This is a genomic window from Burkholderia sp. E168m22 (assembly GCF_001319805.1).
In the GTDB taxonomy this organism is placed as follows: domain Bacteria; phylum Pseudomonadota; class Gammaproteobacteria; order Burkholderiales; family Burkholderiaceae; genus Burkholderia; species Burkholderia orbicola.
Map to the genome: position 1 here is coordinate 1 of NZ_BBSK01000003.1, position 45,003 is coordinate 45,003.

The window sequence follows — 45,003 nt, forward strand, 5'->3', positions numbered from 1 at the left end:
GGCGAGTCGACCCGGAAAGCGTCATCGAGCCGCTTGGCAAAGCTTCCCGCGCACAGATGCGCATAGCGCAGCAGCATGCGGGTATCGCGGTGGCCGCTGAAGTGCTGAAGGTCGACCAGCGAGAACCCGCCGGGCGTGCGGCTGCCGGCCTCGGCGACGCGGGAAATGGCTTCATGGCGCAGGTCATGGATGCGCACCTCGTTGCCGCCAGTCAGGCCCGCGGCGATGCAAATGCGTTGCCAAGCCTTGCGCAGGCCGTCGACACCGATTGGGAACACCAACTCGCTGGCGCGCGGCAGCCGGCGCAGCAGCTCGACGAGGTCGCTGCGAAGAGGCAAGGTGCGGGGCCGGCCATTCTTGGTTTCTGGCAGGAACGCGGCCTGGCCGTCCAGGTTCACGTTCGACCAGGTCAGCGTCAGCGTCTCGCTGCGGCGGGCGCCAGTCATCAGCTGGAAGTGGATGAAAGTCTCCAGCATCGGAATGTGCTCGTACGTCTGCTCGGCTTCCGCCTGGTAGCGCTGTCGAGCGTCCTTGATAACCTGCTTGCGCCGGTACACGGTGGTCGCGCTGTTCGCGTCCTCGCGTTCTGCTGCCATCAACTGCTCGAGGCGCAGAGCGATGGAATGTGCGCAGTCCTCCTCGCGGGCGGCGGCCAGCAAGCGCGCCTCCTCGCCATCCTTCAGGCGGCGGTCCCGCTCGTTGTAGTAGCGGGGCCGGCGTACACCGTCCATCGGGTTCTTGGCGACGTGAATCCGCCAAGTGTCGATGGCGATGTGGCAGACCGCCGAGAAGATGTCGATTTCGCGGTCCACCGTGCTCGGCTCGACTACCTGGCAGCGCTCTTCGATGTAGTCGCCGAAGTCGTCCGGGACGATGGCGGCGAAGGGCTTGCGGATGAACTTGCTGGTATCCGACGGCTGCCCGACGCGAGTGCCCGTGGACCTGCGGATTTTCATGGCCGCGACTGTGGGACAAGGGTTGGGATGCGCGTCGCGAATCTCGGCGAGGTCCTGCCGGGGCAAGCCGGCGTCCTCCAGCCACGCATTGATTTTGTAGCCGAGGACCTCGAAGCTCTTGTCGCGCGGCGCCTCGTCGCGAAGGTAGCGAATCAGCAGGTCGGCGAGGGTCGTCTTGTGCCCCTTCGCATAGTCGATGAAAAGCCCCTGGCGCTGCTCGCTCTCGATGCGCTGCTTGATGGCGATGGCTTCCGCTTCGCTGTGCGCGGTGAGGAACTGGTTCTTGTGCGCGACGCTGCGTGTCCGGACGACATAGTGGTCGTCGAGGCTGGCCAGCCTCGGCTTGAGTCCCTGCAACTGCAGCGTCTGGACGTAGCGCTGGATAGCTTGGTCAGCGTTGTGGGAAAAGGTCCGGGTCAGGTCGTCGCGGTTGCGGACGGTGACGCGGATGCGCGAGCGGTTCTCGATGGACGCCATGGCAGCGATGCTCCAAGGTTGGGAGCAACGTATAGGCGTAAGGCAGGGGGATGATTCGCGATTTGTAGCGAAGTGGCGGAGATTGCCACTGATTTGCCACTGCGGACCCTGAAAACAAAAACAGCGGACATCTAGTCCGCTGTTTTTGCAAGGAAACCTGGTCGGGGTGAGAGGATTCGAACCTCCGGCCTCTACGTCCCGAACGTAGCGCTCTACCAGGCTAAGCTACACCCCGATTTTTGCTCTTCGGACTTCGCCGTCTTCGTGAAGATTTCTGCGTCGTCTCAAGCAAGAACGTAACTATAACGATGTTTTTTCTAAAAGGGAATACTTTGACGAAGAAAATTTTCGAGACAGAGCATCGCTTCCCGTTCGCGGCGTGTTCATGACTGCCGCGACGTCGAGTACGAGCACAACCCGAGCAGGCTTTCCTTGTAGATCGAATCGGGGAACGCGGCAATCGCCGCCGCCGCCGCCTGCGCTTCCTGACGTGCGCATTCGAGCGTGTGGTCGAGCGCGCCCGAGCGCGTGATCGCTTCGAAAATCGTGTCGAAGCGATCGGTGCCGCCCTGTTCGATTGCCTCGCGTGCGAGCGCCGACTGTTCGGGCGTGCCGCGTTCGATCAGATAGATGAGCGGCAGCGTCGGCTTGCCTTCGCGCAGGTCGTCGCCGGCATTCTTGCCCATCGCCTCGGCGGTGCCGGCATAGTCGAGCCAGTCGTCCATGATCTGGAATGCGGTGCCGATCCGGCGGCCGTATTCGGCGGCGGCGGCCTCGGTGGGCGCATCGGCGCCCGCGAGCACCGCGCCCAGGCGCGCCGATGCCTCGAACAGCTTCGCCGTCTTGTAGCGGATCACCTGCATGTAGCGCGTTTCGTCGACGTCCGCGTCGTGCATGTTGAGGAGCTGCAGCACCTCGCCTTCGGAAATGATCGTCGTCGCTTCGGACAGGATCTCCATCACGCGCATCTTGCCGACGCCGACCATCATCTCGAACGAGCGCGAGTAGAGGTAATCGCCTACCAGCACGCTCGCCGCGTTGCCGAACAGCGCATTGGCGGTCTGGCGGCCGCGGCGCAGTTCGGATTCGTCGACGACGTCGTCATGCAGCAGCGTGGCCGTGTGGATGAACTCGACGACGGCGGCCAGCACGTGCCGCTGGTGCGACGTTTCGCCGAGCGCGCCGGCGACGAGCAGCAGCAACGCCGGACGCAGCCGCTTGCCGCCCGCGCCGATGATGTACTCGGCGATCTGGTTGATCAGCAGCACGTCGGACGCGAGGCTTTGCCGGATAACGCGATTCACCTGCTCCATGTCGCTGGTGATCGGGGCGAGCAGGTGGGCGGCGCTGAGGGTGGGGGAGGCGGTGGACGACGACATGATGATGGAATTGGGTGATGCGGCGGATTATAAGTCGAATCCGCGATATGCCGGTCTGTCAGACGTGCCGGCGGCGCGATTTTGGCCGTCCGGCAGAGGCCCGCGCGCGGTAATCGTCGATCGGTTTTGACTTCGGTGCTAACCCCATGTATAATCACGTGTTTTCCGCGCGTGGTGTGCGGAAAAATTGGATCCAGAGTGAGGTTCTCAATGTACGCGGTCATAAAAACCGGCGGCAAGCAGTACAAGGTTGCCGTTGGCGAAAAACTCAAAGTAGAACAGATACCGGCTGACATTGACGCTGAAATCACGCTCGACCAGGTTCTCGCAGTGGGCGAAGGCGAATCGATTAAGTTCGGTACGCCGCTGGTCAGTGGGGCTTCCGTCAAGGCCACCGTTGTGTCGCACGGTCGTCATGCCAAGGTCACCATCTTCAAGATGCGTCGCCGGAAGCACTACCAAAAGCACGGCGGCCACCGCCAGAACTACACTGAGCTGCGCATCGACGCGATCAACGCGTAAGCGCCTCGGTAAAGGAGCAATCAGATGGCACACAAAAAGGCAGGCGGCTCTTCCCGGAACGGCCGCGACTCCGAGTCGAAACGTCTCGGCGTGAAAGTGTACGGCGGCCAGGCAATCAATGCCGGCGGCATCATCGTGCGTCAGCGCGGTACGCGCATGCACGCTGGCGAGAACGTCGGCATGGGCAAGGATCACACCCTGTTCGCGCTGGTCGACGGTCACGTCAAGTTCGCGACGAAGGGCGCGGACAAGAAGCATCTGGTCATCGTCGTCCCGGCGGCTGCCTAAGTCAGGCACCCACGGGCTTCGTAGCCGAAAGGCCCCGCAGTCTTCGCGGGGCCTTTTTTATTGGGTCGCCGCCCGCAAGTGCGGGCCGGCGACCCTCGCGCAACCGGCGTACGATCGGCCGAACGGCAGATTGTTCAAGCGTGCCGGCGCGCGGCACAATAGCGGAAATACTGGGCGGAGTGACGAATGAAGTTCATTGACGAAGCACGAATCGAAGTCATCGCCGGCGACGGAGGCGATGGCAGCGCGTCGATGCGCCGCGAGAAATTCGTCCCGTTCGGCGGGCCGGACGGTGGCGACGGCGGCCGGGGCGGTAGCGTTTACGCGATCGCCGACCGCAACATCAACACGCTGATCGACTACCGTTACGCGAAGAAGCACCTCGCGCGCAACGGCGAAAACGGCCGAGGCTCGGATTGCTACGGCAAGGGCGGCGACGATGTCACGCTGCGCATGCCGGTCGGCACGATCATCAGCGACATGGATACGGGCGAACTGATCGCCGACCTGACCGAGCACGACCAGCAGGTGATGCTCGCGCAGGGCGGCGCCGGCGGTCTCGGCAACCTGCATTTCAAGTCGAGCACGAACCGCGCGCCGCGCCAGAAGACGGACGGCAAGCCGGGCGAGCGACGCATGCTGAAGCTCGAGCTGAAGGTGCTCGCCGACGTCGGCCTGCTCGGCATGCCGAACGCGGGCAAGTCGACCTTCATCTCGTCGGTGTCGAACGCGAAGCCGAAGATCGCCGACTACCCGTTCACGACGCTCGCGCCGAATCTCGGCGTGGTGCGGGTCGGCCCGAGCAAGAGCTTCGTGATCGCCGATATCCCGGGGCTGATCGAAGGGGCGGCCGAAGGCGCAGGCCTCGGGCATCAATTCCTGCGTCACCTGCAGCGCACCGGCGTGCTGCTGCATCTGGTCGATCTTGCGCCGTTCGATGAAAGCGTCGATCCGGTCGCGGAAGCGACGGCGATCGTCGGCGAACTGCGCAAGTACGACGAGGCGCTCTACGAGAAGCCGCGCTGGCTCGTGCTCAACAAGCTGGACATGGTGCCGGAAGACGAGCGCGAGGCGCGCGTCGCGGATTTCCTTGACCGTTTCGGCTGGGACGGCCCCGTGTTCGAGATCTCGGCACTGACGGGCCAGGGCTGCGAAGCGCTGTGCTACGCGATCTACGACTACCTCTCCGAACATTCGGACGCGCATCGCGCGGCGGAGGCGGAGGATCTCGCGGCCGACGTGCGTTTCCGCGATGCGCCGCCGGCGAAGGGCGGTGCGACGCCGGGCGACGACGCCTGAACGTTCGCTAACGCGCCGGGCGTGCCGCCGCGTTGGCGTTCAATCGCGCCCGGCCGGACAGGCATCAGATACAGGAGACAGTGCAGGATGCGTTCGATCATCGCGGATTCGAAGCGATTGGTGGTGAAAGTGGGCTCGAGCCTCGTGACCAACGACGGCAAGGGGCTCGATCATGCTGCAATCGGCCGCTGGGCAGCCCAGATCGCGGCACTGCGTGCGCAGGGCAAGGAAGTCGTGCTCGTCAGCTCGGGCGCGATTGCCGAAGGCATGCAGCGGCTCGGCTGGAGCAAGCGGCCGCGGGAAATCGACGAGCTGCAAGCCGCCGCCGCGGTGGGGCAGATGGGGCTCGCGCAAGTCTACGAGAGCCGCTTCACCGAGCACGGCATTCGCACCGCGCAGATTCTGCTCACGCACGCCGATCTGGCGGATCGTGAGCGCTACCTGAACGCGCGTTCGACGCTGCTCACGCTGCTGCGGCTCGGCGTCGTGCCGATCATCAACGAGAACGACACGGTCGTCACCGACGAAATCAAGTTCGGCGACAACGACACGCTCGGCGCGCTCGTCGCGAACCTGATCGAAGGCGATGCGCTGATCATCCTCACCGACCAGTCGGGGCTGTTCACGGCCGATCCGCGCAAGGACCCGAACGCGACGCTCGTCGGCGAGGCCAACGCGGGCGCACCGGAGCTCGAGGCGATGGCGGGCGGGGCCGGTTCGAGTCTCGGCCGCGGCGGGATGCTGACGAAGATCCTCGCGGCGAAGCGCGCGGCACACAGCGGCGCGAACACCGTGATCGCGAGCGGCCGGGAGGCCGACGTGCTCGTCCGGCTGGCGGCCGGCGAGGCGATCGGCACGCAACTGATCGCACGTACCGCGCGGATGGCGGCACGCAAGCAATGGATGGCCGACCATCTGCAGGTGCGCGGCCACGTCGTGATCGATGCGGGCGCGGTCGAGAAGCTGACGGCCGGCGGCAAGAGCCTGCTGCCGATCGGCGTGATCGACGTGCAGGGCGCGTTCGCGCGCGGCGAAGTGATCGCGTGCGTCGGCCCGGACGGGCGCGAGGTGGCGCGGGGGCTCACGAACTACAGCAGCGCGGAAACGAAGCTGATTCACCGCAAGCCGAGCGGCGAGATCGAGGCCGTGCTTGGCTACATGCTGGAGCCCGAACTGATTCATCGCGACAACCTCGTGCTGGTGTAATCGCCGGCCGGGTTTCGTCGTTCAAATGAAAAAGCCCGCGCGATGCGGGCTTTTTTGTGCGGCGGACGATGTGGGCGGCCCGCATCGCGCGCCGTCAGCGCAACTGCGTCATCGCGGTGCGGTGGAACCGGATGTTTTCGAGAATCTGCCGGGTCGAGCCCTGCGGCATCTTGTTCGAGCAGAAGTAGTCCTGGTAGAGCGCGGAGTGGTAGGCGTTGAGCTCGCCGTTCTCGATGCGCCGCCAGTCGTTTTCCACCGTGCGATCCCAGCCGTTGTGGTCGGCGTTCAGGCCGGCGTACTGGCGCCATTCGTAGGTGTCGCAGCGGATGCCTTCGTAGTTCACGTTGCGTGCACCGGCCGGGCTCGTGATGACGACTGCGTAGCGCACGACGCCGTCGGTGCCGACCTCGAGCGACTTTGCATCGACGAAGAACTTGAGCGGCGTGTTCTGCGACACGTTGAACGGCAGCAGATCGCCCGTTTGCGGCAGCGGCGGCAGCGTGTCGACGGCGTTTTCCTTCCAGGTTCCCTGACGGTCGAGCAGGTACACGAACTCGCTGTCGTCCTTGTTGGACGGCGCTTTCGAGTTCGCGCAGCCGGCCAGGGCGGCCATCGCGGCGATCGATGCGAGCGCGAGAGCAATCGCTTTCAATATGCATTCCTCGTAAAAAAAGGGCGCGACACCAAGGTCGCGCCCGGTCATGCAGTCCGACTCGTCATTTGCCGACGATCACGTGGGGCGGCATCTCGTCGAGCGTGCTCGCTTCCACTTCGATCTCCGAACAGACTACCGATGTATCGACAATCGTCAGCGTCTGGGCCTGTGCGCCAATGACGCGCGGATAGCGCGACACACGCGGCCCGCGCGGCTTCTCGGCTCGCTGCGCCGGGCGGCGCAGGAAGCGCGACAGTTCCGTCAGCGCCAACTGATAGACATCCCGCTTGAACTCGATCACCGCATCGAGCGGCACCCAGTACTCGTTCCAGCGCCACGCATCGAACTCCGGGTGGTCGGTCGCGCGCAAGCAAATGTCGCAATCGCGTCCGACCATCCGCAGCAGGAACCAGATCTGCTTCTGGCCGCGGTAATGACCGCGTACTTCGCGTTTGATGAACTTGTCAGGCACCTCGTAACGCAACCAGTCGCGAGTGCGGCCGATTATCTTGACGTGTTCCGGATGCAGGCCCGTTTCCTCGTGCAGTTCCCGGTACATCGCCTGCATGGGGGTCTCGCCGTACTTGATCCCACCTTGAGGAAACTGCCAGGAATGCTCGCGGAGCCGCTTGCCCCAAAACACCTCGTTGCGCGCGTTCAAGAGGATGATGCCGACGTTCGGGCGAAAGCCTTCACGATCCAGCATACAACCACCTTCGAATCCTTTAAAATTGCTTTGATTATAAACAGATAACGGGCGCTGCGCACCGTGACGGAGCGAATCCGCGCGGGGTACACCGGCTGAATTGTCCCTGATTAGTCTGCTACGTCGTCTGCGCCATCGTCGTCCCTCGTTGTTCGCCGCGCGCAGCTTTTTCACCTTGAAACTTTTTCGGGCGCCCCGCCTGGGGGCGCCGTTTTTGGAACCGTCCGCATGAAAGCTTCCCGTTTCTTTATCGGCACCCTGAAAGAGGCACCCGCCGACGCAGAGATCGTCAGCCACAAGCTGATGGTCCGCGCCGGCATGATCCGTCGCGTCGCCGGCGGCATCTACAACTACCTGCCGGTCGGCCTGCGTTCGATTCGCAAGGTCGAGGCGATCGTGCGCGAGGAAATGAACCGGGCGGGCGCCATCGAGCTGCTGATGCCGGCCGTGCAGCCGGCCGAGCTGTGGCAGGAGTCGGGCCGCTGGGAGCAGTACGGCCCCGAGCTGCTGCGCTTCAAGGACCGCAAGGACAACGATTTCGTGATCGGGCCGACGCACGAGGAAGTCGTCACCGACATCGCGCGCAACCAGATCAAGAGCTACCGGCAGATGCCGGTGAATTTCTACCAGATCCAGACGAAGTTCCGCGACGAGATCCGGCCGCGCTTCGGCGTGATGCGCGGCCGCGAATTCATCATGAAGGACGCGTATTCGTTCGACAAGGATGCGGCCGGCCTGAACGAGTCGTATCGCAAGATGTACGACGCGTACGTGCGCATCTTCACGCGCCTCGGCCTCGAGTTTCGCGCGGTGGCGGCCGACAGCGGCTCGATCGGCGGCAACTTCTCGCACGAGTTCCACGTGATCGCCGACACCGGTGAGGACGCGATCGCCTACTGCCCGACGTCCGAATTCGCGGCGAACGTCGAGGCGGCCGAAGCGCTGCCGCTGATTGCCGAGCGCGCGGCGCCCGCCGAAGCGATGGAAAAGGTCGCGACGCCCGGCAAGGCGAAGTGCGAGGCCGTGGCCGAACTGCTGTCGATCCCGCTCGAGCGCACGATCAAGTCGATCGTGCTCGCGACCGACAACGAAGGCGCCGAGCCGACCATCTGGCTCGTGATGCTGCGCGGCGATCACGACCTGAACGAGATCAAGGTGTCGAAGCTGCCGGGCCTGAAGAACCACCGCTTCGCGACCGAGCAGGAAATCGTCGAATGGTTCGGCACGCCGCCGGGCTACCTCGGCCCGGTCGGCACGAAGAAGCCCGTGAAGGTGATCGCGGACCGCACGGTCGCGAACATGAGCGACTTCGTCGTCGGCGCGAACGAGGTCGACTATCACATCGCCGGCGTGAACTGGGGCCGCGACCTGCCGGAGCCGGAAGTCGCCGACGTGCGCAACGTGAAGAAGGGCGACCCGTCGCCGGACGGCAAGGGCGTGATCGACATCTGCCGCGGCATCGAAGTCGGCCACGTGTTCCAGCTCGGCACCAAGTACTCGGAAGCGATGGGCGCGACGTTCCTCGACGAGTCGGGCAAGCCGCAGCCGATGCTGATGGGCTGCTACGGCGTCGGCATCACGCGCATTCTCGGCGCGGCGATCGAACAGAACTTCGACGACAAGGGGATCATCTGGCCCGAGTCGATCGCACCGTTCGAGGTCGTGCTGTGCCCGATGGGCTATGACCGCAGCGACATGGTGCGCGAGACGGCCGACAAGCTGTACGCGGAACTCGTCGCGGCCGGTATCGACGTGATCCTCGACGATCGCGGCGAGCGCCCGGGTGTGATGTTCGCCGACTGGGAACTGATCGGCGTGCCGCATCGTCTGGTGATCGGCGAGCGCGGCCTGAAGGAAGGCAAGATCGAGTACCAGGGCCGCCGCGATGCCGAAGCGACGCTGCTGCCGGCCGACACGGCCGCGGCGGCGGTCGCGGAGAAGATCCGCGCCGCGCTCGCGCACTAAGCGCGGCGACCGGGCGACACGATGGAATACACGTTCCTGTCGGCCACCGTGCTCCTCGTGCTGATCACGGATCCGCTCGGCAACATCCCGCTGTTCATTTCGGCGATGCGGGATGTGCCGCGCGAGCGGCGCGTGAAGCTGATCCTGCGCGAAGTGGGGATCGCATTCGTGATCCTGCTGTTCTTCATGCTGGTCGGCGACCGCTTCCTGCGGATGATGAGCCTCACCGACCTGTCGCTGCGGCTCGGCGGCGGGATCGTGCTGTTCCTGATCGCGCTGCGGATGATCTTCCCGCATCCGGACGGCGCGCTCGGCAGCGATCCCCGTGCGGGCGGCGAGCCGTTCATCGTGCCGCTCGCGATTCCGGCGCTGGCCGGGCCGTCCGCGCTCGCGACGGTGATGCTGATGACGTCGCAGGCGCCCGGCAAGATGCTCGAGTGGGTCGGCGCGCTGACGGTCACGATGATCGTCTGCGCGATCACGCTGGTGCTGGCCGAGCGGATTCAGCAGTGGCTCGGCGAGCGGACGGTCGCCGCGTTCGAGCGGCTGATGGGCCTCGTGCTGGTGGCGATCTCGGTCGAGATGCTGCTGGCCGGCATCCGCGCGTTCGTGCACCAGTTGTAACGCAGGCGGCACGCGCGAAAAAAAGCGGCGCTCCGGGCAACCGGAGCGCCGCTTTCCATTTATATAGCAGGCCGGGCGGCGATCAGACGTTCGCGGTCAGCGCGCGGATCGTCGGCAGGTTGCGCCAGTAGCCCTTCGCGTCCATCCCGCAGCCGAACACGTAACGGTCCGGCACCGAGAAGCCGCAGAAGTCGGGGTGCAGCGGTTTCGCCTTCGCGAGCGTCTTCTCGCACAGCACGGCCGACATGAAGCGCTGCGCGCCCATGTCGAGGATGCGGTCGCGGATCGCGGCCATCGTCTCGCCTTCGTCGAGGATGTCGTCGAGTACGAGCACGATGCGGTCCTTCACCGATTCGCGCGGCGCGACGCGCCAGTGCATCTCCGGGCTGCCCTGCGTCGTGTTGCGGTAGCGGGTCAGGTGGATGTAGTCGAATTCGAGCGGGAAATCGAGATGCGGCAGCAGCATCCCGGTAAACACCGCGGCGCCGCCCATCACCGAGAGAACGAGCGGGAACGCGTCGCCGATTTCGGCGCGGATCGCGTCGGCCATCTTCGAGATCGACGCGTTGACGGCGTCGGCCGAGACGATCTCTTCGGAGTGGTCGAAAATGTGGAGGGCTTCTTCGCGGTTCATGTGTTCTGGCGGGCAGTCGGTATACAAATAAGGATGAAGCAGAACGGCAGGCGCGCGCTACGGCAAAAACCCGCGCGCCGGCCGACGGACGAAATCAGCGCATGCCGGGCATCATGCCCTTCAGGCCGCGCATCATCTTCTGCATGTTGCCGCCCTTCAGCTTCTTCATCATCGTACGCATCTGGTCGTACTGGTTCAGCATCCGGTTGACTTCCTGCACCGGCACGCCCGCGCCGGCTGCGATGCGGCGCTTGCGCGTCGCCTTGATGATTTCGGGTTTCGCGCGCTCGGCGGGCGTCATCGAGCTGATGATGCCTTCCATCCGGCGGATCGACTTTTCGGCCTGACCCATGTCGGCGCCGGCCGCCGCCTGCTGGAACTGCGCGGGGAGTTTGTCCATCAGCGACGACAGGCCGCCCATGTTCTTCATCTGCGAGATCTGCGCGCGGAAATCGTTCAGGTCGAAGTCGCCGCCTTTCTTGACCTTGTCGGCGAGCTTCTGCGCGGCCTGGACATCGACGCCGCGCTGCGCTTCCTCGACGAGCGCGAGGATGTCGCCCATGCCGAGGATCCGGTTCGCCATCCGGTCGGGGTGGAACACCTCGAGGCCGTCGAGCTTCTCGGCGACGCCGACGAACTTGATCGGCTTGCCCGTGACGTGGCGCACCGACAGCGCGGCGCCGCCGCGCGAATCGCCGTCGAGCTTGGTCAGCACGACGCCGGTGAGCGGCAGCGTGTCGTTGAACGCCTTCGCGGTGTTGACCGCGTCCTGGCCGAGCATCGCGTCGACGACGAACAGCGTTTCGGCCGGCTTCAGCGTGCCGTGCAGCGCGGCGATTTCCTGCATCATCGCCTCGTCGATGCCGAGGCGGCCGGCCGTGTCGACGAGCAGCACGTCATGGTAGTGGCGCTTCGCCCAGTCGACGGCGGCGAGCGCGATGTCGACGGGCTTCTGGTCCGGCGTGGACGGGAAGAAGTCGGCGCCGACCTGCTCGGTCACCGTTTTCAGCTGCATGATCGCGGCCGGGCGATACACGTCGCACGACACGGTCAGCACCTTCTTCTTGTACTTCTCGCGCAGCAGCTTCGCGAGCTTGCCGACGGTCGTGGTCTTGCCGGCGCCCTGCAGGCCGGCCATCAGGATCACGGCGGGCGGCGTGACCGCGAGGTTCAGCTCGGCGGCCTTGCCTTCGTAGTCGCCGCCGATCACGGCGGTCAGTTCCTTCTGGACCACGCCGACGAGCGCCTGGCCCGGCGACAGGCTGCTGATCACTTCTTCGCCGAGCGCCTTTTCCTTGACCTTGGCGATGAATTCGCGGACGACCGGCAGCGACACGTCGGCTTCCAGCAGCGCGAGACGCACCTCGCGGAGCATCTCCTGCGTGTTCGCCTCGGTGAGCCGGGCCTCGCCGCGCAGCGTCTTGACGACGCGCGCCATCCGTTGAGTGAGATTGTCGAGCATGGGGAGCGTTGGACAGTGGGGCCCGAAGGCGCGGCGGAACCGAACAAAAGGGAGCCGTCGCGGGAAGGGGGCCTAGTGTAAACTTCGAACATGGATATTGTACTGTATGCCCTCACCGCATTCCTGTACGGCGGCCTCGCCGTCGCAGGCTGGCGTACGCACCGTCAGGGCGCGACGTCGCTCGTCGCGAGCGTGCCGGCCGTGCCGGTTCCCGCGTCCGCCGCGTCCGGGATGAGCGGGGCCGGCCGCGCGCTGCTGTTCGCCGCGCTGCTCGCGCATGGCGTGCTGCTCCACATGACGATCTTTCCGAACGACGCGATGGTGTTCGGCTTCGCGTTCGCGCTGTCCGCGATGTTCTGGCTCGGCGCCGGCATCTACTGGATCGAGAGCTTTTTCTTCCCGCTCGACAGCCTGCGCCTGCTGGTGCTGCCGCTCGCGTGCGGCGCGTCGCTGCTGCCGCTCGTGTTCGGCGGCGTGCGGGTGCTGCCTTATGCCGCGGCACCGCTGTTCAAGCTGCACTTCCTGATCGCGAACATCGCGTACGGCCTCTTCGCGATCGCCGCGCTGCACGCGGTCCTGATGCTGATGGTCGAGCGGCGCCTGCAGTCGCTGCGTAGCGGCGGGCGCGACGGCTCGACCGGCTGGATCGCGAGCTGGCTCGAAACGCTGCCGCCGCTGCTCACGCTCGAGAAGCTGCTGTTCCGCCTGATCGGCGCCGGCTTCGTGCTGCTGACACTCACCCTCGCGTCGGGCATCCTGTTCAGCGAGCAGGTCGATGCGCGCGCGCTGCGGCTCGACCACAAGACGGTGTTCGCGATCCTGTCGTGGCTGATGTTCGGCGGCCTGCTGGTGGCCCGCAAGACGTCGGGCTGGCGCGGGCGCGGCGCCGCGCGCTGGGTGCTCGTGTCGTTCGCCGCGCTGCTGCTCGCGTACGTCGGCAGCCGGTTTGTTTTCGAGGTGCTGCTGCACCGCTCCGTGGTTTGACCGCAGGTTTCCGATGCGACAGATTCTTCTCCTGATTCTTCTCTTCTTCGCGGGTTCGTGGCTCGCGCGCAAGCTGCGTCACGCGCAGGAACAGGCGCAGGCGCGCACCGGCCGCGGCGCCGGTTACGACGAGGCGCCCGGCGCTGGCGCCAGTGCGGGTGCCGCGCGCCCGAACGGCGACGCGCGGTCGCTGCCCGAGCCGATGGTGCGCTGCGCCGAATGCGGCGTGCATGCGCCGAAGGGCGACGCGATTGCCGCGAGCGGCGAATACTTCTGCAGCGCCGAGCATGCGCAGCGCCACGCCGCGCGCGTGAACGGTCGCGACGCACGATGAGCGACGCGGCGGTGTTGTCGGTCGACGCGAACGGCTGGGTGCGCGAAGCGCGTCATGCGCCGTCGCCGAACTTCGAGGCGCGGCCCGCGGGAGCGGTGCCGACGCTCGTGATCGTTCACAACATCAGCCTGCCGCCCGGCGAATTCGGTGGCGACGCGATCGAGGCGCTGTTCCTGAATCGCCTCGACTGCGATGCGCACCCCTATTACCAGAGCCACCTGCGCGGCGTGCGCGTGTCCGCCCATTTCCTGATCCGCCGCGGCGGCGAGCTCGTGCAGTTCGTGTCGTGCGACGAGCGCGCATGGCATGCAGGCTCGTCCGAGTTCTTCGGCCGCGCGCGCTGCAACGACTTCTCGATCGGCATCGAGCTCGAGGGCGCGGACGACGTGCCGTTCGACGATGCCCAATACGCGGTGCTCGCCGCGCTCTCCCGCGCGCTCGCCGCGCGCTACCCGGTCGACGCGTTCGCGGGGCACTCGGACGTCGCGCCGGGGCGCAAGACCGACCCGGGCCCGCATTTCGATTGGCAACGCTTCGCGAGCGATGCCGGTTTTTCCGCCGAATACTTTCCTTTCCGTCAGCACTGATCGCGGGGTTTTTTGATCGGAGAAAGTTTTTTCTCCGATCAATGCCTTGCCGTGTCTGCGCGTGAGCGATGTCAAGACCTCTATCGCAAATTATCCGTTTGGACGTCCTCCGAATGTCCACTATACTTGGTGCCAGTTGAGTAGTTCTGTACTAGATATAGTGTGTGTCGCAGGGGAAAACCCGAGCGGCACCGGCCGGCGGGCAACGCCGGCGGACAGGGTTCTCAGGGCGGCGCGTCAGGCCGGGCGGTCCGGGCGTCGCGATCAGCGCAGCGAACATCGACGGGGCAGGGTATACATGACGAAGCACACGACCGGCTGGGTTGTCGCGCATCGACCGAACCGGCTTCCCCGGCGCATCGCTCGCCTCTTACCGCTCGCGCACCGCATTGCGCAGCGTTCGTTTTAATCCGCGGTTCTCTCCGCACCATCCAACACCAGGAGCTTTGCACATGCAAACCACCGACAACGCGACGTCCCAGTACGAGAGCGCCTCGAGCCGTCCGCTCGGCGGGACCGAACAGGGCGCGAAGGCGCTCGCGCCGCAGGCCACGTTCGCCGACTACAAGGTGATCCGCCGCAACGGCAGCGTGGTGTCGTTCGAACCTTCGAAGATCGCGATCGCGGTGACCAAGGCTTTCCTGGCCGTCAATGGCGGGCAGGGCGCGGCATCGGCGCGCGTACGCGAGCAGGTCGAGCAACTGACGCACAACGTCGTTCGCGCGCTCGTGCGCAGCCGCCCGAACGGCGGTACGTTCCATATCGAAGACATCCAGGATCAGGTCGAACTCGCGCTGATGCGCGGCGGCGAGCACAACGTCGCGCGTGCGTACGTGCTGTATCGCGAGAAGCGTCACCTCGAGCGCCAGCATGCGGGCGAGGAAGCGGCGGCAGCGGGCGGCGAGTCGGCCACCGGCATCAACGTGGTCGACAACGGCGTCACGCGCCCGCTCGACCAGAACGCGCTGCGCGCGCTGATCGTGTCGGCATGCGACGGCCTCGGCGCTGCGGTTAACCCTGACCCGATCGTCGCGGAGACGGTGAAGAACCTGTACGACGGCGTGCCGATGAGCCAGGTCTACGACTCGGCGATCCTCGCTGCGCGCACGATGATCGAAAAGGACCCGGCGTACAGCCAGGTCACGGCCCGCATCCTGCTGCACACGATCCGTCGCGAGATCCTCGGCGAGGAAGTCGTGCAGGCCGAGATGTCGACCCGCTACGCCGAATACTTCCCGCAGTTCCTGAAGCGCGGCGTCGACGCCGGCCTGCTCGACGACAAGCTGCTGCAGTTCGACCTGAAGCGCCTCGGCGAAGCGCTCGACGCGAACCGCGACCTGCAGTTCGGCTACCTCGGCCTGCAGACGCTGTACGACCGCTACTTCCTGCACGTCGAAGGCACCCGCATCGAAATGCCGCAGGCATTCTTCATGCGCGTCGCGATGGGCCTGTCGCTGAACGAGATCGACCGCGAAACGCGCGCGATCGAGTTCTACAACGTGCTGTCGAGCTTCGACTTCATGAGCTCGACGCCGACGCTGTTCAACTCGGGCACGCACCGCTCGCAGCTGTCGTCGTGCTACCTGACGACGGTCGCGGACGATCTCGACGGCATCTATGAAGCGCTGAAGGAAAACGCGCTGCTGTCGAAGTTCGCCGGCGGCCTCGGCAACGACTGGACGCGCGTGCGCGCCCTCGGCTCGCATATCAAGGGCACGAACGGCAAGTCGCAAGGCGTGGTCCCGTTCCTGAAGGTCGTGAACGACACGGCCGTCGCGGTGAACCAGGGCGGCAAGCGCAAGGGCGCGGTCTGCGCGTACCTCGAATCGTGGCACCTCGACATCGAGGAGTTCCTGGAACTGCGCAAGAACACCGGTGACGACCGTCGCCGTACGCACGACATGAACACGGCGAACTGGATTCCCGACCTGTTCATGAAGCGCGTGATGGAAGGCGGCGACTGGACGCTGTTCTCGCCGTCGACCTGCCCGGACCTGCACGACAAGTTCGGCGCCGATTTCGAGAAGGCTTACACGGCTTACGAAGACAAGGTCGCGCGCGGCGAGATCAAGCTGTTCAAGAAGATCCCGGCGGCGCAACTGTGGCGCAAGATGCTCGGCATGCTGTTCGAGACGGGCCACCCGTGGATCACGTTCAAGGATCCGTGCAACGTGCGCTCGCCGCAGCAGCACGTCGGCGTCGTCCACTCGTCGAACCTGTGCACGGAAATCACGCTGAACACGAGCGACACCGAAATCGCGGTGTGCAACCTCGGCTCGGTGAACCTCGTCGCCCACCTGGTGAAGCAGGCCGACGGCAGCTACGCGCTCGACCACGACAAGCTGAAGCGCACGATCAGCGTCGCGATGCGCATGCTCGACAACGTGATCGACATCAACTACTACGCGGTGCCGAAGGCGCGTAACTCGAACCTGAAGCACCGCCCGGTCGGGATGGGCATCATGGGCTTCCAGGACTGCCTGCACCTGCTGCGTACGCCGTACGCGTCGCAAGAGGCAGTCGAGTTCGCCGATCGTTCGATGGAAGCCGTCTGCTACTACGCGTACCACGCGTCGACCGAACTGGCCGAAGAACGCGGCCGCTACTCGAGCTACCGCGGCTCGCTGTGGGATCGCGGCATCCTCCCGCAGGACACGCTGAAGCTGCTGGCCGAAGCGCGCGGCGGCTACGTCGAGGTCGACACGTCGGAATCACTCGACTGGACGGCGCTGCGTGCGCGGATCGCCACGCACGGCATGCGCAACTCGAACTGCGTCGCGATCGCGCCGACGGCGACGATCTCGAACATCATCGGCGTGTCGGCCTGTATCGAGCCGACCTTCCAGAACCTGTACGTGAAGTCGAACCTGTCGGGCGAATTCACGGTGGTGAACGAGTATCTCGTTCGCGACCTGAAGGAACGCGGCCTGTGGGACGAAGTGATGGTCGCCGACCTGAAGTACTTCGACGGCATGCTGTCGCGCATCGACCGCATCCCGGCCGACCTGCGCGCGATCTACGCGACCGCGTTCGAGGTCGACCCGACGTGGCTGGTCGAAGCGGCATCGCGTCGCCAGAAGTGGATCGACCAGGCGCAGTCGCTGAACATCTACATGGGCGGCGCATCGGGCAAGAAGCTCGACGAGGTCTACAAGCTCGCATGGCTGCGCGGCCTGAAGACGACCTACTACCTCCGCACGATGGCGGCGACGCACGTCGAGAAGTCGACGGTCGCACACGGCGCGCTGAACGCAGTGCCGACGGGCGGTGCAGGCAGCGGCGGCTCGAGCAGCGGCGGCGCGCAAGGCGCGGCGGGCGGCTTCGGTGCGGCAGGCGGCGCTGCGTCGTCGGGCGCGGTCAACGCTGCAGCGGCGCTCGCGCCGGTCGAAGCAGACGGCCCGGTGTGCACGATGCGTCCGGGCGACCCCGGCTTCGACGAGTGCGAAGCGTGCCAGTAACGCAGTGCGCCTGACCTGAGAAGCAGGCTCGGGCGGCGCACACGACGACCGATCGAGGTTGAAGTGTGCGCCGCTCTCAACTAAAAAAATGATAAGGAATCTGTAACGCGACACCTGCGTTGCAGGCAATGACAAGCGATCGAAACATCCCCGACGACGTCGCGTTTCGATCAGCGTTCGATGCGTCGAGCGCACCTCGCGATACAAGCGCGACTCACATCGCGCGCTGCATGAACGACGATGCGTTGCTCAAAGTGTTGTATCGAGGTCGCAACGCGAATCGAAAAAAGGATTTTTCGTGAGCGAACCCTTTTATCGCTCAGGAAAAGATGGTACAAACCGTTCTAAATTGATGGTGAGAATTTATGCTCAACTGGGATGACGAGAAGACTGCCGTAACCCCCGCGAGCGGAGCGCAGCAAAACGCGATGCGCACCTCCGCCGGGATGGCTGTCGGAATGCAGGCTGCAACGCCTGCCGCCCATCAGGTCCGTGACATTTTCGAAGGCGATCTCGCGGTGCCGCCGCAAGCATCGGCTGTTCCCGCCGGCGGTACGGAAGCGCGGGTCAATGTCGCCGACAAGCGCATCATCAACGGCCAGACTGACGTCAATCAGCTGGTGCCGTTCAAGTACAAGTGGGCGTGGGAAAAGTATCTGGCCGGTTGCGCGAACCACTGGATGCCGCAGGAAATCAACATGTCCCGCGACATCGCACTGTGGAAGGACCCGAACGGTCTGACCGAGGACGAGCGCCGCATCGTGAAGCGCAACCTCGGCTTCTTCGTGACGGCCGATTCGCTCGCGGCGAACAACATCGTGCTCGGCACGTACCGCCACATCACGGCGCCCGAGTGCCGGCAGTTCCTGCTGCGCCAGGCGTTCGAGGAAGCGATCCACACGCACGCGTACCAATACATCGTCGAATCGCTCGGTCTCGACGAAGGCGAGATCTTCAACGCGTACCACGAGGTCACGTCGATCCGCGCGAAGGACGAATTCCTGATCCCGTTCATTCATACCCTGACGGACCCGGCCTTCAAGACCGGCACGCTCGAAGCGGATCAGAAGCTGCTGAAGTCGCTGATCGTGTTCGCCTGCATCATGGAAGGCCTGTTCTTCTATGTCGGGTTTACGCAGATCCTCGCACTTGGCCGCCAGAACAAGATGACGGGTGCTGCAGAGCAATATCAGTACATCCTGCGCGACGAGTCGATGCACTGCAACTTCGGCATCGACCTGATCAACCAGATCAAGCTCGAGAACCCGCATCTCTGGACCGCCGAATTCCGCGCCGAGATCCGCGAGCTGTTCAAGCAGGCTGTCGAACTCGAATACCGCTACGCCGAGGACACGATGCCGCGCGGCGTGCTGGGTTTGAACGCGTCGATGTTCAAGAGCTATCTGCGCTTCATCAGCAACCGCCGTTGCCAGCAGATCGGCCTCGACCCGCTGTATCCGAACGAGGAAAACCCGTTCCCGTGGATGAGCGAGATGATCGACCTGAAGAAGGAGCGCAACTTCTTCGAGACGCGTGTGATCGAGTATCAGACGGGGGGCGCGCTGTCCTGGGAATAACCCGCAGCAGCGAACCCGTTACATGATGGAGCAGCCGGTGGCCTCTCGGCCCTGGCCCAAGGTTTAGGAGCAAGAACGCCTGATGCAAAGCATGCCCGGTGCCTTAACGGCCCAACGATACGACAGGCACTTTGCGAACCCTTCAGTGGGATGGGCAAACTTCCCTCCGGAAAAAGCGGACGGCCGTGTGGCGGTCCGCTTGATCAAGCGATTAGGGGTAGCGGCGCGAGGTGCGCCGGCTACCGACTTGATTTGGCGCGCGAGGCCGAGTGGTCACGCGCGCCATACCGTATTCATTAGCGTAAGCGCGCGGTATCTGCGTACGCCGATGAATAGCCCGCTTCGAAGCGCACGTCCTGAACAGCGTCCGCGGGAAGCGGGTTTTGACGAAGGGTGTAGTTTGAACTGACTCTCATCTGAACCTGAAGGAGAACAACATGGCTACTGCCAAGAAGAAACCGGCTGCTAAGAAGGTTGCTGCCAAGAAGACCGTTGCGAAGAAGGCTGCCGCTCCGGCGAAGAAGGCCGCGGTGAAGAAGGTTGCTGCGAAGAAGGTCGCGGTGAAGAAGGTTGCAGCCAAGAAGGCAGCACCGGCGAAGAAGGCCGCTGCAAAGAAGGTCGCAGCCAAGAAGGTCGCAACGAAGAAGGTTGCAGCCAAGAAGGTCGCAGCGAAGAAAGTCGCGGTGAAGAAGGTTGCTGCAAAGAAGGCAGCACCGGCTAAGAAGGCCGCCGCGAAGAAGGTTGCAGCCAAGAAAGTCGCAGTGAAGAAGGTTGCTGCGAAGAAGGCCGCACCGGCGAAGAAGGCTGCTGCCAAGAAGGCTGCGCCGGCGAAGAAGGCTGCTGCGAAGAAGGCCGCGCCTGCGAAGAAGGCCGCTGCGAAGAAGGCCGCGCCCGCCAAGAAGGCTGCCCCTGCGAAGAAGGCTGCCGCACCGGCGAAGAAGGCTGCTGCTCCGAAGAAGGCCGTCGTGAAGAAGGCTGCGCCGGCAACGACCGCGTCGACCGCATCGGTTGCGCCGGCATCGGGCGTGAAGACCGCGCTCAACCCGGCAGCAGCATGGCCGTTCCCGACCGGCAGCCGTCCGTAATCGCGGCTGAGCAGCATCACCCGGACACTCACGTGGTGTCCGTGGGTTGAGTAGCGCTACTCAATCAGTCCCGCCATCTGGCTCAGGTGGCGGGATTTTTTTCGTCCGCACGCGTCGTCGATGGGGCGCCGATCAGCTCGCCGACCCGAGCGTGGACGAAAAAAAACGCATGTGCGGCTTCGCACATGCGTTCGACCGCGGCTTGCGCCGCGTGCTGAGGATATCGGTTAGTGCGTGACGCGCGTGACGCCGCCGCTCGACAGCAGGCGCACCCGCTCGCCGGCGCGGAACGCTTCGCCGCTGGCCGCCTGCGTGATCGAGCGCAGATCGCCGTTGTCGAGGCGCACGGTGATTTCGACACCGTTCGCCGTGCTGAGGTTTTCGCCGACCGCGTTACCCGCGACCGCACCGACGAGGCCGCCGGCAATCGCCGTCAGGATCGAGCCTTTGCCGCCGCCGATCGCGCTGCCCGCGACCGCGCCGAGTGCGCCGCCGCCGAGCGTGCCGATCGCGCTGCCGCCGCCGTCGGACTGGATGCGCACCGCACGCACGCTTTCGACCGTGCCCATGCGGACCGTCTGTTCGCGCTGCGCCTGGCCGACGCTATAGACATCCGCCGAACCGGGTGCCGTGAAGCAGCCGGCGAGGGTCAGCGTGGCCGTCAGCATGGCCGCGAGCGTGAGGGTTTTTTTCGTCAACATCTTTGCTCTCCCACAATATTCATTTGAGACTGTAACCGAATGCAGTCTCGAAGCGTGCGTCGATTTCGGCGCGCGTCAGTACGTAAGTCTGGGGCCCTTGATGGGCGATCTTGAGCGAGCCCATCAGGCTCGCGAGGCGGCCGGTGGTTGCCCAGTCGAGCCCATGCTCGATGCCGTACAGCAGGCCGCCCCGGAAGGCGTCGCCGCAGCCGGTCGGATCGGCGATACGCTCGGCCGGCACGACCGGAATCTGCTCCGCGCCCTGCTTGTGGCGGATGATCGCGCCGTGCTCGCCACGCGTGATGACGAGGGCGTCGACCCGGCTGGCGATTTCATCTTCGGACCATCCCGTCTTGTCGCTCACCAGCTTGGCCTCGTAGTCGTTGACCGCTACGTAGGTCGCAAGTTCAATGCTGCGGCGCAGCGTCGCACCGTCGAACAGCGGCAGACCCTGGCCCGGATCGAACACGAACGGCACACCGGCCTTGGCGAGCTCTTCCACGTGCTGCACCATCCCGTCGAAGCCGTCCGGGCCGACGATCGCGAGCTTGATGTCCGGCGCGTCGCCCGCGTGGTTCAGGTGCGACTGCATCATCGCGCCCGGGTGGAACGCCGCGATCTGGTTGTTGTCGAGATCGGTCGTGATCATCGCCTGCGCGGTGTACGTATCGGGCAGCACGCGAACGTGGTCGCGGCGCAGGCCGAGCTGGTCGAGCCGGTCGAGATACGGCTGCGCATCCAGCGCGCCCATCGTGCCCATGATGCGCGCGTCGCCGCCGAGCAGATGCAGCGCGTACCCGATGTTGCCCGCGCAGCCGCCGAATTCGCGGCGCATCGTCGGCACGAGGAAGCTCAGGTTGATGAGGTGCACCTGGTCGGGCAGGATGTGCTCGCGGAACCGCCCTTCGAAGGTCATGATGGAGTCGTAGGCGATCGAGCCGCAAATCAGCGTAGCCAAGGTGTGCGTTCCTGTAGAAATGAGGGGCCCTGCGCGACGACGCCGCGCGAAGGGCGCGGCGCGGCAGGGGAAAGCGGAAGAAAGCTTACTTCAGCGCGGCGAGCGCTGCATCGTAGTTCGGCTCGTCCTTGATTTCGCCGACGAGTTCCGCGTGGATCACCTTGTCCTGCGCGTCGAGCACGACCACCGCGCGGGCGGTCAGGCCGTTCAGCGGGCCGCTCGTCACGTCGACGCCGTACGCGTTCGCGAACGCGCGGCCGGTGCGGAACGTCGATGCCGTCACGACGTTCGCGAGGCCTTCGGTCGTGCAGAAGCGCGTGGCGGCGAACGGCAGGTCGGCGGACACGACGATCACCACCGTGTTGTCGAGCGACGACGCGGCTTCGTTGAACTTGCGGGTCGACGTCGCGCAGGTCGGCGTGTCGAGGCTCGGCACGATGTTCAGCACCTTGCGCTTGCCGGCGAAGCTGGCGAGCGACAGGTCGGCGAGGTCCTTGCCGACCAGCTTGAAATCGGCGGCTTGCGCGCCGACGGCCGGGAACGTGCCGGCGAGATCGATCGGGTTGCCACCCAGCGTAACTTTGCTCATGTTCGTGCTCCGAAATAGCGCGCCGCTCGGGCGCGCGGGTTGAGACGGGCGCGCAAGCGCGCCGCGACGCGTCACGGATAGAAGATCTGGACGCGGAAATTCGAGGCGGGCGTGCCGTTCGTTTCGAGGCGGACCACCATCGTCTGCGTCGTGCCGGGCGGCAGCCCGGCGTCGATCGGCGTGCCCGGGCGTACGTAATCGCGCGGCGCGAGCACGCGGCGCACGGTGACGTGATTGGTGTCGTCGAGCAGCGTGAGTTCGACCGACGGATACGCGAGCGCGACGCGGTAGCGGTTCGTCAGCGGCACCTTCAGTTCGAGCTCGCGCGGGCCATCGAGCTGGCGCAGGTCGGTCGCGTCGAGCCGCAGCCCGTCGATCGCGCGCGGCGGCGTGACCGTGCAGCCGAGCGGCGCGCAGGCCTGCCGGAACCAGCCTTGCGTGACGGGCCAGTAGATCATCAGCGTTTCGCGTTGCCACCACGCCAGTTGCGCGGCGAGCAATCCGACCAGCGCGGCCGCGACGAGACCGCCGAAAAAGCCGCCGAGCATCCCGCGTCGCTGCGGCGCGCGTGTCTCGCGCGTGACGGCGAAGTGCGGACGATCGTCGTCGGACAGTGCGGCGGGGAATGGGACGGCCGGTTGGACGACCGGCGGGACGGCCGGTTGCGCGACCGGTTCATCGGCTGCCGCTGCGGGCGGGGCCGTGTCGTGTCGGGCGAAGGTGCCGGGTTCCGATGCGGTTTCGGCTTCGGTGACGGCCGGTGCGGGCGTGAACGCAAAACGCGGTTCGCGCGGCGCGCGTTCGTCGTCCGGCGCGGCGAAGTGCGTGGGGACGACGGGTTCGGCCGGCTCGGCGGCGGTTTCGGTTTCCGACGGAAGGTGGGCGACGAAGCGAGGCTCGCGCGGGTCGCGCTCGAGCGGCGCGGGCGACGGCGCGGTTTCTTCGGTTTCGTGCGGTGCGTGTTGCGCCTGCGGCGAATGTAGTTCCGCCGGTTGCTCGACGGCAGTCGACGAATCGAGTTCGGCCGGAGAGGACGCGAACGGCGCGGGCGTACCCGACAGATGAACGACGCCGGCTTCCGTGGACGGGAGCGCGAGCGGTATCAGCGGCTCGGTGCGCACGGTCTCGACGCTGTGCTGCAGCGACGGATCGACGCCGGCGTCGAGCCACGGCGCCCACATGTCCCAGCCTTCCGGCTTGTAATCGGTGCCGGTCGGCAATTCGGGCGGCGTGTCGGTGGCGAACAACCGGGCCGGTGCGGCCTGCTGGTGCGTGTCGCTGCTATCCGGCGCGGCAGCCGGTTCGGTCAATGCCGGTTCGGGCTGCTGCGCGTACTCGGGAACGAGCGATTCGGCGGCGTTGAAGACTTCGTGGCAATGCCCGCAGCGCACGAGCCCCTGATGCAGCGAGAGCTGTTCCTGCTGCAGCCGGAAGACGGTTTCGCAATGAGGGCAGCGCGTCGCAAGAAGCATGTCGAGCCGGGCGGCCTGCTGGCCAGAGTGAAGGACAGCGCTATTCTAATGGCTTTCGCGGCGGGTTCCGGCAAGGCATACCCAACCTTCGTGTTCGCGCCAGACCGAGATGTCGACGTAGCGTGCATAAACGGCCGCCACTTCGTCCGCCTGACGAGCGAGCACGCCCGACAGCGCGATGCGCCCGCCCGGCTTGACCTTCGACGCGAGCATCGATGCCATCAGCTTCAGCGGGTTCGACAGGATGTTCGCGACGACGATGTCGAATTCGCCGTCCGGGCACGCATCGGGCAGCCCGTACGTGACTTCCGCCCGATTGCGTTCGCTGTTCTGGCGCGCCGATTCGACCGCCTGCGGATCGATGTCGATGCCGATCACGGGGTTCGCCCCGCATTTCTTCGCGAGGATCGCGAGAATGCCCGAGCCGCAGCCGTAGTCGAGCACCGACTGGCCGGGCTTCACCGACTGCTCGAGCCACTCCATGCACAGACGGGTGGTGGGGTGGCTGCCGGTGCCGAACGCGAGGCCGGGGTCGAGCTCGAGGACGAGCGCATCGGGATCGGGCGCATCGTGCCACGACGGCACGACCCAGATCCGCTCGCCGATCGGGATCGGCTCGAACTGCGACTGCGTGAGCCGCACCCAGTCCTGCTCCTCGACTTCACGCACGACGAATTTCGGCGTCTCGGCGAGGCCGATCTCGTTCGCAGCCGCCGCGAGCAGCACGGCCGGTTCATGGTCGGCCGACAGCAGCGCGACCACGCGCGAGTGCTGCCACGCGGTGCGATCGGGCACGAGGCCCGGCTCGCCGAAGAGCGGCTGTTCGTCGGGCGTGTCGGCGTCGGCATCCTCGACGGACACCGACAGCGCGCCGAGATCGAGCAGCGCGTCGGACAGGGCCTCCGCATGCTCGCGGGCCAGTTCGACGACGAGTTCGCGATAACTCATGCTTACGCTTCTTCCGGTGCGACCTGCTGCTTCTGCGCGAGCCGGTTTTCGAGGTAGTGGATGCTGGTGCCGCCTTCGACGAACTTCGCGTCGATCATCAGCTCGCGGTGCAGCGGGATGTTGGTCTGGATGCCTTCGACGACCATTTCCGACAGTGCGATGCGCATCCGGCTGATTGCCTGCTCGCGCGTCGCGCCGTAGGTGATCAGCTTGCCGATCATCGAATCATAGTTCGGCGGCACGAAATAGCCATTGTAGGCGTGCGAATCGACGCGCACGCCGGGGCCGCCCGGCGTATGCCACGACGTGATCCGGCCCGGCGACGGCGTGAACTTGAACGGATCTTCGGCGTTGATCCGGCATTCGATCGCATGTCCGCGGAACTGGATGTCGCGCTGGCGCAGCGTGAGCTTTTCGCCGGCCGCGATGCGGATCTGTTCCTGCACGATGTCGACGCCCGTGATCAGCTCCGATACCGGGTGCTCGACCTGCACGCGCGTGTTCATCTCGATGAAGTAGAACTCGCCGTTCTCGTACAGGAATTCGAACGTGCCCGCGCCGAGGTAGCCCATCTTCTTGCATGCGTCCGCGCAGCGGTCGCCGATGCGGTCGATCAGGCGACGCGGAATGCCGGGCGCCGGCGCTTCCTCGATCACCTTCTGGTGACGGCGCTGCATCGAGCAGTCGCGCTCGCCGAGCCAGATCGCGTTCTTGTACGCGTCCGACAGCACCTGGATCTCGATGTGGCGCGGGTTCTCGAGGAACTTCTCCATGTACACCTGCGGGTTGCCGAACGCACGGCCGGCTTCCTCGCGGGTCATGTTGACCGCGTTGACGAGCGCGGCCTCGGTGTGCACGACGCGCATCCCGCGCCCGCCGCCGCCACCTGCCGCCTTGATGATGACCGGATAGCCGATCGTGCGCGCAATCTTGACGATCTCCTTCGGATCGTCCGGCAACGCGCCTTCCGAGCCCGGCACGCACGGCACGCCGGTCTTGATCATCGTCTGCTTCGCGGTGACCTTGTCACCCATCATGCGGATCGTTTCCGGGCGCGGGCCGATGAACGTGAAGCCCGATTGCTCGACGCGCTCCGCGAAATCGGCGTTCTCGGACAGGAAGCCGTAGCCGGGGTGGATCGCCTCGGCATCGGTGACTTCCGCGGCGCTGATCAGCGCCGGCATGTTCAGGTAGCTCAGGTTCGACGGGGCCGGGCCGATACAGACGGCTTCGTCCGCGAGGCGCACGTACTTGGCTTCCTTGTCGGCTTCCGAGTAGACGACCACCGTCTTGACGCCGAGTTCGCGGCACGCGCGCTGGATGCGCAGCGCGATTTCACCGCGGTTGGCAATGAGGATTTTTTCAAACATAGCGAGTATTCGTCTCTTCGAGGGGCGCGCGAACGGCGCCTGGCGAGCATCTCGGCGGCGCGCGGCCGGCAGGGCCGCGCGGCGGGCTTAGCCGATCACGAAAAGCGGCTGGCCGTATTCGACGGCCTGGCCGTTCTCGACGAGGATTTCCTTGATCACGCCGGCCTTGTCCGACTCGATCTCGTTGAGCAGCTTCATCGCTTCGATGATGCAGATCGTCTGGCCTTCCTTGACCGTATCGCCGGCCTGCACGAACGGGTCGGCGCCCGGCGACGGCGCGCGATAGAACGTGCCGACCATCGGCGACGTCACGACGTGGCCCTGCGGAGCGGCCGGCGCGGCTGCGGCGCCGGCGGCCGGTGCGGCGGCGCCGTCGGTGGGCAGCGCGGCCGACGGCGCCGGCGCGCTGACTTGCGGGGCATACCCAGCCGTCGGCTGCACGTAGACCGGCGGCGCGTTCTTGACGATGCGCACCTTGCCTTCGCCTTCCGTCACTTCCAGCTCGGAGATGCCGGATTCGGAAACGAGGTCGATCAGAGTTTTCAGCTTACGAAGATCCATCGGGAATTCCCCTTTCAATACGTGAAAGCGCCGGTTAGGGGCCGGCGCTGAATCTAGATCGCGAAATCAGCCGCGCGACGCGCCTTGCAGCTTGTCCAGCGCGTACTCGAGCGCGTACAGATAACCTTTCCAGCCGAGCCCGCAAATCACGCCTTCGGCCTGGTCGGAAAAGTAGGAGTGGTGCCTGAACGCTTCGCGGCGATGCACGTTCGACAGGTGAACCTCGACGAACGGGATGCCAACGCCGGCGATCGCGTCCCGGATCGCAACGCTCGTATGCGTATACGCGGCCGGATTGATCAGGATGAAATCGGTCTGTTCCTCCCGCGCGGCCTGGATGCGGTCGACCAGCGCGCCTTCATGGTTGCTCTGGAACGACGACAGGTCGGCGCCGGTTTCCCGGGCGCGCGCGGCAAGCGCCTGATCGATCTGCGCGAGCGTGACGCGGCCGTACACCTCCGGTTCCCGGGTGCCGAGAAGGTTCAGGTTGGGGCCGTGCAGCACCAGCAATCGTGTCATGGTCGCTTCTATTTCTGCGGAATTGCGCGAACTTTAGCGCTATTTAGAGAAATTTGTCTAGTTTTGCCGAACGGCCACGTGCGCCGGACCTGCAAGAATTACCGGTGCGGATGCAAAGTATCGGCGAATTCACGCGAAATTGCGGCGATCGACCTGCAAATCGCCGCGAACGCGCAGGCTGCCGTTCAGGCCGATTACAGCGCGTCGAGCGTCTTTTTCAGCTCGGCCGGTTGGATTTGTCCTAATTTTGTCTCACGGATCTTGCCGGTTTCGTCGATGACGACGGTAAACGGCAGCGCGCCGGCGGTATTTCCGAAATTACGGGCCAGATCGGCGCCCGCATAGCCGCTGATGAAGACCGGATAGTCGACCTTCACCTTCTGCAGGAAGTTCTTCACGTTCTGCTCGGAATCGACGCCGATCCCGACGAAACGGATGCCTTTCTGCTTGTACTGATGCGACAGCGCGACGAGCTCGGGCATCTCCTCGACGCACGGGCCGCACCACGACGCCCAGAAGTTGACGACGACTTTCTGGCCCTTGAAGGCGGCCAGCGTGGCCGGCTTGCCGTCGACGCCGGTGAGCGACGACGCCCACAGCTGGTCGACCGGGTTGCCGTGGGCGGCCGGCGCCGCGACGGCGACGCCGTCGTCGGCCGTGCCGCGGAACCAGTGGCCGGCGGCAATCCCGCCGGCGACGGCGGCGGCCGCGACCACCGCGAGCGCCAACATGCGTTTCATCATCAGAATTTGCTCCGAGAAACCCCGCCATTGATGGCGGGAAGGAAAGGAGTGGGGTTGACAGGCAGCTTCTTCCACGGGTTAGGATCACCTTCGCCACACTTTCGACCGGCGAGAAGCTGCCCAATGACCCGTTCGGTCGACGAGCGGCGGAAAAGCTGGCGAAAGCGCAACGGGCGCGAAAGCACAAGCGGCATAGCGCGAAGTTGCACGCCAAGATGGCAAATGCCCGTGTCGATTTCCAGCATAAGCTCGCGCTCGATCTGGTGCGGCGCTTCGATTACATCGCGGTTGGCAACGTATCTGCCGTCAAACTCGCCAGAACCAGGATGGCGAAGAGCGTCTACGACGCATCCTGGTCGTCCTTCCGAAACAAGCTCCGCTACAAAGCGATCGCGCACGGGGCCCTGTTCGAGGAAGTCGACGAAAGCGGTTCGACCCAGTTCTGCTCGGCGTGCGGGTCGAAAGACAGCACGACGCGGCCGAAAGGTATCGCGGGACTGAGAATAAGGGAGTGGGTCTGCAGTGACTGTGGTGTCGAGCATGATCGAGATACCAACGCTGCGCTGAACATTCTCCGATGCGGACGTGCATCGCCAGGTGTGGGAATCCTCTGCCTTTTGGGCGGAGGAGGACGTCAACGTTGAATCATTCCGGTTCGGAAGGGGCCTGGCCTGCCTCGACGAGCGCGCGCAGTGCGGCGGCGTCCGCGCGGGCAACGCGGCCGCGCGCGTCGGCCTTCACCGCGCCGCGCAGGTCGTCGCTCGCATACAGCGCGAGATGGATGCCGATCGCGTCCACGTCGCGCCGCGGGCGCCACAGGAAACTGAGCGTCTCGACGTCGCCGCGGCCCGCGAAATGCCGCGTCTCGGATACGTCGTACTGGACGTTCTGGTTCAGCAGGTAGATCGCGACGTCCTTCGGGTTGTCGGTGAATGCCTGCAAATGGATATCCGAATGCGCGTTCGCGGTGCCGTTCAGCACGGCGCCCGTCACATAAGGATGGAACTCGGCGAGCCGGCGCATCCAGTCGAGCGCGATCTCGCGCAGGCGGCGCAGTTCGTCCGGCTGCGTGTCACTCTGGAACAGCGACAGATACTCGCGCAGTTCTTCCTCGATCTGGTCGTTATCCGGCAGCCATTCGCCGGCAACGCGCGAATCGCCCAGCAACTGGCGCGCGGCCTTGCGTTTCGCGCCGGCGTAGTCCAGGCCGTCCTCCGCGATCAGGCGGGCGGCGGACTGGGCGATTTCCTCGCGGACGCGCCGCGGGTCGACAAGAGGTTTGCGAGACATGATCCGGCAATCATACTCGATCGTCGCGGCGCCCGAGCACGGGTGCGGCGGCCCGCCGCCCGACGGTGCCGACGCCGTTCGCGCGCATCGTTCGGGCCGCCGGGCATCGCAGGCCGTCAGTTACAATAGTGTTCTTTGTGTCGCGGCAAAGTCGTGGGCCGGACGCCGGCCGCACGGCCCGTCCGGCGCGACACACACGCATCCTTTCCGAATCGACGGCGCCCGGCGGCGCGAAAGCATTCCTCTATGCACATCCACATTCTTGGCATCTGCGGCACCTTCATGGGCGGTCTCGCCGTACTCGCACGCGAGGCGGGCCACACGGTGACGGGTTGCGACGCGGGCGTCTATCCGCCGATGAGCACGCAGCTCGAGGCGCAGGGCATCACGCTGATCGAGGGCTACGGCGCCGAGCAGGTCGACCTGAAGCCGGACCTGTTCGTGATCGGCAACGTCGTCACGCGCGGCAATCCGCTGATGGAGGCGATTCTCGATCGCGGCCTGCCTTACGTGTCGGGCCCGCAGTGGCTCGGCGAGCACGTGCTGGCCGGCAAATGGGTGCTCGCGGTCGCGGGCACGCACGGCAAGACGACCACATCGTCGATGCTCGCGTGGCTGCTGGAAGACGCAGGTCTCAATCCGGGCTTCCTGATCGGCGGCGTGCCGCTGAACTTCGGCGTGTCCGCGCGGCTCACCGATTCGAGCTTCTTCGTGATCGAGGCCGACGAGTACGACACGGCATTCTTCGACAAGCGCTCGAAGTTCGTGCACTACCGGCCGCGCACCGCGGTGCTGAACAACCTCGAATTCGATCACGCCGACATCTTCCCCGATCTTGCCGCGATCGAAACGCAATTCCATCATCTGGTGCGCACCGTGCCCGGCGTCGGGCGGATCGTCACGAACGGCCGCTCGGACGCGCTCGAGCGCGTGCTGGCGCGCGGCTGCTGGAGCGAGGTCGAACGCTTCGGCGTCGACGGCGGCTGGCAGGCGCTGCCGGCCGAGGACGGCGTGCCGGTCGACGAACGCTTCGCGGTGTATTCGCATGCCGGGCGCGTCGGCGAAGTCGCATGGCAGGTGCAGGGCGACCACAACCGGATGAACGCGCTCGCGGCGATCGCCGCCGCGCGCCACGTCGGCGTGCCGCCAGCGCAGGCGGCCGAATCGCTCGCCTCGTTCCGCAACGTGAAGCGCCGCATGGAAGTGCGCGGCAGCGTGGACGGCGTGACCGTCTATGACGACTTCGCGCACCATCCGACCGCGATCGACACCACGATCGCCGGCCTTCGTGCGCGCATCGGCCGCCAGAATGCCCGCATCCTCGCCGTGCTCGAGCCGCGCTCGAACACGATGAAGCTCGGCGTGATGAAGTCGCAGTTGCCGGCGAGCCTCGCCGATGCCGATCTCGTGTTCGGCTACGGCGCGCCGACCGGGCGCGATGCGCTCGGCTGGAATCTCGCCGAAGCGCTCGCGCCGCTCGGCGACCGCGCACGCGCCTTCGACGATCTGCATCTGCTGGTGAAGGCGGTGGTCGAGGCCGCGCGTCCGGGCGATCACGTGCTCGTGATGAGCAACGGCGGCTTCGGCGGCGTGCACCAGAAGCTGCTCGATGCGCTCGGGAGCCGCCCGTGATCCTGTATCTGCACGGCTTCCGGTCGTCGCCGGAATCGCAGAAGTCGCGACTGCTCGCCGCGCGCATGGCCGAACTCGGCCGCACCGGCGAGTGGCGGTGCCCGTCGCTGTCGGTATCGCCGCTCGAGGCGATCGCCGTCGCGGAAGCCGAGGTCGCGGGCGCACGCGACGTCACCGTGATCGGCAGCTCGCTCGGCGGTTATTACGCGACGTGGCTCGCCGAAAAGCATGGCTGGAAGGCCGTGCTGCTGAATCCGGCCATCGTGCCGCAGCGCGATCTCGAACAGTATCTGGGCGAACAGTCGCTGTGGCACGGCGGCGGCACGATTGTCGTCGAGCGCCGTCACCTGCACGAACTCGACGCGCTGCGCGTGCCGGCGATCACGCGCGCCGACCGCTACTATCTGTTCGCGGCGACCGGCGACGAAGTGCTCGATTACCGCGAGATGCTCGCCCACTACCCGCGCGCGAAAACTCGCGTGATCGACGGCAGCGATCACGGGATCAGCGAATTTGCCGACTATGTCGACGACGTTCTCGCGTTTTGCGACGGAAAGACGTCTTAAACCGGCCGCGTGCCGATCGAATTCCCATCATCATGCGGCGCCGCTGACGCGGCGCCCGGCAGTCTGAACGAGAGTACTGAGTGAACGTTTTCTTCGAGGAATCGGGCAGTTTCAAGGCGGGCAGCGTGCTGTCGCGCCAGGGCGACGCATTTCAGGTCGAGTTGCCCGGCGGGCGGCGGGCGAAGGTGCGCGCGAAAGACGTGCTGATCGAATTCGACAAGCCGGCCGCGGGCGAACTGATGCAGGAGGCCGACACGGCCGCGCAGCAGATCGATCTGGACTTCCTGTGGGAATGCGCGCCGGCCGACGAGTTCGCGTACACGGCGCTGGCCGCCGAGTACTTCGGCGCGACGTACGGCCCGGTCGAGCGCGCGGCGCTGGTGCTGCGGCTGCACGGCTCGCCCGTCTATTTCCGCCGCAAGGGGCGCGGCCAGTACCAGCGGGCGCCGGAAGAGCAGCTCAAGATGGCGCTCGCATCGCTCGAGCGCAAGCGCCAGCAGGCGCTGGTGCAGGCGCAGTATGAAGAGGAACTGAAGGCCGGCAAGCTGCCGGAAGCGTTCGCGGGCAAGGTGCTCGGGCTGCTGACGCGGCCGGACAAGAATTCGATCGAATACAAGGCGATGGAAGCGGCGGCCGGCGCGCGCGGCGTGTCGCCGGCGCGGCTGATGCTCGACTGCGGCGGCATCGAGTCGCCGCGCGCGCTGCACGAAGCGCGCTTCCTCGCGGAATTCTTTCCGCATGGCACGGGCTTTCCACCCGTCACGGTCGGCCCGCTGCCGGACGACCTGCCCCGCGCGAACGTCGAGGCGTTCTCGATCGACGACGTCACGACCACCGAAATCGACGACGCGTTCTCGGTCGAGCACCTGTCCGACGGCCGGGTGCGGATCGGCGTGCACATCGCGGCGCCGGCGCTCGGCATCGTGCGCGGCGATCCGGTCGACGCGATCGCGCGCGCGCGCCTGTCGACGGTCTACATGCCGGGCGACAAGATCACGATGCTGCCGGACGACGTCGTCGACGTGTTCACGCTGAAAGAGGGCGATTACCGCCCGGCGCTGTCGCTGTACATCATCGTCAACCGCGAGACGCAGGACATCGTCGCGAACGAGACGCGTGCCGAGCTCGTGTTCGTGAAGAACAACCTGCGCCACAACACGCTCGACGAGCTGGTCACCGAAGAGACGCTCGCGGCCGGCACCGGCGACTATCCGCACAAGGACGACATCGCCGTGCTGTGGCCGCTCGCGCAGGCGCTGTTCGAGAAGCGCCAGGTCGCGCGCGCGGGCTACGGGCTGAAGCGCGAGGTGCAGCGCAACACCGATTACAACTTCTACGTCGAAGGCGAGCACGTGACGATCACGCCGCGCCGCCGCGGCTCGCCGCTCGACCTGATCGTGTCGGAGCTCGCGATTCTCGCGAACTCGACCTGGGGCGCGTTCCTGCACGACCACACGGTGCCGGGCATCTACCGCTCGCAGCGCGGCTTCGGCGCGCCGGGCCCGAAGCGCACGCGGATGCAGACGACGGCCGCGCCGCACGAAGGCCTCGGCGTCGCGCAGTACGCGTGGAGCACGTCGCCGCTGCGCCGCTACGTCGACCTCGTGAACCAGTGGCAACTGCTCGCGTGCGTGCAGCACGGCGTCACCGCGAAGCTCGCCGCGCCGTTCAAGCCGAAGGACGCCGATCTCTACGCGGTCGTGCAGGGCTTCGACGATACGTACACGGCCTACGCCGACTACCAGCGCCGGATGGAATATTTCTGGTGCCTGCGCTGGCTCAAGCAGGAGCAGAAGAAACAGGTCGTCGCGAGCGTCGTGAAGGGCGATCTCGTGCGCCTGGAGGAAATCCCGCTGCTGCTGCACGTGCCGGGCCTCGGCGTGCATGCGCGCGGCACGCGCGTGCTGCTCGACGTGATGTCGCTCGACGAGCTGACGATCGAGGCGTCGGTGCGCCTGTTGAACGTGCTCGACGCGCCGACCGTGACGAGCGGCGACGCGGCCGACGAAGAGGATGACGCCGAAGGCGGCGACGACACGCTGGTCGACGCGGAAGACGCATCGGCGCAAGCCGAGGCCGAAGCGCTGGCCGAATCGGGCGACGCGACGGCGGAGGGCGGCGAAGCCGCGAGCGGCAACGACGGCGAAACGGGGCGCGCATCATGAACGCAGTTGCGTCGACGAGCGGCGCCGACCGCTATGTCGTGTTCGGTAACCCGGTGGCGCACAGCAAGTCGCCGTTCATCCACGCGCAGTTCGCCGCGCAGACCGGCGAGCCGATCGAGTACACGCACCGGCTCGCGCCGGTCGATGGTTTCGAGGCGGCCGTGCGCGCGTTCGTCGCCGAAGGCGGCCGCGGCGCGAATGTGACGGTGCCGTTCAAGCTCGACGCGCATGCGCTCGCCGACACGCTGTCGCCGCGCGCGGCGGCCGCAGGCGCGGTGAACACGCTGCGCATCGACGCCGACGGCCGCATCCACGGCGACAACACCGACGGCGTCGGCCTCGTGCGCGACATCGAAGCGAATCTCGGCGTGTCGCTCGCCGGCGCGCGCATCCTGCTGCTCGGCGCGGGCGGCGCCGCGCGCGGCGTCGTGCTGCCGCTGCTCGACCGCGCACCGCTGTCGATCGCAATCGTCAACCGCACTGCGAGCAAGGCCGAAGCGCTCGTCGGTCAGTTCATGCAGGCCGCGCACGATGCGGGCTGCACGCTCGCGGGCGGTGGCCCCGGCGTCGTGCGGGCGGAGCCCTACGACGTGGTGATCAATGCGACGGCCGGCAGCCTCGATGCCGCGCTGCCGGAATGCGACGCAGCCGCGTTCGGCGCCGGCACGCTCGCGTACGACATGATGTACGGCGCGCAGCCGACCGTGTTCATGCAGCACGCGGCATCGCTCGGCGCGCGCACGGCCGACGGTCTCGGGATGCTCGTCGAGCAGGCGGCCGAGTCGTTCTTCATCTGGCGCGGCGTGCGGCCGGACGGCGCACCGGTGCTGGCCGCGCTGCGCCAGGCGCTCGCGGCGAGCTGAACGGAGCGCGGCACGTGGTGGCGGTGAGCGGCACGCAGCGCACGCGGACGGTGAGCCTCGCTCGCTGGGCCGTCTACGCGGGCTCGGTGTTCGCGGGCGCATGGCTCGCGACGCAGCTGTTCTATCTCGCGCAGATCGCGCTGTGGTTGTTCGTGAACCCGGGCTCGACCGCGTTCATGCGCACCGACGCGTGGTGGCTGTCGCGCGACACGCCGCCCGCGCAGATCCGGCACCAGTGGGTGCCGTACGACCAGATCTCGCGCAACCTGAAGCGCGCGCTGATCGCGTCCGAGGATTCGACCTTCGCGACCAACAACGGCTACGACGTCGACGCAATCCTGCAGGCGTGGGAGAAGAACAAGGCGCGCGGCAGGATCGTCGCGGGCGGTTCGACGATCACGCAGCAGCTCGCCCGCAACCTGTTCCTGTCGCGCGAGAAGAGCTACATCCGCAAGGGGCAGGAGCTGATCATCACGTGGATGCTCGAAACGGTGCTCGACAAGGAGCGCATTTTCGAGATCTACCTGAATTCGGTCGAATGGGGGCGCGGCGTGTACGGCGCCGAAGCGGCCGCACGCTATTACTACAAGATTCCCGCGAGCCGGCTCGGCGCGTGGCAGTCGGCGCGTCTCGCGGTGATGCTGCCGAAGCCGCGCTGGTTCGATGCGCATCGCGGCTCGGCCTACCAGGCCCAGCGCGCGGCGGTCATCGCGCGCCGGATGGGCGCGGCCGAGTTGCCGCAATCGGAGTGAGCGGCAGCGCTGCTGCATTGTCCATTCCGCCGTCGAGGCACGATTGGTGCGCTGCAGCGCATGCGTGTCGCGACCATTTCGGGTCACATCCGTTAGACGAATCCGTCTATTTCGCTTTGCTGAGCAATACCGGCGACCGCGCGATTTTGTTGACCGGCATCGCACGAAATCCGTGCATTTTTAGCCGCTGCGGGTAAACGCGAAAGTCGCTGAAAGCGACGTGAAATGCAAACGTTTCACGAATCGAAGCATTCCTGAAAGGTGTGCGCTGCACCGCTTGCGTGCGAAATATTTCCAAATTTTTCAAAGCTGATCGGCTCGCGTATATTGGCCAGCGCCTCGGCTCATCGGCCGCAATCGAGGCGGGGGGTGGCTTATCCGGCTGCTCGACACAAAAAACATCCGAGAAGAAGGAACGCAACGATGCCAGCGAGCAAAGCGAAGCTGTTGTTGGGAGTGGTGTGTTCTTCGCTGATTCTGACGGCCTGCAATGACGACGTGACGTCGTCGTCTGCAGCGAGCGCCGCGAATTCAGCCGATCCTGCCGGTCAGGTCGACCGCGCGTACAACGATCCGAACAGTTATTCGTCGAGTGCGAACGCGTCGCTCGACGCATCCGCCGCGGTCGAGAAGGCCGCCGTCACGCACCATCAGATCACGCTGAACGGCAAGACGATCCGGTACACGGCCACCGCCGGCCACCTCGTCGCCCGCAATCCGCAGACGGGCGCGCCCGAAGCCTCGTTCTTCTACGTCGCCTACACGGCCGACAACCAGCCCGCGGCGAAGCGGCCCGTCACGTTCCTGTACAACGGTGGCCCCGGTTCGGCCTCGGTGTGGCTGCACCTCGGCTCGTTCGGCCCGCGCCGGATCCAGACCGGCGACCCGAACGCGAACACGTCGACGTTCCCGTTCGTCGACAACCAGGAAACCCTGCTCGACACGACCGACCTCGTGTTCGTCGATGCGATCGGCACCGGCTTCTCCGAAGCGGTCGCGCCGAACACGAACCAGACGTTCTGGGGCGTCGATCAGGACGCCGGCGCGTTCCGCGATTTCGTGACGCGCTACCTGAGCGTGAACCAGCGCAGCGCTTCGCCGAAATACCTGTTCGGCGAGTCGTACGGCACGCCGCGCACCGACGTGCTCGCGAACCTGCTCGAGACGGCCGGCGTGAAGCTCGACGGCATCGTGCTGCAGTCGTCGATCCTGAACTACAACACGAACTGCGACATGGCGAGCGACTATGTCGGCAACTCGAACAACGGCGCGAGCCCGGTGAGCTGCGCGGGCTTCGTGCCGTCGTACGGCACGGTCGGCGCGTATTACCAGCTCGACAACCCGAACCCGTCGAACCTGCCGCAGTATGCGGACCAGATGCGCCTGCTGACGGCCGGCAGCTACGCGCCGGCCGTGAACGCGTACCTCGCGAGCCACACGCCGCCGCCGCCGAATCTCGTCACGACGATGGCGAATTCGACCGGCGTGAAGCAGGCGTTGTGGAATGCGGACTTCAACGTGGTCCCGACCTTCTTCGACAACAGCTTCCAGCTGTCGCTGGTGCCGGGCACGCTGATCGGCCGCTACGACGCACGCGTGAACGTGCCGGTGTCGAGCCCGCTCGCGGCCGACGGCGATCCGTCCAGCTCGTTCATCACGAAACCGTTCACCGACACGATCGGCAGCTACCTGCCGAACGAGCTGAAGTACACCGCGCAGTCGGCCTACTCGGTAAGCAGCAATGCGATCAACACGTGGGACTGGACGCACGACGGCCTCGCGATGCCCGACACGATCCCCGACCTGGCCGCGGCGCTGACGCTGAATCCGCAGCTGAAGGTGCTGTCGCTGAACGGGTATCACGACATCGCGACGCCGTTCTACCAGACCGAGCTCGACCTCGCGCGGCTCGGCACGCAACCGAACCTGACGATCAAGGACTATCAGGGCGGGCACATGGTCTATCTCGACGATACGTCGCGTCCGCAGGAGAAAGCCGACCTCGTGACCTTCTACAGCGCGGCCGCGCACTGATGCGCCCGGCCGGCGACAGGCGCCCTCCGCGGCGCCGCTCGCCGGCCGTCGACGACCTCATTCCAGACTGGAGCCTGACATGAAGAATCGTTTCATCGTCGTTGCCGCGGCGCTCGCATGCGTCGGCGCCGCAGCATCCCTCTCCGCGTTCGCGCAGGCGAGCGACGCCGCCGCGCCGGCGCGTGCGCGCCAGGCGCAGCTCGGCGATCCGTACGTGCCGCCGGCCGCGCGCCACGCGACCGCCGGCACGCAGACGACCGGCGCCGCGCTGCATGCGCAGGTGGTGCGCAAGCTCGCGCGGCAGTTCAGCGCGGCCGACACGCAGAACACGGGGGCGATCACCGAGTCGCAGGCGCGCGCGGCCGGCCTCGGCTATGTCGCGAACCACTTCCGGCAGATCGACGCGAGCGGCAACGGCCGCGTGTCGTTCGCCGACGTACAGCGCTACATGCAGGCGCGCAGCAGCACGAGCCAGCAGTAAGCGCCGCACGCGGCGAGCAAACGGGGGCGGAACCTGCGGCAGGCGGGTTCCGCCCCCGTGCGCATGGCGCGGCCGACGTGTCGAACCCGCGGCCAATCGCGTCGGTATTCTCATTATCTGGACAACGCATTCAAATATTGGAGACGAGTGCGTGCGCTCCTACAATCCGAAGCACATCGACAGCTTCGGACCCACGCATCGCGCGGCGCCCGTCGCACACGGAGACACCTTCCATGAAGTTCGCCGGGCGCTTTACTCGGTGCATCGACCGCCGCCACGCCGCCGCATCGGACGCAGTTCCGGCGCCGCGCGAGCGGCTTCACCGATTCCGTTGAAGAAGCCCCGTCCCATGACCAAGATGCCAGACTCTCTTGCCCTCGACGCCCGGCGCGCGATGCCGGCCGATACGTCGCTGACCGACAGCATCGGCGCGACCAGCACGCCGCTCGACCTCGCCGCGCAGCAGGCCGGCACGCAGACATTGCTGCGCGGCCTCGCGATCCTCGAGGCGATCGCCAATGGCGCGCGCGACATGCGCGCGATCGGCGCCGCGCTCGGCACGACGCGCAGCACGACGCACCGGCTCGTCAGCAGCCTCGTGCAGGCGCGCTATCTGCGCCAGGTGCAGGGCGGCTACCTGCTCGGCCCGAAGCTGATCGAGCTCGGCACGATCGCGCTCGAGCAGATGCCGCTCACCGCGGTGGCGCGTCCGCATCTCGAGGCGCTCGCGGAAGCGACGCTCGACACGATCCATCTCGGCGTGCGCGACGGCGACGACGTGCTGTACATCGACAAGATTCCCGGTACGCGCGGCCTCGAGATGCGCTCGCGCGTCGGCCACCGGATGCCGCTCGCGTCGACCGGCATCGGCAAGGCGATGATGCTCGACCTCGATCCGGACCTGTGGCGCTCGCTGTTCGAAGCCGCGCGGCGCGCGCTGGCCGGCGTCAACTTCAAGCCCGACAACCGGCCCGAGACGAGCGCGTTCCTGCAGCGCATGGCCCACTACGCGGCCGGCGGCTATACGTTCGATCTCGAGGAAAACGAGGCGTCGATCCGCTGCGTGGCCGCGCCGATCCGCGACGCGTCGGGCGCGATCGTCGCGGCGGTGTCGGTCGCGAGCACGATTCCGTACATGCCGCACGACCGCATGGACGAACTGATTCCGCTCGTGCAGCGCGAAGCGCGAGCCATTTCCGCGGAACTGGGCTGGAGCCCGCCGCAGGGTACCCGCAGGATCAAACGATGACGACTTCGACCCGGCCCGCTCCGGATGCCAGTTCCGCCTCCCCGTCGCTGATCGCGCTCGACTGGGGCACCACGTCGCTGCGCGCGTATCTGTACGACGCGCACGGCGTGCCGATCGACACGCGCAGCCGGCCGGCCGGCGTGATGCACGTGCCGGGCGGGGGCGCGCGCGCGTTCGACGCGGTGTTCGAGGAAGCGTGCGGCGACTGGCTCGACCGTACGCCCGGCCTGCCGGTGCTTGCCGCCGGGATGGTCGGCAGCGCGCAGGGCTGGCGCGAGGCGCCGTACGTCGCGGTGCCGGCCGGCGCCGACGCGCTTGTCGCGGGCCTCATCACCGTGACGACGGCGCGCGGCGCGACGGTCTCGATCGTGCCGGGCGTGATCGCGACGGGCGAATTGCCCGACGTGATGCGCGGCGAAGAAACGCAGATCGTCGGTGCGCTCGCGAGCGATCCCACGCTTGGCGCCGATCGTTCAGGGGTACTGATCGGCCTGCCGGGCACGCATGCGAAATGGGCGTGGGTGAAGGACGGACTGATCGAGCGCTTCCAGACCTTCATGACGGGCGAGCTGTTCGCGGTGCTACGCGATCACACGATCCTCGGCCGCACGATGCGCACGGGGGCGTCCCCCGATCGTGACGCGTTCGTGCGCGGCGTATCGGTCGCACGCGGCGCGCGGCACACGGGGCTGCTCGCGACGATTTTCAGCACGCGCACGCTGGGGCTGACCGACCGGCTCGCGCCCGATGCGCAGGGCGACTACCTGTCCGGCCTACTGATCGGTCACGAGCTCAATGCGCTCGACGCGATGCTCGCGGAGCGCGGCATCGCGCTCGCGGACCAGCCGCTGCTGCTGATCGGCGACGACGGCTTGTGTTCGCGCTACGTCGATGCGCTCCGGGTATTCGGCCATGCGCATGCGCGTGTCGCCGCGCATGCGACCGAGTTGGGCCTGTGGCGGATCGCGTCGCGCGCCGGGCTCGTGCGCGCGGACGGCGAGCCCGTCTGCGCCGATCAATGAACTGCTTGCAGAGGAATTCTCGATGCCGTCCGACCTGACATTGCCCGCGCCGTACACGCCCCACGCCGCCTTGATGCGCGCGTTCGACGCGTGTCCGCTGATCGCGATCATGCGCGGCATCACGCCCGCCGAAGCGGCCGACCATGGCCGCGCGCTGTACGAAGCCGGCTTCCGGATCGTCGAGGTGCCGCTCAACTCGCCCGATCCGTTCGACAGCATCGCGGCGCTGCGCCGGGCATTGCCCGACGACATGATCGTCGGCGCGGGCACCGTGCTGCGCGCCGAGTACGTCGACCGCGTGCAGGACGCGGGCGGCGCGCTGATCGTGATGCCGCACAGCGACGCGGCCGTGATCCGCCGCGCCCGCGAGCGCGGGCTGGCGAGCGCGCCGGGCGTCGCGACGCCGACCGAAGCGTTCGCGGCGCTGACGAACGGCGCCGACGTGCTGAAGATGTTCCCGGCCGAACAGCTCGGCGTGACGGTCGTGAAGGCCTGGCGCGCGGTGATCGACCGCGCGGTGCCGCTGATTCCGGTCGGCGGCATTTCGCTGGACAACATGCAGCCGTTCCTCGACGCCAGCGCGAACGGCTTCGGGCTCGGCTCGGCGCTGTACCGCCCCGGCCAGTCGGCGGACACGACCGCGGCGCATGCGCGTGCGTTCCAGGCCGGCTTGCGCGTCGCGCGCGGCGGAGCCGCATGATGGGCCGCCTCGCGGGCAAGGTCGCGATGGTGACGGGCGCGGGCCGCGGCATCGGCGCCGCGATCGCGCGTGCGTTCGTGCGCGAAGGCGCGGCCGTCGCGCTCGTCGATCTCGACTTCCCGCAGGCGCAGCACACGGCCGCCGCGATCGCACACGAATGCGACGGCGCGCGCGTGCTGCCGCTGCAGGCCGATGTCGCGCAGCAGCAGGCGGTGCGCGAGGCGCTCGCGCGGACGGAAGCGACGTTCGGCCCGCTCGACGTGCTCGTGAACAACGCGGGCATCAACGTGTTCGCCGATCCGCTGACGATGACCGACGACGACTGGCGGCGCTGCTTCGCGGTCGATCTCGACGGCGTGTGGCACGGCTGCCGCGCGGCGCTGGAGGGCATGCTCGAGCGCGGCCGCGGCAGCATCGTGAACATCGCGTCGACGCATGCATTCAGGATCATCCCGGGCTGCTTTCCGTACCCGGTCGCGAAGCACGGCGTGCTCGGTCTCACGCGCGCGCTCGGCATCGAATACGCGGCGCGCAACGTGCGCGTGAACGCGATCGCGCCGGGCTACATCGAGACGCAGCTGACGCGCGACTGGTGGGACGCGCAGCCCGATCCGGCCGCCGCGCGCGCGGAGACGCTCGCGCTGCAGCCGATGAAGCGGATCGGGAAACCGGAGGAGGTCGCGATGACGGCCGTGTTCCTGGCGTCCGACGAGGCGCCGTTCATCAATGCTACGTGCATCACCGTCGATGGCGGGCGCGCGGCGCTGTATCACGACTGACACGATTGACGTAACGATTCGAAAGACCGCACGTGCGACGGCCGCGCGCACGCTGCGTCGAAACCAACAAGCGGCTGCATCCTGTTCGATGAAAACAAGGAGACACTGGAGATGAAACGCAGAACGTTCGTAACGCTGGCCGCCGCGGCGGCGGTGGTGATGGGCAGCCCGGTCGCGCACGCGGCCGACCCGGTCAAGATCGGCTTCCTGGTGAAGCAGCCGGAAGAGCCGTGGTTCCAGGACGAGTGGAAATTCGCCGAGATCGCCGCGAAGCAGAAGGGCTTCACGCTCGTGAAGATCGGCGCGCCGTCCGGCGAGAAGGTGATGAGCGCGATCGACAACCTGTCCGCGCAGAAGGCGCAGGGCTTCATCATCTGCACGCCCGACGTGAAACTCGGGCCGGGCATCGTTGCGAAGGCGAAGTCGCACAACCTGAAGATGATGACGGTCGACGACCGCCTCGTCGACGGCGCAGGCAAGCCGATCGAGTCGGTGCCGCACATGGGGATTTCCGCGTACAACATCGGCAAGCAGGTCGGCGACGGCATCGCGGCCGAGATCAAGAAGCGCGGCTGGGACATGAAGGACGTCGGCGCGATCGACATCACCTACGAGCAACTGCCGACCGCGCACGACCGCACGAGCGGCGCGACCGACGCGCTGGTCGCCGCCGGCTTCCCGAAGGCGAACGTGATCGCGGCGCCGCAGGCGAAGACCGATACGGAGAACGCGTTCAACGCGGCGAACATCGCGCTCACGAAGAACCCGCAGTTCAAGCACTGGGTCGCGTACGGCCTGAACGACGAGGCCGTGCTCGGCGCGGTGCGCGCGGCGGAAGGGCGCGGCTTCAAGGCCGACAACATGATCGGCATCGGCATCGGCGGTTCCGATTCGGCGTTGAACGAGTTCAAGAAGCCGCAGCCGACGGGCTTCTACGGCACCGTGATCATCAGCCCGAAGCGCCACGGCGAGGAAACCTCGGACCTGATGTACACGTGGATCACGCAGGGCAAGGCGCCGCCGCCGCTGACGCTGACGACCGGCATGCTGGCGACGCGCGACAACGTGGCGAAGGTGCGCGAGGAGATGGGGCTCGCGTCGAAGTAAGCGGCCCGCCGGCTGCCGCGGCGATGCGGCGGCCGGCGGTCGATCGATCTGGAAGTGGGGAGACGACGTGTCAGCGGCACTGCGTTTTGACAATATCGGCAAGGTATTTCCCGGCGTGCGCGCACTCGACGGCATTTCGTTCGACGTGCATGCGGGCGAGGTGCATGGCCTGATGGGCGAGAACGGCGCGGGCAAGTCGACGCTGCTGAAGATTCTCGGCGGCGAATACCAGCCCGATGCGGGCAGCGTGCTGGTCGACGGCCGGCCCGTGCAGTTCGCGAATGCGGCCGCGTCGATCGCGGCCGGCATCGCGGTGATTCACCAGGAATTGCAGTACGTGCCCGACCTGACGGTCGCGGAGAACCTGCTGCTCGGCCGCCTGCCGAACGCGTTCGGCTGGGTCAAGAAACGCGAGGCGAAGCGTTACGTGCGCGAGCGGCTCGCCGAGATGGGCGTCGATCTCGATCCTGACGCGCGGCTCGGGCGGCTGTCGATCGCGCAGCGGCAGATGGTCGAGATCTGCAAGGCGCTGATGCGCAACGCCCGCGTGATCGCGCTCGACGAACCGACGAGTTCGCTGTCGCATCGCGAGACGGAAGTGCTGTTCAAGCTGGTCGACGATCTGCGCGCGCAGGGCCGCGCGCTGATCTACATCTCGCACCGGATGGACGAGATCTACCGGCTGTGCGACGCGTGCACGATCTTCCGCGACGGGCGCAAGATCGCGTCGCACGACGCGCTGGCCGACGTGCCGCGCGAGCGACTCGTCGCCGAGATGGTCGGGCGCGAGATCGCGGACATCTACCATTACGCGCCGCGCACGCTCGGCGACGTGCGGTTTTCCGCCGAAGGCGTCGACGGCCCGGCGCTGCGCGAACCGGCGAGCTTCTCGGTGCGCGCGGGCGAGATCGTCGGCTTCTTCGGGCTCGTCGGCGCGGGCCGCAGCGAGCTGATGCGGCTCGTGTACGGCGCGGACCGCCGGCGCGCGGGCGCGCTGACGCTCGACGGCAAGCGCATCGACGTGAAGCGCACCGGCGACGCGATCCGCCACGGCATCGTGCTGTGCCCGGAGGACCGCAAGGAAGAAGGGATCATCGCGATCGCGTCGGTCGCCGAGAACATCAACATCAGCTGCCGCCGCCATTCGCTGCGTGCGGGGTTGTTCATCAACGGCAAGACCGAAAGCGAAACGGCCGACCGCTTCATCCAGCGGCTGAAGATCAAGACGCCGAACCGGCGCCAGAAGATCCGCTTCCTGTCGGGCGGCAACCAGCAGAAGGCGATCCTGTCGCGCTGGCTCGCGGAGCCCGACCTGAAGGTCGTGATCCTCGACGAGCCGACGCGCGGGATCGACGTCGGCGCGAAGCACGAGATCTACGACGTGATCTACCGGCTCGCGGAGCGCGGCTGCGCGATCGTGATGGTGTCGTCGGAACTGCCGGAAGTGCTCGGCGTGTCCGACCGCATCGTCGTGATGCGCGAAGGCCGGATCGCCGGCGAGCTGCCGCGCGCCGACGCGAACGAACATGCGGTGCTGAACCTCGCGCTGCCGCAGACGAGCGCGGTCGAGGCGGCCTGACGCAACCGGATACACCGGAACATTCGAATCGAACACGCGCGGCGCGGGCCGCGCGATGCAGGAGCAGGAGACACACCATGCAAGTCAACGAAAACCTTGCCAGCGCCGCCGGGAAGCCGTCGGCCGACGCGCTGGTTCCGCAGCAGAGCGACCGCCAGAAGTGGTGGCAGCATCTGACCGAATACAGCCTGATCGCGATCTTCGCGGTGATGTTCATCACGATGTCGCTGACCGTCGATCACTTCTTCTCGATCGACAACATGCTTGGCCTCGCGCTGTCGATCTCGCAGATCGGCATGGTCGCGTGCACGATGATGTTCTGCCTGGCGTCGCGCGACTTCGACCTGTCGATCGGCTCGACCGTCGCGTTCTCGGGCGTGCTGTGCGCGATGGTGCTGAACGCGACCGACAACACGTTCGTCGCGATCGTCGCGGCGGTCGCGGCCGGCGCCGCGATTGGCTTCGTGAACGGCGCGGTGATCGCGTACCTGCGCATCAACGCGCTGATCACGACGCTCGCGACGATGGAGATCGTGCGCGGGCTCGGCTTCATCGTGTCGAAGGGGCAGGCGGTCGGCGTGTCGTCGGATACCTTCATCGCGCTCGGCGGGCTGTCGATGTTCGGCGTGTCGCTGCCGATCTGGGTCACGCTGCTGTGCTTCATCGGCTTCGGCGTGCTGCTGAACCAGACGGTGTACGGCCGCAACACGCTCGCGATCGGCGGC

General features: G+C 66.4%; 42 protein-coding genes, 1 tRNA gene and 2 pseudogenes. 28 read left to right on the forward strand and 17 right to left on the reverse strand.

What is annotated here, in order from left to right; translation table 11 throughout:
• The 3 genes from AP428_RS37065 to AP428_RS00180 all read right to left on the reverse strand — a co-directional run.
• The coding region (locus tag AP428_RS37065) for a site-specific integrase (RefSeq protein WP_054927338.1) at positions 1–1,433 on the reverse strand (1,433 nt) is incomplete at its 3' end.
• Between the two features lie 158 nt (positions 1,434–1,591).
• Positions 1,592–1,668: transfer RNA gene (locus AP428_RS00175), tRNA-Pro, on the reverse strand.
• A 148-nt stretch (positions 1,669–1,816) separates the two neighbouring features.
• Entirely contained in the window at positions 1,817–2,812 is a 996-nt protein-coding gene (locus tag AP428_RS00180; protein ID WP_011544516.1) for a polyprenyl synthetase family protein, read from the reverse strand.
• 210 nt (positions 2,813–3,022) lie between these two features.
• Here AP428_RS00180 and rplU point away from each other — a divergent pair, with 210 nt between their 5' ends.
• The 4 genes from rplU to proB all read left to right on the forward strand — a co-directional run bounded on the left by rplU (position 3,023) and on the right by proB (position 6,127).
• The gene (rplU, locus tag AP428_RS00190; protein ID WP_006025184.1) at positions 3,023–3,334 is read left to right on the forward strand and encodes a 50S ribosomal protein L21; all 312 of its coding nucleotides are present in this window, start codon (positions 3,023–3,025) and stop codon (positions 3,332–3,334) included.
• A gap of 24 nt (positions 3,335–3,358) precedes the next feature.
• The gene (rpmA, locus tag AP428_RS00195; protein WP_006476999.1) at positions 3,359–3,622 is read left to right on the forward strand and encodes a 50S ribosomal protein L27; all 264 of its coding nucleotides are present in this window, start codon (positions 3,359–3,361) and stop codon (positions 3,620–3,622) included.
• Positions 3,623–3,808: 186 nt separating this feature from the next.
• Positions 3,809–4,921 carry an Obg family GTPase CgtA gene (obgE, locus tag AP428_RS00200; protein ID WP_006476998.1) on the forward strand — a complete coding sequence of 371 codons (1,113 nt, stop codon included), beginning with the start codon at positions 3,809–3,811 and terminating at the stop codon, positions 4,919–4,921.
• 87 nt (positions 4,922–5,008) lie between these two features.
• Entirely contained in the window at positions 5,009–6,127 is a 1,119-nt protein-coding gene (gene proB / locus AP428_RS00205) for a glutamate 5-kinase (RefSeq protein WP_054927339.1), read from the forward strand.
• Positions 6,128–6,221: 94 nt separating this feature from the next.
• Here the strand turns inward: proB and AP428_RS00210 are convergent, their stop codons facing one another.
• Positions 6,222–6,830: a CNP1-like family protein gene (locus tag AP428_RS00210; RefSeq protein WP_054927340.1), complete on the reverse strand. Its 609-nt coding sequence runs from the start codon at positions 6,828–6,830 to the stop codon at positions 6,222–6,224.
• A 13-nt stretch (positions 6,831–6,843) separates the two neighbouring features.
• Entirely contained in the window at positions 6,844–7,488 is a 645-nt protein-coding gene (locus tag AP428_RS00215; protein WP_006476994.1) for an RNA pyrophosphohydrolase, read from the reverse strand.
• A 228-nt stretch (positions 7,489–7,716) separates the two neighbouring features.
• Here AP428_RS00215 and AP428_RS00220 point away from each other — a divergent pair, with 228 nt between their 5' ends.
• Both AP428_RS00220 and AP428_RS00225 read left to right on the forward strand, forming a co-directional pair.
• Positions 7,717–9,453, forward strand: a complete 1,737-nt coding sequence (locus AP428_RS00220) for a proline--tRNA ligase (RefSeq protein ID WP_011694137.1) — start codon at positions 7,717–7,719, stop codon at positions 9,451–9,453.
• Between the two features lie 21 nt (positions 9,454–9,474).
• Positions 9,475–10,077, forward strand: a complete 603-nt coding sequence (locus AP428_RS00225; protein ID WP_011694138.1) for a MarC family protein — start codon at positions 9,475–9,477, stop codon at positions 10,075–10,077.
• Between the two features lie 82 nt (positions 10,078–10,159).
• Here AP428_RS00225 and AP428_RS00230 read toward each other — a convergent pair whose 3' ends face one another.
• Entirely contained in the window at positions 10,160–10,711 is a 552-nt protein-coding gene (locus AP428_RS00230) for a hypoxanthine-guanine phosphoribosyltransferase (RefSeq protein WP_006489240.1), read from the reverse strand.
• A gap of 94 nt (positions 10,712–10,805) precedes the next feature.
• Positions 10,806–12,173, reverse strand: coding sequence for a signal recognition particle protein (ffh, locus tag AP428_RS00235; protein WP_006476982.1), 1,368 nt, complete (start codon positions 12,171–12,173; stop codon positions 10,806–10,808).
• A gap of 90 nt (positions 12,174–12,263) precedes the next feature.
• Here ffh and AP428_RS00240 point away from each other — a divergent pair, with 90 nt between their 5' ends.
• The 7 genes from AP428_RS00240 to AP428_RS34405 all read left to right on the forward strand — a co-directional run bounded on the left by AP428_RS00240 (position 12,264) and on the right by AP428_RS34405 (position 20,198).
• A complete protein-coding gene (locus tag AP428_RS00240; RefSeq protein ID WP_011544520.1) occupies positions 12,264–13,157 on the forward strand; it encodes an inner membrane protein YpjD in 894 nt (297 codons plus the stop codon).
• Positions 13,158–13,170: 13 nt separating this feature from the next.
• On the forward strand, positions 13,171–13,491 hold the full coding sequence (locus tag AP428_RS00245; protein WP_011544521.1) for a PP0621 family protein: 321 nt from the start codon (positions 13,171–13,173) through the stop codon (positions 13,489–13,491).
• Positions 13,488–14,078 carry a 1,6-anhydro-N-acetylmuramyl-L-alanine amidase AmpD gene (gene ampD / locus AP428_RS00250; RefSeq protein WP_011694139.1) on the forward strand — a complete coding sequence of 197 codons (591 nt, stop codon included), beginning with the start codon at positions 13,488–13,490 and terminating at the stop codon, positions 14,076–14,078. The genes AP428_RS00245 and ampD overlap by 4 nt, the downstream gene beginning before the upstream one ends.
• A 452-nt stretch (positions 14,079–14,530) precedes the next feature.
• Positions 14,531–17,536 (forward strand): ribonucleoside-diphosphate reductase subunit alpha, encoded by a 3,006-nt coding sequence (locus tag AP428_RS00255; protein WP_011544523.1) that lies wholly within the window; start codon positions 14,531–14,533, stop codon positions 17,534–17,536.
• A 365-nt stretch (positions 17,537–17,901) separates the two neighbouring features.
• Positions 17,902–19,113 (forward strand): ribonucleotide-diphosphate reductase subunit beta, encoded by a 1,212-nt coding sequence (locus tag AP428_RS00260; RefSeq protein WP_012327871.1) that lies wholly within the window; start codon positions 17,902–17,904, stop codon positions 19,111–19,113.
• 82 nt (positions 19,114–19,195) lie between these two features.
• Entirely contained in the window at positions 19,196–19,522 is a 327-nt protein-coding gene (locus AP428_RS34400) for a hypothetical protein (RefSeq protein ID WP_011544525.1), read from the forward strand.
• A gap of 28 nt (positions 19,523–19,550) precedes the next feature.
• Positions 19,551–20,198 (forward strand): histone H1-like DNA-binding protein, encoded by a 648-nt coding sequence (locus AP428_RS34405; protein ID WP_011544526.1) that lies wholly within the window; start codon positions 19,551–19,553, stop codon positions 20,196–20,198.
• Positions 20,199–20,425: 227 nt separating this feature from the next.
• Here AP428_RS34405 and AP428_RS00270 read toward each other — a convergent pair whose 3' ends face one another.
• From AP428_RS00270 to AP428_RS00310, 9 genes are all read right to left on the reverse strand, one after another.
• Positions 20,426–20,899, reverse strand: a complete 474-nt coding sequence (locus AP428_RS00270) for a glycine zipper 2TM domain-containing protein (RefSeq protein WP_006476977.1) — start codon at positions 20,897–20,899, stop codon at positions 20,426–20,428.
• A 19-nt stretch (positions 20,900–20,918) separates the two neighbouring features.
• On the reverse strand, positions 20,919–21,857 hold the full coding sequence (locus AP428_RS00275) for a carbohydrate kinase family protein (RefSeq protein WP_006476976.1): 939 nt from the start codon (positions 21,855–21,857) through the stop codon (positions 20,919–20,921).
• 85 nt (positions 21,858–21,942) lie between these two features.
• Positions 21,943–22,446 (reverse strand): thiol peroxidase, encoded by a 504-nt coding sequence (gene tpx, locus AP428_RS00280; protein ID WP_006476975.1) that lies wholly within the window; start codon positions 22,444–22,446, stop codon positions 21,943–21,945.
• 71 nt (positions 22,447–22,517) lie between these two features.
• Positions 22,518–23,918 carry a zinc-ribbon and DUF3426 domain-containing protein gene (locus AP428_RS00285; protein WP_011544528.1) on the reverse strand — a complete coding sequence of 467 codons (1,401 nt, stop codon included), beginning with the start codon at positions 23,916–23,918 and terminating at the stop codon, positions 22,518–22,520.
• A 45-nt stretch (positions 23,919–23,963) separates the two neighbouring features.
• The gene (prmA, locus tag AP428_RS00290) at positions 23,964–24,866 is read right to left on the reverse strand and encodes a 50S ribosomal protein L11 methyltransferase (RefSeq protein ID WP_011544529.1); all 903 of its coding nucleotides are present in this window, start codon (positions 24,864–24,866) and stop codon (positions 23,964–23,966) included.
• Between the two features lie 2 nt (positions 24,867–24,868).
• Positions 24,869–26,236: an acetyl-CoA carboxylase biotin carboxylase subunit gene (accC, locus tag AP428_RS00295; protein ID WP_011544530.1), complete on the reverse strand. Its 1,368-nt coding sequence runs from the start codon at positions 26,234–26,236 to the stop codon at positions 24,869–24,871.
• 87 nt (positions 26,237–26,323) lie between these two features.
• A complete protein-coding gene (gene accB / locus AP428_RS00300; protein ID WP_006476971.1) occupies positions 26,324–26,797 on the reverse strand; it encodes an acetyl-CoA carboxylase biotin carboxyl carrier protein in 474 nt (157 codons plus the stop codon).
• Between the two features lie 66 nt (positions 26,798–26,863).
• Positions 26,864–27,316, reverse strand: coding sequence for a type II 3-dehydroquinate dehydratase (gene aroQ, locus AP428_RS00305; RefSeq protein ID WP_011544531.1), 453 nt, complete (start codon positions 27,314–27,316; stop codon positions 26,864–26,866).
• Positions 27,317–27,510: 194 nt separating this feature from the next.
• On the reverse strand, positions 27,511–28,062 hold the full coding sequence (locus tag AP428_RS00310) for a TlpA disulfide reductase family protein (protein WP_171984255.1): 552 nt from the start codon (positions 28,060–28,062) through the stop codon (positions 27,511–27,513).
• A 38-nt stretch (positions 28,063–28,100) separates the two neighbouring features.
• Between AP428_RS00310 and AP428_RS34410 the strand changes: the two are divergent.
• A pseudogene (locus AP428_RS34410) lies at positions 28,101–28,703 on the forward strand (RNA-guided endonuclease InsQ/TnpB family protein); the annotation flags it as partial.
• Position 28,704: 1 nt separating this feature from the next.
• Here AP428_RS34410 and AP428_RS00315 read toward each other — a convergent pair.
• The gene (locus AP428_RS00315; protein ID WP_011544534.1) at positions 28,705–29,349 is read right to left on the reverse strand and encodes a hypothetical protein; all 645 of its coding nucleotides are present in this window, start codon (positions 29,347–29,349) and stop codon (positions 28,705–28,707) included.
• 246 nt (positions 29,350–29,595) lie between these two features.
• Here AP428_RS00315 and mpl point away from each other — a divergent pair, with 246 nt between their 5' ends.
• The 14 genes and pseudogenes from mpl to araH form a co-directional block, all read left to right on the forward strand.
• Positions 29,596–30,981, forward strand: a complete 1,386-nt coding sequence (mpl, locus tag AP428_RS00320; RefSeq protein WP_053525984.1) for a UDP-N-acetylmuramate:L-alanyl-gamma-D-glutamyl-meso-diaminopimelate ligase — start codon at positions 29,596–29,598, stop codon at positions 30,979–30,981.
• Positions 30,978–31,547: a YqiA/YcfP family alpha/beta fold hydrolase gene (locus tag AP428_RS00325; RefSeq protein WP_011544536.1), complete on the forward strand. Its 570-nt coding sequence runs from the start codon at positions 30,978–30,980 to the stop codon at positions 31,545–31,547. Before mpl ends, AP428_RS00325 begins: the two co-directional genes overlap by 4 nt.
• A gap of 80 nt (positions 31,548–31,627) precedes the next feature.
• Positions 31,628–33,712, forward strand: a complete 2,085-nt coding sequence (locus AP428_RS00330; protein WP_054927341.1) for a ribonuclease catalytic domain-containing protein — start codon at positions 31,628–31,630, stop codon at positions 33,710–33,712.
• A complete protein-coding gene (gene aroE / locus AP428_RS00335) occupies positions 33,709–34,575 on the forward strand; it encodes a shikimate dehydrogenase (protein WP_011544538.1) in 867 nt (288 codons plus the stop codon). Before AP428_RS00330 ends, aroE begins: the two co-directional genes overlap by 4 nt.
• Before the next feature lie 14 nt (positions 34,576–34,589).
• The gene (gene mtgA / locus AP428_RS00340; RefSeq protein ID WP_011544539.1) at positions 34,590–35,327 is read left to right on the forward strand and encodes a monofunctional biosynthetic peptidoglycan transglycosylase; all 738 of its coding nucleotides are present in this window, start codon (positions 34,590–34,592) and stop codon (positions 35,325–35,327) included.
• Between the two features lie 423 nt (positions 35,328–35,750).
• The gene (locus AP428_RS00345; RefSeq protein WP_011544540.1) at positions 35,751–37,361 is read left to right on the forward strand and encodes a S10 family peptidase; all 1,611 of its coding nucleotides are present in this window, start codon (positions 35,751–35,753) and stop codon (positions 37,359–37,361) included.
• A 79-nt stretch (positions 37,362–37,440) separates the two neighbouring features.
• Entirely contained in the window at positions 37,441–37,842 is a 402-nt protein-coding gene (locus AP428_RS00350) for an EF-hand domain-containing protein (RefSeq protein ID WP_011544541.1), read from the forward strand.
• Positions 37,843–38,191: 349 nt separating this feature from the next.
• Positions 38,192–39,091, forward strand: coding sequence for an IclR family transcriptional regulator (locus tag AP428_RS00355; RefSeq protein ID WP_011694140.1), 900 nt, complete (start codon positions 38,192–38,194; stop codon positions 39,089–39,091).
• Positions 39,088–40,113, forward strand: a complete 1,026-nt coding sequence (locus AP428_RS00360; RefSeq protein ID WP_006476960.1) for a 2-dehydro-3-deoxygalactonokinase — start codon at positions 39,088–39,090, stop codon at positions 40,111–40,113. Before AP428_RS00355 ends, AP428_RS00360 begins: the two co-directional genes overlap by 4 nt.
• 22 nt (positions 40,114–40,135) lie before the next feature.
• Positions 40,136–40,813: a 2-dehydro-3-deoxy-6-phosphogalactonate aldolase gene (locus AP428_RS00365; RefSeq protein ID WP_054927342.1), complete on the forward strand. Its 678-nt coding sequence runs from the start codon at positions 40,136–40,138 to the stop codon at positions 40,811–40,813.
• Positions 40,813–41,592 (forward strand): SDR family oxidoreductase, encoded by a 780-nt coding sequence (locus tag AP428_RS00370; RefSeq protein WP_041489153.1) that lies wholly within the window; start codon positions 40,813–40,815, stop codon positions 41,590–41,592. The genes AP428_RS00365 and AP428_RS00370 overlap by 1 nt, the downstream gene beginning before the upstream one ends.
• Positions 41,593–41,703: 111 nt before the next feature.
• A complete protein-coding gene (locus AP428_RS00375) occupies positions 41,704–42,699 on the forward strand; it encodes an arabinose ABC transporter substrate-binding protein (RefSeq protein ID WP_011544545.1) in 996 nt (331 codons plus the stop codon).
• 67 nt (positions 42,700–42,766) lie between these two features.
• Complete coding sequence (gene araG / locus AP428_RS00380) at positions 42,767–44,278, forward strand: L-arabinose ABC transporter ATP-binding protein AraG (protein WP_011544546.1); 1,512 nt, start codon at positions 42,767–42,769, stop codon at positions 44,276–44,278.
• A 77-nt stretch (positions 44,279–44,355) separates the two neighbouring features.
• A pseudogene (gene araH, locus AP428_RS00385) lies at positions 44,356–45,003 on the forward strand (L-arabinose ABC transporter permease AraH); the annotation flags it as partial.

Excerpts from the sequence above, each read along its gene's own strand:
- AP428_RS00180 (WP_011544516.1), bottom strand. The coding sequence starts at position 2,812 with ATGTCGTCGTCCACCGCCTCCCCCACCCTCAGCGCCGCCCACCTGCTC.
- rplU (WP_006025184.1), top strand. The coding sequence starts at position 3,023 with ATGTACGCGGTCATAAAAACCGGCGGCAAGCAGTACAAGGTTGCCGTT.
- rpmA (WP_006476999.1), top strand. The coding sequence starts at position 3,359 with ATGGCACACAAAAAGGCAGGCGGCTCTTCCCGGAACGGCCGCGACTCC.
- obgE (WP_006476998.1), top strand. The coding sequence starts at position 3,809 with ATGAAGTTCATTGACGAAGCACGAATCGAAGTCATCGCCGGCGACGGA.
- proB (WP_054927339.1), top strand. The coding sequence starts at position 5,009 with ATGCGTTCGATCATCGCGGATTCGAAGCGATTGGTGGTGAAAGTGGGC.
- AP428_RS00210 (WP_054927340.1), bottom strand. The coding sequence starts at position 6,830 with ATGACCGGGCGCGACCTTGGTGTCGCGCCCTTTTTTTACGAGGAATGC.
- AP428_RS00215 (WP_006476994.1), bottom strand. The coding sequence starts at position 7,488 with ATGCTGGATCGTGAAGGCTTTCGCCCGAACGTCGGCATCATCCTCTTG.
- AP428_RS00220 (WP_011694137.1), top strand. The coding sequence starts at position 7,717 with ATGAAAGCTTCCCGTTTCTTTATCGGCACCCTGAAAGAGGCACCCGCC.
- AP428_RS00225 (WP_011694138.1), top strand. The coding sequence starts at position 9,475 with ATGGAATACACGTTCCTGTCGGCCACCGTGCTCCTCGTGCTGATCACG.
- AP428_RS00230 (WP_006489240.1), bottom strand. The coding sequence starts at position 10,711 with ATGAACCGCGAAGAAGCCCTCCACATTTTCGACCACTCCGAAGAGATC.
- ffh (WP_006476982.1), bottom strand. The coding sequence starts at position 12,173 with ATGCTCGACAATCTCACTCAACGGATGGCGCGCGTCGTCAAGACGCTG.
- AP428_RS00240 (WP_011544520.1), top strand. The coding sequence starts at position 12,264 with ATGGATATTGTACTGTATGCCCTCACCGCATTCCTGTACGGCGGCCTC.
- AP428_RS00245 (WP_011544521.1), top strand. The coding sequence starts at position 13,171 with ATGCGACAGATTCTTCTCCTGATTCTTCTCTTCTTCGCGGGTTCGTGG.
- ampD (WP_011694139.1), top strand. The coding sequence starts at position 13,488 with ATGAGCGACGCGGCGGTGTTGTCGGTCGACGCGAACGGCTGGGTGCGC.
- AP428_RS00255 (WP_011544523.1), top strand. The coding sequence starts at position 14,531 with ATGCAAACCACCGACAACGCGACGTCCCAGTACGAGAGCGCCTCGAGC.
- AP428_RS00260 (WP_012327871.1), top strand. The coding sequence starts at position 17,902 with ATGCTCAACTGGGATGACGAGAAGACTGCCGTAACCCCCGCGAGCGGA.
- AP428_RS34400 (WP_011544525.1), top strand. The coding sequence starts at position 19,196 with ATGCAAAGCATGCCCGGTGCCTTAACGGCCCAACGATACGACAGGCAC.
- AP428_RS34405 (WP_011544526.1), top strand. The coding sequence starts at position 19,551 with ATGGCTACTGCCAAGAAGAAACCGGCTGCTAAGAAGGTTGCTGCCAAG.
- AP428_RS00270 (WP_006476977.1), bottom strand. The coding sequence starts at position 20,899 with ATGTTGACGAAAAAAACCCTCACGCTCGCGGCCATGCTGACGGCCACG.
- tpx (WP_006476975.1), bottom strand. The coding sequence starts at position 22,446 with ATGAGCAAAGTTACGCTGGGTGGCAACCCGATCGATCTCGCCGGCACG.
- AP428_RS00285 (WP_011544528.1), bottom strand. The coding sequence starts at position 23,918 with ATGCTTCTTGCGACGCGCTGCCCTCATTGCGAAACCGTCTTCCGGCTG.
- prmA (WP_011544529.1), bottom strand. The coding sequence starts at position 24,866 with ATGAGTTATCGCGAACTCGTCGTCGAACTGGCCCGCGAGCATGCGGAG.
- accC (WP_011544530.1), bottom strand. The coding sequence starts at position 26,236 with ATGTTTGAAAAAATCCTCATTGCCAACCGCGGTGAAATCGCGCTGCGC.
- accB (WP_006476971.1), bottom strand. The coding sequence starts at position 26,797 with ATGGATCTTCGTAAGCTGAAAACTCTGATCGACCTCGTTTCCGAATCC.
- aroQ (WP_011544531.1), bottom strand. The coding sequence starts at position 27,316 with ATGACACGATTGCTGGTGCTGCACGGCCCCAACCTGAACCTTCTCGGC.
- AP428_RS00315 (WP_011544534.1), bottom strand. The coding sequence starts at position 29,349 with ATGTCTCGCAAACCTCTTGTCGACCCGCGGCGCGTCCGCGAGGAAATC.
- mpl (WP_053525984.1), top strand. The coding sequence starts at position 29,596 with ATGCACATCCACATTCTTGGCATCTGCGGCACCTTCATGGGCGGTCTC.
- aroE (WP_011544538.1), top strand. The coding sequence starts at position 33,709 with ATGAACGCAGTTGCGTCGACGAGCGGCGCCGACCGCTATGTCGTGTTC.
- AP428_RS00345 (WP_011544540.1), top strand. The coding sequence starts at position 35,751 with ATGCCAGCGAGCAAAGCGAAGCTGTTGTTGGGAGTGGTGTGTTCTTCG.
- AP428_RS00350 (WP_011544541.1), top strand. The coding sequence starts at position 37,441 with ATGAAGAATCGTTTCATCGTCGTTGCCGCGGCGCTCGCATGCGTCGGC.
- AP428_RS00355 (WP_011694140.1), top strand. The coding sequence starts at position 38,192 with ATGACCAAGATGCCAGACTCTCTTGCCCTCGACGCCCGGCGCGCGATG.
- AP428_RS00360 (WP_006476960.1), top strand. The coding sequence starts at position 39,088 with ATGACGACTTCGACCCGGCCCGCTCCGGATGCCAGTTCCGCCTCCCCG.
- AP428_RS00365 (WP_054927342.1), top strand. The coding sequence starts at position 40,136 with ATGCCGTCCGACCTGACATTGCCCGCGCCGTACACGCCCCACGCCGCC.
- AP428_RS00370 (WP_041489153.1), top strand. The coding sequence starts at position 40,813 with ATGGGCCGCCTCGCGGGCAAGGTCGCGATGGTGACGGGCGCGGGCCGC.
- AP428_RS00375 (WP_011544545.1), top strand. The coding sequence starts at position 41,704 with ATGAAACGCAGAACGTTCGTAACGCTGGCCGCCGCGGCGGCGGTGGTG.